Below are 56960 nucleotides of genomic sequence, written 5' to 3' on the forward strand. Positions count from 1 at the left end.
AATAAGCGCTGATACATAGACTAGGGTGGGTCAAATCTCGGTGAAAATACCGGGTCACTTCTCAGCGGAAATCAACAACCGTGTGCCTTAAGGTAATCTTTGGCCTCTTGAACAAGATAGCTCGGGCAAATTGCAGCAACGGCGAACGGACAACCACATGCCCACAAACCTCGAGCGGCATGAATCACACCGCCTAGGCGCATCTTGGGCGTGAGGCCCTTTCCTAGTTGGACGTAGTCAACGTAGACTTCGCCTACAATCAAGGTCGGGTTTGGTGCAGTAGAGTCAGGCAACTGTAAAATCTACGGCTACTTGAGGATTGGGGGATTCGGTGGAGTTTTGAACAACGCCCACATAGTTGAAACCGTCGTTCAAACACGCTGCGAGGTAGTTAAACCGAGTGGGGAGTGCTCCGACAACAACGCCATTTGGATCCAACGCCACGACCCGTCCTGATATTGTAATTGTCAGCTCCGTTCCCGGTGAAGGAACTGATCCGTTAGTCGCAAAGTAAGCGCACTGTCCGACTTCTTCTAACGCTGTCGAAAAGGCCATTGTGCATTGATCTGTTCCGCTGCTGCCTCCCGATGAAGTGCCATTACCATTTGATTGAGGCTTAGATCCTGAATAGTCTGAAAATTGACCCGAACCACTACTGCCCATTGATTAACCTCTTACGGTTGAAGGAAGAAAATACTCATCAACCTGAACCGAGTCGCTAGTAACGTCAATCCAAGAAAGTCTCAGTTAGATATCGTCCAGCTTTGTAGCAATACTCTTATTGTTTGGTCGAATAGATTAATTGCCCATGGGAAACCTGCATCACAGGTAAAATGTCGGCAAACATTCCCAATGTGGGACATTCTTGCCAGTGCGACGAGCTATTGTTTTACCGCCTTTCCTATCGAAAGCGGCTCGACTTTAGGTTGTTCGGAAGCGGTACTGATAAATGTCTAGAATCGCCCGGATTTGCCGGGCTCCACTCGGTACGGGGAGCAGGATCAGCCTGTGTCCGCAAAGTGGAGACATTAATGACAACTTCATCTGATACAGAAATCAAATCACCACCTGCCAAGTCGGCCCGGAACAACCTGACGCGTCAGCAACAGTTGCAAAAATTGCTGTCCCGTAGGGCTGGTGCCACGATTGCGCAGATTCAGAAGGCCTTTGGCTGGCAACCGCATTCTGCGCGCGCAGCGATTTCGATGATGCGCAAGGCGGGACATGTTGTTGAGCGATCAGGATCTGACAAAGGTACGGTCTACCGGATCGTGAAGAGGGTGTGATCGCCATGGATCCTACTCGCGCGAGCCGGGACCTTGCGAAGGTATTCTGTGACATTGAACATCTGGACCGCCCCGGCTGTCTTGACCGATGGCGGGAAGTGTTCGGTCGGTCGCCGCCAAAAAACCTGTCCCCACAATTCATGAAAAGAGTGTTGATCTGGGAACTACAGAACCGGGAACTGGGCGGGTTGTCTGCGAAGACAGAACGCCGACTGCGTCAAATCGCGTTGGGAAAAACACCGCCACCTGCTCTGAAGCCGGGATCACATCTGGTGCGGGAATGGAACGGACGCACCTATCAGGTCGAAGTTGTGGATGGTGGTTTCATCATGGGCGGCAAGATGTGGCGCTCCCTGTCAGCCATCGCAAAGCACATTACCGGAGCACACTGGTCAGGTCCGCGCTTCTTCGGAGTTCAGTGATGCGACGTATCCGCTGCGCCATATACACTCGGAAAAGCTCGGAGGAGGGGTTGGAGCAGGATTTCAACTCACTCGATGCCCAGCGGGAAGCCTGCGAAGCCTATATAGCCAGCCAAAAACATGAGGGTTGGGAGTTACTGCCGGATTACTATGATGATGGCGGTATCTCGGGTGGTCATCTTGACCGCCCGGCGTTGCAGCGACTGATGCAGGCTGTTGACGAGAAACGCGTGGATCAGATTGTTGTCTACAAGATCGACCGGCTGACGCGCTCGCTTGCTGACTTCGCAAAGCTGGTCGACCGTCTCGACGCAGCCGACGCATCGTTCGTGTCCGTTACCCAGTCCTTCAATACGTCTACCAGCATGGGGCGCCTGACCCTCAATGTGTTGCTCAGCTTCGCTCAGTTCGAACGGGAAGTTACCGCTGAACGTATCCGGGATAAAATTGCAGCCTCTAAACGCAAAGGCCTGTGGATGGGCGGGAATGTTCCGCTTGGATATCAGGCTGACGGTCGGACGCTGAAAATCGACGACAAAGAAGCTGAGACCATCAGGACGCTCTTTAATCTCTATCTGGAGCATCAGTCTATTCTTGATGTGAGAGAGCAGGCGGAGGCACTGGAGCTCCGGTCCCGGAGACGGGGACGCCCGGGCGGACTCGTGACAGGCGGTACGTTTTTTGACCGTGGACACATCCATCATTTGCTCAGCAATCCGATCTATGCTGGCCGCATCCGACACAAGGGGCAGGTTTATGAGGGGCAGCACCCTGCCATCATAGACCCGGCAGTGTGGGAACGGGTGCAACAGCTACTTACCGATGGAGCAGCCAGGGAGCGCGGCGTAAAGCAAAAAGCGAAGCGATCACTGCTCGCCGGGAAGCTCTTCGATGAGACCGGAGATCGGCTGACGCCCAGTCATAGTCGCAAAAATGGAAAACGATTGCGCTACTACATATCTGCCCGTCTGGTGACTGATCGCAGTCAGAAGTATCCGGATGCGTGGCGGCTGCCGGCAGAGCAACTTGAAAACCTTCTGGCCGAAGTGGTCAAACGACACCTGAGCCGACCGCACTCAGTGACATCTTTGGTTCGTGATATGTCAGCGGTCGAAATTGCTTCAGCAGCGGAGCGTCTCAGAGATTGCCAATCCGTCAGGAAATGCCTCGACCTGATTGCGCGGGCAGATCTGCAACAGGGGTCTTTGAAGGTGCAACTGGATCTCCGGACACTGGCCCGAACGATGGAGTGCAGGGCGGATCAGGTCGATGCCAAAGAACTAACGATCGAAGCGCCATTCCGGATGCGCCGCAGAGGTGTGGAGCTGAAACTGCATCTTGGCGATGCACCGCCTGAGATCGATCAAACACTTGTCCGCAATGTCATCAAAGCGCGCCGCTGGTTAGCGATGATTGTAGATGGCAGAACGTTCTCAGAAATTGCTGAATCGGAAGGCACCTCCAGACGCCGGGTGCAGGATGTCGTCGATCTGGCAATGCTGGCGCCTGATGTTCTGGAGGCCATCGCTGCAGGCGAACAGCCTGACGGTCTGACCACGGATTACCTGATCAAGTCCGGCTTCCCGGCTATCTGGTCAGATCAGCACAAGCAGTTCGCTGCGCTCTGATCTACAGACTCTTCCAAAGTCACCAAACTCGTACCGCCGGAATCGCGAACTGAGACTGCGGCCTGAATTCGACCATTGTTTTGCTCACGTTCGGGTCTCAGATCGAATAGCCGGACGATAACCTGCTGAAAACACGCGGTAATAGGCGGCCATATATTCAGTGCGTGAGATTAGGGAAAATCATGGCTGGGGTGGTAGGAATCCTTGCCCCCCGATGATTAGACTCAGCTTTTCCCACTAGCCCGAAAAACTGGGGCGGTTTCGGGGGCATTCGCTAAGCTCTGCGACGGGCATTTTGACCGCTAGAGAGACCCGTTACGAGACCGCTAGAGAGCCGCTGGCAGGTGCCGACAGGAGCTAACGAGACCGTACTCTGGCACTGAGACGACCGCTGACGAGGCGTTCCGGGGCGCTGACGGGTGCTGGTGGGTGGTCGTTCAAGCCTAGTGCTACGAAGGTCCGGTGTGAGCCCAAAGTTGGCCATTATTCGATGCTTGCGTGTCACTGATCCGTAGCCAACAATCGCATAGATAACCAAAATCTCAAAACAATCAATGTCGGTTAAGCGGCTCTTTTTCACCACCACACTCTTCAACAAAGTGGTCATAGATGGAATAGGCGCGCAGATGGGTTGGACTGCTAGAATATTCACGTGCCATTCTGGCGTGGTGTGTGATTTTGACGTCATCCACTATTGCACCTTGGCTGAAGCCTGTATCTTCATCTACTTCAATGACGAAGCCAATATCTCGACCACTTTTTTCGCCAATACCAACGAAAACTGCCTTGTAATACTGTGGATTTGTTTGTGATCTATCTACTCGATATTCGGAGTGATGAACATCAGTAATTCCGTTCATCTCGCAGAGATCTTTAGCCTTGTTTAACGCAGCTTCTTTGGCCGATGGTATGCCGATTGCTTTTGACACTAGCCAATTCAGAATACCCATTGCGCTCCCCCCAAAAGACATCAGCATAACGATCTTTCCACGACACTATCACTCTCGAATGGCGAAAGTCATCATCAAACGTGGAACTATATCAGTGCTTTCCATAAGTGGCGAATGGCGCCAAGCCGTTGTATCGCTGGATGTTTCTGGGAGTCAGCCTTGCAGCACAACTCTCCCGGTCAGGCACCCTCAACATCCACATGCACCACCCAGAAACCGAGGAACTTCCTGCATCTAAATAAAGAAGCAACTGCAGGAGTTTGATCCATGAAGTACCTGTCTGCCCTCGGCGTTCTCGCCAGGGGCTTTCTTTTGCACCCACCACCCAAGGCCGTCCTGACGACGATGCTCTGGGTAGTCGCGCGGTCTCATCCCGCTGTCTCGGCGCTGGTTCTGCTGGCGGTCCTCTGGACGTGGAGGTCCGACGATGGCTGAACTTGAGTTGAACCCCGGTGACGTCGTGGTCGTCCAGGCCTTCGATGACGTCCCTGAACATCTGTTCCGCGTAGACGAGGTGTTCGAAGACTGCGTGACCGGCTTTGCTGTCACCGGCCCTCTGGCTGGTACCTACGGCGAACCGGCCCTCGAGATGATCGTTCGACTCGTCTCCACCAACTGAACCCAACCCAAATCCTAAATCTGAAAGGAGGAGACTCATGTCTGCTCACATTCGCTATGCCTATCTGAAGGGTCATACGTGGCTCTACCGACGCAACTATCCCGTTGACGTTGCTCTCGCGCTGGGCGTTCAGGCGCTGAAGCAGAGCCTCAAGACCGGGGATCGCAACACCGCCCGCGTTCGAGCCGCTGAAGTCAATGCCCGGTTTGAAACGCTGGTGGAGCAAGTCCGGAGCAAGGCAGAGGAAGCCCTGTCTGGCACGGAGAGCAACGCTAACGTTCCTGATTGGGTTGACCAGCCAGAATCGTCTCTCGTCCGTCTCCGGGCCACTCTGGGGGACTCTGGTACAGTTCTGGATGGCCCTGCCTTCCCCCGACCCGTCGTGCCGGTAAAGGTGGTGATCCGCGACCTGAGCCGCGCCTATCTCGCCGGGCGCAGTAGTCAACTGCGACCAGGCGGGTTCAAGTCGGTCCGATACTCCGTTGGGCTGTTCACGAGCCGATATGGTGACCGAACGGTTTGCAGCCTGACGCGGGCGGAGGGGCGAGAGTTCCTGTCAGCGATAGCTCAACTGTCTCCAATGATTGGCAAGTCGGAACGGACTCGGGGGTTAACCCTGGACCAACTCGTTACCCACTCGTCTCAGGGGTCTTTGACGATAACCGCCAGAACCCAGCGGCGCATCTGGTCGCAGGTCAATCACTTCCTCGACTGGGTGGTCTATGAGGGGCATCTGGAGGCCAACCCGTTCCGGACGGTGCCCTTCGACCGTAAGATACGCCCTCAACCCTATGCGGTTCCGACTGACGATGAAGTGGTGGGATTGCTGGGAGCCAAAGACCGAGAATTGCATTCGGTTCTGCTGACCTGCCTGCTATCAGGAATGCGAGCGGGGGAAGCGGTTGGGCTGCTCCGGGAAGACCTCGTGGCCAAAGGCAACCTCGGTTGCTTCGTGCATGTTCGACCTAACCGACTGCGGCTGTTGAAGACTGACGCCGCTGAACGACTGGTTCCGGTTCACCCGGTGCTGGATGAGGCCTTCCGGAAACTGCCTAGCCATGGCCCTCTGTTTCCTGACCTGACCGTGGCGCATGTCACAAAGGGATTTGCACGACTAAGACGGCGGCTGGGTCTGGAGCGACCGGGATTGGTGTTTCATTCGACCCGCAAGTGGTTTGTGACCCAATGCGAGCGAACAGGTGTCCCCGAACACTTCACAGCCTCTCTGGTCGGTCACCAATCGGCACGGTCGGAGAACGGGATCACCTACGGCATCTATTCGGCAGGTATCAGTGACGAGCAACGTCGTTCGATCGTTGACCAGATACGGCTCCCCGAATGAGTTTCCCGGACATTGACGCGTTTGAGGAACGGGCCGCTATTGCTGAATACGATGGTGGCTGTGCCCGTCGGGAAGCTGAGAACCTCGCGGCTCAGGCTCAGGGATTCCGTGATGCCGAAGCCTACTGGCAGTGGCTGGCTGACTATGTCGTCCAGCGGCGACCACCCTCGTAAACCTATCCCTCGGCGGCCCTTAGCGGGTTGCCGGGGGATCACTTTGATATTTTTTCTTGCCGCTTCGAAATTACGCGGCGAGAATGGGATGGAAAATAGCGATAATCTAGTTGGTTACGTGTTTGGATTTGAGGGTATGTGATGAAAGTTACCGGAATAGCGGGGGATACCGGCGAGACCGTATCTCAGGAAGTGTCCGATGTTTCAGGTGAAGATTTACAGTCATTGGCGTCACTGAACATGTCGTCCGGGGAACTGAAGGCAAAAATCGATAATCTAGCAGTGTCGGCTGATGCGAAGGCGCTTTTGTTTCAGGTCGCGACGAAAGTAATCCGAGTGGGAGAGACAGTCATCAAGATCGGCCAAAAGATTCTTGAGACGGTTCTCGAAATCATCAAAGCCTATCCGAATACAAGCTTCGGAGTTGTTTTCGGAGCGATTGCAGGAACTTTAGTGAGTTCAATCCCGGTGATTGGGTGGGTGCTGGGTCCAGTCGTTACTCCTGTTTTAATTTTATTCGGAATGTCCGCAGGCGCAGTGATGGACTTTGCGGACAAGGCCATTGAGCGGCGTATTCGGACCTCTTTGGCGCAGTTCGAAGCATTGAGAACCTGAATTTCCAAACAAATTGGAACAGATATGGGCAAAAAAGTAACAGACGCTTCTGACTCGATTTCAAGGGCTGCATTGAGCAAAACTGACCGTGTGGTTGCTGACCCGCTTCGGTTCAAGGCACGCTTAGAGATCGGGGACAAAGCCTACCAGACATTGACCCTTCGAAACGCTGCTTTTGAACTTTGGGACATTGCAGGGGCATCTGCTGCTGGAGCGAAAATTGCAGGTTCAGCAACTGTAGCATCGACGTTTTTCACCACTTCTACTGGAGGAATTCTTGGTTTGTTCGCGACGGTCACCGCGATCACGCCAATTGGCTGGATAATTGCAGCTAGTGTCGTTTCCGGTGGAGCCTACTTTGGAATAATCCGGCTGATGAAAGGACTCGATGATGAGCGTGTAGAAGTCATTCCGAAGTTCATAAACACACCGCTTGATGTTTTGGCCGTGGGACTGTTTGACTTACTCGCTCCTCTTACATTGAAGGTTGCTGCCGCCGACGGAAACATAACCGACGAAGAACTTGAGGTGATCCGCTCATACTTTGTTGAAGATTGGGGTTACGATGAGCTGTTCGTGAATGCAGCTCTCGATGTTTTTCGGGTTAAGCTGGACGAATTGACCCTGCAGCAGCTTACCGAAGCGCTGCGCAAATTTACTTTGGAGAGCAAGGACTGCAACCATAAGAAGGTTCGTGAAAAGGTCGTTACCCTGTTACGCGAGATTGCCAATGCGGATGGGCAAATTCATGAAATGGAAGAGCTTGCCATTCAGCATGTAGCAAACTTCTTACCCAACGACCCGTGGTTCCAGTTACCTAAACTCCCTTGGAGCTCATCGTAACACCCCTGCGCGTGTATCATAGTTCTCTGAATGACCTGCCTAACTATTGAAAGTTTAGTACCCAAGACAGCAACATCTAGGCGCTTCGTCAAACTTCATCAATTCTTACGTGTTGGTGGCCTTTCGTTAGGCAACTACCTCATTAGGCGAACTTTATTCTTGAGATTTCAATCACCTCGGCAATAGTCTGATAGAAAATAGCTAGGTGGTTCGAGTAAATGAAACGGGAAGTCGTTAGTGATCTTGGAGTCGGATACGAGGCTCTTCTGGTTCTGATCCTGATAGCATTTTTCTTCTTATGGCAGTGTATTAAAATCTGGATGCGTAGTGGGTGGACTAAAAGGTCCGGATTTTTCAAGAAACCACGTCAACAGAAGTATTTTCAGCCCAAAACTGCTCTGCAATTTCCGACAAGCACACCGGACATCACTAAACCAGAAACACAACTTCAAGCAATTTCTTTGGTGAACTTCGAGAAACGTAAGTTGATGAATAAAACGGAATACAGCGTACTCCGGATACTAGAACGACTGATAGAGGAAATTGGCGATGGTCACCGAATAATGGCTCAGACTAGCTTAGGTGAGTTAATCCAACCAAAATCAAACTCTGGAACAGATGAAGCACGAAAATCGGCGTTCGCATCTATCAATTCAAAGCGCTTGGATATCGCTATCGTTGACAAATATGGGCTGCTTGCGGTGGCCGTAGAAGTCCAAGGCTCAGGTCATTATCATCATAAGACTTTCATGCGAGACGCCGTAAAACGCGAAGCACTCAGGCGGGCAGGCGTAGAGTTGGTCGAAGTGCAGCAGTCATGGTCGCCGGAAGAGATATCATGTCGAGTTAGGAACCTGCTTTGCGATAAGCCCTTATCAAGTGCCAATTGATTAGCCTCCTGTCACCAAACTCCAGCACCAGCACCCGTCAGCGCCCCGGAACGCCTCGTCAGCGGTCGTCTCAGTGCCAGAGTACGGTCTCGTTAGCTCCTGTCGGCACCTGCCAGCGGCTCTCTAGCGGTCTCGTAACGGGTCTCTCTAGCGGTCAAAATGCCCGTCGCAGAGCTTAGCGAATGCCCCCGAAACCGCCCCAGTTTTTCGGGCTAGTGGGAAAAGCTGAGTCTAATCATCGGGGGGCAAGGATTCCTACCACCCCAGCCAGCTCATCAGAACATAGAACGACAGCAGGGACTTGGGTCACCGATACCCGAGAAATGCCCCCGTTTATGCCCCAGTGGTTTCGGGTGTTCTGACGTCCTATTTCCTGACCTCTAGCTGGGGTTCTATGGGGGTGGGGAATAGGTATAAGTAATGAATAGAAACCGGAGGATAGAGAGACCCGAGTATCCTCGTTCCTGATCTATAATACACAGAGGGAGGATGAGGTTATGGGGGAGATAGAGAACCCATGGCACTCGCGACCAATCGATGTTCACCGCTGGTCGGATCACCCTGAGGTCGCTGAATTGGTCGACCGCATCTGGGACGACTACCTGCCGAGTGATCAGACGTCTGGACCGAAGCCGAAGACTGCATTCAGACATCAACTGCGGGTGTTGGTCCTGGACCTCTATGTGGCTTGGCTGGAGGACCCTGAACTGTCGATCGGGGTCTCGATGTCATCGAACTATTGGGACACGTCTTCCCGCTATAACGCGATCCACATTTCCAAGAAAATTATCCCAATCATCCATGCCCTGATTAAGGCAAAGCTACTGGACGTCGCCAAGGGTAGCTATTCCGGACCTTTAGCTCGGGGAAATAGGACAACACGGATACGAGCCTCAAAAGTGCTACAGGAGTGGTTCGCTGAAGTAGCGTTCCAGCGAGACGACGTTGGTCGGGTTGAAGGCGAGGAGATCATCATCCTCAGAGGCGACGACGCTGAGTCTTTGGTTGAGTACGAAGACACCGATGATATCATCCGAATGCGGGCGGAACTTGAGCGCTACAATCAGATAATTGCCGAAACCTTTATCGACATTCCTGTTTTGGATGAACCAAGGGTCGATGATGTCACCACCGACCATCATCACAAGTTTACCCGCCGAATATTCAGCCGTTCGAACTTCAACTTAAATGGCCGATTTCATGGTGGCTGGTGGCAGCAGATCAACAGCGTCTGGCGGTCAAAAATTTTCATTAATGACACTCCTGTCGTCGAGGTGGATTTTCGCAGTCTTCATGTTTCGCTGCTTAGCCTTCGAGCCGGAAAAGAACTTGCTGGCGACCCTTATGAGTTGCCTGACATACTGGGTGCATGGCTGCCTCCAGTGCTACAGCGTCAATTTATCAAGCGGCTTGTACTCACAGCGATAAACGCTGGTTCTAGGGATGCTGCTTTCCGGGCGTTTCGAGACGGATACCCAACCGGCCACGCAGGCAAGACACTGACTAACGAACAACTGGGTGCATTACTGGCTGGTTTCTTAGAGAAGACCCCTCATATCAGAGACTTTTTGTTCGCGGATCAAGGTATCCAGTTGATGCACCTTGATAGCCAGATAGCGGAGCGCGTTCATCGTTACTTCTGCGATCAAGCCGTTCCAGTCTTATCCGTGCATGACAGTTTTATCGTCGATTACACCAGAGTGGGCGAACTGAAGCGGGTGATGGCCGAGGCTTCAGAAGAAGTGGCCGGTGCTCCGTTGCCAACGTCGAACCAGTTCTATGGGCTGGACGAACAAGCCGACCCCAGTGCCGACCAAGTGAAAGATTATGTGATATGGCGGCAGACGGCCCGGTCCGAAGGTTATCTTCAGAGGCTGGCGGAACATGAGAGGCGGACAGGGCGAGAGGTGGTGCCGTTCTAGGTATTCACGATTCCTTCAAATGCCCTCAGAGTTTCGACGAGAACCAACGTAGCCGTAGCCAAGTTTTCGTATTGGTCGTGCAAGCCCCAAGCCCACTTTTTGCCGTGAAATAGGTTGTTGCGGAAGCAATAAGCTATCAGCAGTAGCGCGTTCAGCTTGTCAGTGTCGGAAGCTGTGTTCTCCAGCAACGCGTCGCTGATTGCATTGCGAATACCGGTGTCTCTGCCAACCATAGTTTCGAACAGCTGGATAGTTTGGTGCCCATTTCTGTACCTACCCACAAAATAATCAAATGCAGGCTGAAACTCCCGAAATTGCTCGCGAGACGGATCGGCGCGCTCTGCGAAGTCGCGGATGCTGATCTGGTTTGCGTTGCAGTTCAGAGCTTGAAGTTCGAATATTCCCCATATGGCGGAAAAATACATGGCCGCCGCTTTGGGGCCTCCATTCAGTTGGAGGAAACCCGAATAGCTCTGGTCAATTCCCTCCTCGACTAATTTTCTGAAAGCACTCGGGGATGTTGGGGCTCTAGTACTCAAAGCGCTCGTTTCTCTGAATTCGATGGGTATTTCGGCTTCGGTCCAGACGTCTGATCACTCGGCAGGTAGTCGTCCCAGATGCGGTCGACCAATTCAGCGACCTCAGGGTGATCCGACCAGCGGTGAACATCGATTGGTCGCGAGTGCCATGGGTTCTCTATCTCCCCCATAACCTCATCCTCCCTCTGTGTATTATAGATCAGGAACGAGGATACTCGGGTCTCTCTATCCTCCGGTTTCTATTCATTACTTATACCTATTCCCCACCCCCATAGAACCCCAGCTAGAGGTCAGGAAATAGGACGTCAGAACACCCGAAACCACTGGGGCATAAACGGGGGCATTTCTCGGGTATCGGTGACCCAAGTCCCTGCTGTCGTTCTATGTTCTGATGAGCTGGCTGGGGTGGTAGGATTCGAACCTACGATACACGGTACCAAAAACCGCTGCCTTACCACTTGGCTACACCCCAACGGTGAGCGGCTATCTACGATTGTTGATGGCAGGGTTCAAGAGCGTTTTGCAAAAAAAGCGAGCGCCGTAAATTTTTTTTGAAGGCCCCTCATTTGGTATCGATCAACACCGCTCCGGTACGGTTGCCTTCTTGTACCAGCGCATGGGCCGCAGCGCATTCTTCCAACGTAAAGACCTTGTGAACGGGGCAGATCAGTGCGCCATCAGTCAGTGCCTTGTGTAATGTCTTTATTGCGGTGGCGCGCAAGTCCGCGGGCAGCAGGTAGATCAGAACCGCTTCGAGCGTCACGGCCTTGAACATCATGGGTCCAAAGGGAAAGACAGGTGTCATATTCCGGGCAGATCCATATGCGTTGATACGGCCGTTTTCGGCGATGACGGCAATGTTGGTGGCAAGGTTCTGTCCAAATTCGACATCGACGATTCGACCGATTGCATGCCCATCATTTGCATCGAGGATCTGATCCGAAAGGTGTTCACCGGTGTAGTCGAGCACGACATCCGCACCAGCTGCCTTGACCCGGTCAAAGTTGCGGGCGCTGGCCGTTGCGATCACTTTGGCTCCGGCCCATTTGGCAAGCTGCACAGCCAGATACCCGACGGTGCCCGCCCCGCCATGGATCAATATGGTTTGCCCGCCCGGTGCGCCGCCCGAGAACACCGCATGGCTTGCGGTTAGGCCCGGAATTCCAAGAATTGCCCCGGTTTCAAGTGACACTGTCTCGGGCAGTTCGACAGCCTGAGATTCGGGCAGGGTGATGTGGCTGGCAGCTGTACCAAATGCGCGCTGCCATTGCCCGTTCCAAATCCACACGCGCCGGCCAATCCGCGCCGCGGGTACTCCATCGCCAACCGCTGTGATGACTCCAGCCCCGTCGCTGTGCGGAACGATCAGCGGAAACGGGGGTTCCGTGACACCCGGCCGGGTTCCCGCACGGGCCTTGATATCCGAGGGGTTTACGCCGGAATAGGACAACTCGACCGTGACTTCACCTGGTTCAGGCTGGATCAGGGGAATATCCTGTATACGCAAGACATCGACAGCGTCTCCGAAGGCTGAATAAGTGACTGCGCGCATAGCGTCCTCCATTTAGGTCGAGTTAAGCGGCGATTGGGCCGGTAACTCAAACACCTTGTCGCGCTTTTTCAGGGCGATGCGCAACCGCGGATACCGGAATTCGTCTTTCGCCTATTCCCGAATTTCGGAAGGATCGACGCCCCAAAGGTTCGATTTCAATGTCCAGCCACGGTATCCGCCAGCGGTGATCCGGCACCAGTCCTGCGAACAGGTTCCAAGGCGCGCCACTACTCCGGTCTCGAAATGAGCGTTCACGGGCGAGGCTAGATCGGGGCGGGCATAAACAGGCAGCATCTCGGATTCGATCAGCACCGTTCGAACGCCAGACAACAAGGCATAGTGAACCCAGCCACCCGCGCCGTCGCGGTCCTGAACCTTGCGCCAGTTTCCGTATTCGGCGGTGACCTGCAGCGGCATGCCGCGCCGTTTGAATACCCAGTCGATTCGGTGGGTTAGGGATGGTCCGCGTCGCACGTTGCCTTCGGCTGCCTTCATCGAAACATAGCGGGGCAGGGGTAGGTTGGTGACCGAACCGCGTTTTACCTCGGCATGTGCGGCACAGACACCGAACATGACCAGAAATACGGAAACTGCCGCCAGAGATCGGCGTTTTACAGGTAGAATGCCACTCACTGACTGCCCGCTCTTATGCCTGTTGATCCGGTTTTGAAAAAAGGTCGACTCAATGCCATTGGGGTTCTTGTGCCCCGCCTTATCCTGCGCCACGATGCCATGGCGCGCGTCCGTTTGCAAAGCAGTGGGAGAGCCGAGGTGCCAAGAGAACGTTTAAGTGTTGTTGTTACGCGACGGTTGCCTGAGGCAGTAGAAACCCGGTTAAGCGAATTGTTTAACGTGCGCCTGCGCGACGACGACACCCCAATGACGCGTGAGGAATTAGTAGCAGCGGTGCAGGATGCCGATGTGCTGGTGCCCACGGTGACCGATACCATTGATGGCGGGCTATTGGGTCAGGCGGGTGAAAAGTTGCGGCTGATCGCCAATTACGGGGCTGGTGTCGACAATATCGATGTGGCGACGGCGCGGCAGCGCGGCATATTGGTGTCCAACACGCCCGGCGTGCTGACCGACGACACGGCAGATATGACCATGGCCCTGATTCTCGCTGTGACACGGCGCATTCCCGAAGGGTTGAGCGTCATGCAGCAAGGCGACTGGACCGGGTGGGCACCCACCGCGTTTCTGGGTGGTCGCATTGGCGGGCGGCGACTGGGAATTCTGGGTATGGGCCGGATCGGACAGGCCGTGGCCCGCCGCGCCAAGGCGTTTGGTATGCAGATCCATTATCACAACCGCCGCCGATTGCGCTCAGAGATTGAGCAAGAACTGGAGGCGACCTATTGGGAAAGCCTGGATCAGATGGTGGCGCGTATGGATGTGATATCGATCAACTGTCCATCGACGCCGTCGACCTTCCACCTGATGAACGCGCGCCGCCTGAAGCTAATGAAACCCTCGGCAGTGATCGTGAATACTTCGCGGGGTGAGGTTATTGACGAGAACGCTTTGACCCGGATGATCCGTACGGGGGAAATTGCGGGCGCGGGGCTGGATGTCTACGAACAGGGAACCAGTGTGAACCCGCGCTTGCGGCAATTGCCCAACGTGGTTCTACTGCCGCATATGGGGTCGGCCACGTTGGAGGGCCGGGTTGAGATGGGTGAAAAGGTTATCATCAACATCAAAACCTTCGAAGATGGCCACCGCCCACCGGATCAGGTTGTGCCTGCGATGCTCTGACGCGTCGGAAAGGATCATGGATGGATTTGTTTGAAGGGGGATGCCGCTGTGGAAATCTGCGCATCAAGGCTTCGGGCCGTCCTCTTCGCGTCGGGATTTGTCATTGTCTGGACTGCCGCAAACACCATGGCGCGTTGTTCTATGCAGCAGCCATTTTTCAGGCGGATGCGGTTAGGATAATCGGCAAGGCAAAAAGCTATTCCGACCGGTACTTTTGCCCTGATTGCGGATCTCCGGTATTTGCCCGAAGCGGTGCCGAAGTCGAAGTGCATTTGGGGAGCCTTGATGCGCCTGACCAATTCACACCGACATATGAATGCTGGACCACACGGCGCGAAGCGTGGCTGCCCGAATTCACCGGAATGACCCGCTATGATCAGGATCGTCGCGCCGAAGAAACCGAACCATAACGGATATAGCGAAACTTCGTTGTGATAACACGCTGCCATGCCTGCTCGTTGCAGAGGGGGCAAAATCCTTACAGGATTGAAAGTAAAGATTGTATTGGAGGGTTAGAACAGATGAGACATGTTTCAGCACTGCTGCTTACTACCGCACTTACTATTTCGACACCGGGGTTCGCGCAGGAAACAGCCGATGCCGTTGCACCCGAGGGCGCGACAGAGGGGCAGGTTCAGGCGATGACCGATGAGGTTATTGCAGCCCTCGAAGCCAAGCTTGAGGGAGTTCCGGTCACATCCGAAAACTGGATGATAGCTGCGGCCAATCCGCTGGCGGTGGAGGCCGGGGCCAAAGTGCTGCGCGCGGGCGGGTCTGCCGCGGATGCGATGGTGGCTGTGCAGGTCGTGCTGGGGCTGGTCGAGCCGCAATCCTCTGGTCTGGGCGGGGGTGCGTTTCTGGTTTGGTACGACGCGGCCAGCGGGCAAATGACGACGCTGGACGGCCGCGAAACAGCACCGCTTGCCGCAACCCCGACGCTCTTTCAGGACGAAAACGGCGAGCCGCTGAAATTCTTCGATGCGGTGGTGGGCGGATTGTCGGTGGGTACACCGGGTACGCCTGCACTGCTGGAAGAGGCGCACCGAAGATGGGGGCGCGCGTCCTGGCCCGGGTTGTTTGCCGATGGCATCCGACTGGCGGATGAAGGGTTTCTGGTGTCCCCGCGTCTGGCCAGCCTTGTCGAAAACGATGCTGACCGCCTGTCGCGCTTTCCCGAAACAGCCGCATACTTCCTGCCTGATGGTCAGCCGTTGCAGCAGGGACAGCGTTTGATGAACCCGGATTATGCCGAAACATTGCACGTGCTGGCCAGCGAGGGCGCTGCGGGGTTTTACGGAGGTGAGATCGCTGCGGATATTGTGCGAACAGTCCGAAACGCCCCCGGAAATCCCGGCGTTCTTGCGGGGGTGGATCTGGCGCTCTACCAGGTGATCGAACGTGAACCGGTCTGTGCCGAATACCGTGCCTACGAGGTTTGCGGCATGGGCCCGCCGTCGTCGGGTGCCCTGACCGTCGGGCAGATTCTGGGGATGTTGAACAGCTATGACCTTGCAGCAATGGGCGCCGAAAGTGCCGAGGCATGGCGCCTGATCGGCGATGCTTCGCGCCTCGCCTTTGCGGATCGTGGGCGGTACATGGCAGATAGCGATTTCATACCCATGCCCACCAAGGGGCTGGTTGATCCGGGTTACTTGTCCCAGCGGGCGGCGTTGCTGGAAAGCGAAGTGGCCTTGTCCGAGGTCGCACCGGGTAAACCGGAATTTGACCATGCTTTGATTTGGGCGGACGACGTGTCGCTGGAACTGCCGTCAACCTCGCATATCTCGATCGTGGACAGCTATGGCAATGTGTTGTCGATGACGACGACGATCGAGAATGGTTTTGGGTCGCGCCTGATGACAAACGGGTTCCTGCTGAACAACGAGCTTACTGATTTCTCGTTCAAGACACACAGCGACGGTGTGCCGATTGCCAACCGGCTGGAGCCCGGCAAGCGTCCGCGCTCATCCATGAGCCCGACCATCGTGTTGCGGGATGGTGAGCCGGTTCTGGCTATCGGGTCTCCGGGCGGCAGCCGGATTATCGGCTATGTCGCCAAGTCCATCATCGCCTGGGCCGATTGGGGAATGGATGTGCAGCAAGCGGTTTCCCTACCTCATCTGGTCAACCGGTTCGGAACATATGATGTCGAGGCTGCGACTTCGGCAGAAGGTTTTACAGACGCGCTTGCTCAGCTGGGTTTCGAAGTCAACGCACGCGACCTGACTTCGGGGCTGCACGCCATCGAAATCGGTGACAGGCTGAGCGGTGGTGCCGACCCGCGCCGCGAAGGGATTGCGCTGGGCGAATAGGCCCTCGGTATTTGTGGGGATTGCCTGCTTTTAACGGGCCTTTTAGTCATAGGCTGAAAGGCCCAAAACGTTTTTGGGGCTGGGGAGGATGACAATGGTACAGGCAACCGCATTACCAAGGAATGAAGCTGGTATTGAAACCGTAATAGGCATTCTCAAGCAGCGCTTTGGCGACAGGTTGCAAACGGGTGCCGCTGTCCGTGAACAACACGGGCACACCACGACCTGGATCGAAAACCAAAGCCCCGATGCCGTGGTTTTCCCGCATTCGACGCAAGAGGTTTCGGACATCGTCAAAACTTGTGCGGCGCACCGGGTGCCAGTGATCCCGTTCGGAACAGGAACATCGCTGGAAGGGCATGTAAATGCGCCGGCGGGGGGAATCTCGGTCGATCTGACACAGATGGACAGTGTGCTTGCAGTTCATGCCGAGGATCTGGATTGTGTCGTGCAGCCCGGTGTCACGCGCGAAGCGTTGAATAAACACTTGCGCGATCTGGGCCTGTTCTTTCCGATTGATCCCGGGGCGAATGCGTCGCTGGGTGGGATGGCCGCTACCCGCGCGTCGGGCACTAATGCAGTGCGCTATGGGACGATGAAAGACAACGTTCTCAGCCTTGAAGCCGTAATGCCAGACGGTCAGATCATTCGTACCGGGCACCGGGCCAAGAAATCTTCAGCCGGCTATGATCTGGCCCGTCTTCTGATCGGGGCGGAAGGCACGTTGGGAATCATCACCGAGCTGACATTGCGGTTGCAGGGTATCCCCGAAGCGATCAGTTCGGCCCGGTGTTCCTTTCCGACCGTCGACGCCGCGTGCCGTGCGGTGATGATGACAATTCAGTACGGCATCCCGGTTGCCCGGATCGAGTTGCTGGACGAGTTGTCGGTTCAGGCCGCCAACGCCTATTCCGGGCTGAGTCTGCCGGATACACCTTTGTTGTTGCTGGAATTTCACGGCTCGGAAAGCGGTGCCGTAGAGCAGGCTGAAACCTTTGGTCAGATCGCCGAAGAGTTTGGTGGCACAGATTTTGCAGCAACTTCGACCACCGAAGAACGGAACAAACTTTGGCAGGCACGGCACGATATGTATTGGGCGTGTCTGCAATTGCGCCCCGGTGCGCGGGGCATCTCGACCGATGTCTGCGTACCGATCTCGCGTTTGGCCGAGTGTGTGACCGAAACGCAGAAAAAAGCTGCTGGCCTCGGCTTGTTGGCGCCCATCGTGGGCCATGTGGGGGACGGCAATTTCCATACGCTGCTGCTGATCGACATGGAAAACGTTGAAGAAGTTGCCAAGGCCGAGGCGTTTGTCGGCTGGCTGAACGACATGGCGATATCCATGGAAGGCACATGTACCGGTGAACATGGCATCGGGCAGGGAAAGCGGCCTTATCTGACCAGGGAACTGGGCGCCGCCACGCGGTACATGGCAGCGATCAAGGCCGCGCTGGACCCAGACAACATCATGAATCCTGGCAAGATCTTGTCGGACGACACGTAGCCGTATTCGCCTCTGTTCCGTGTTTACGCCCTCAAAACGTCCACATGTTCTGGTTTCACGGGGTTGAGGACAGAGGATGGGCGACATGAGCGCAAAATATCTGGCGAGGTTTGTAGCCATCTGCGGGTTGGCCGTTGCAGGGTTGGACTATGTTCAGCAAGCAAAAGCATCGGAAAATGGTCTGGGCATGAAGGAATATCTTGCCTCGGTATCCTCGCGTGTCGGTCTTTCTGACGGCTGGTTCGCGGCAGAGGCGCAGGCTTCGCCATCACGGGAACCGGCGGTGAAGAATCCCTCGGAAGAAATTGGCAAAATGGTCTGCGTCTCGGTCGGAACAAGCAAACGCTGTCGCTCCAGTGGTTGAGGGCAGCGGTGCGGCGAATGAAATGCGACCCGCTTTCGATATTCGGGTCGTTTTTTTCATATCACTGGTCGGATGAATGTCGCGCTATCCCCCTTAAGTACGCCATATGGTGTCAACTGATTTCAAGGGGAGACGCCCGGTTATGAAAACCCAAGTCAAAGCATTGGTCGTAGGCGGCGGCGCCGTCGGGACCTCGATTGCCTATCACCTGGCCAAAGCGGGCTGGGACGACGTGATGTTGATCGAACGGGACGAACTGACGTCCGGGTCCACCTGGCACGCCGCGGGCCTGTTGCCGCTGTTCAACATGTCCTATGCGACGACCCATATCCACAAGTATTCGGTGGATTTCTACAAGACGCTTGAGGAAGAAACTGGCCTAAATGCAGGCTTCGCGGTTGTGGGCAACCTGCGCATGGCACAGACGCAAGAGCGTATGGACGAATACATGCTCTATGCCTCGACCGCCGAAACCTGTGATGTGAAATACGAGTGGCTGACCCCGGACCAGATCAAGGAACGCTGGCCGCTGATCGAGACATCGGATCTGAAGGGCGCGATCTATCACACCGAGGACGGTTATATTAACCCTGCTGACGTGACCCAGGCGATGGCCAAGGGGGCCCGCCAGCGCGGGGTTGAGATCGTGCGCAAGATGCAGGCTGACGCGTTCCACTGGAACGGCACGCACTGGGAAGTGACTTGCACCAAGATGGTTGAAAAGGGCGGCAACCTGGTGCCTTCCGACGAGCAGGTCGTAATCACCGCCGAACATGTTGTGACCGCATCGGGCAACCACGCGCAGCGCACAGCCAAGATGCTGGGCATCAAGATGCCAGCCATCCCGGTGGAACATACCTTTATCGTCATGGACAAAGACCCCGAGTTGGTCAAATGGCGCGAAGCAGGCAACCCCGAGCATCCCGTTGTCCGCGATGCCGACAACGAATCCTATGCGCGTGAAGAACGCGGTGGCTGGATTCTGGGTATCTATGAACACGGCGCCCCTGCGCAGTTCGAATTCGGTGTGCCGGACAGCTTTCGCGCCGACCTGTTCCCGCTGGATCTGGACCGGATCGCCGAGCAGTATATGGCAATGGCCGAGCGCGTGCCGTCCTGTGCCGAATCCGGCCTGAAGGATGATTTCAACGGCCCGATCTGCTATACACCGGATGGCAACCCGCTGGTTGGTCCGGCTCCTGGTTTGCGTAACATGTGGCTGGCCGAAGGTTTCAGCTTTGGCATCACCGCTGCGGGCGGGACCGGCTATTATCTGGCACAGATGATGGTCGATGGCGAAGCCGAGATCGACATGGCCTCGCTGGACCCCAAGCGTTACAGCAGCAACTGGATGACCACCGAGTTCGCGGCGCGCAAGAATGAAGAGTGCTATGAGCACGTCTATATCCTTCACCACCCGGATGAAGAGCGTGAAGCCTGCCGTCCGCTGCGTACCGTTCCGGCCTATGATCGTCAGAAAGCGCGCGGTGCTCAATTCGGCTGGGTGAATGGCTGGGAACGCCCGAACTATTTCGGCCCGCTGGACGCGCCCGAGAATTTCGACAAGGAAGCACGCTCGTTCCGTCGTGGCGGCTGGTGGCAGTACGCCGTCGAAGAAGCCAAAGCGATCCGCGAAGGTGTTGGCCTGATCGACGCGTCGGCCTTCACCAAGCATGTCGTCAAAGGCCCCGGTGCCACCCAATTCTTGGATTGGTTCACCTGCAACAAGCTGCCCAAGGTCGGTCGTATCAACCTGACCTACGCGCTGACCTCGCACGGGACCACCCGCACCGAATACACCATCGTCCGCAATGGCGAGAACAACTACTACATCGTCTCTGCCGGTGCATGGACCGAGTACGACGCCGACTACCTGCGTAAAGCAGCCGAGGACAAGATGGGGGAGTTCGGTTACATCGAAATCCAGGACGTGACCACGCAATGGGGCGTCTTCGCTATCGCCGGACCCAAGTCGCGTGATGTTCTGAAAGAAGTCATCAAGGACGCCGACCCGGAAACCGCGCTGTCCAACAAACGCTTCCCGTGGCTGTCGGCCCGTCAGATCGAACTGGGCATGTGCCCGGTCAACGCGATCCGCGTGGCCTATACCGGTGAGCTGGGCTGGGAACTGCACCATCCGATCGAGATGCAGAACTACCTGTTCGACCTGCTGGAAAAGGCCGGTGAGAAGCACGGTATGAAGCTGGTCGGTGCCCGTGCCCAGAACTGGCTGCGTCAGGAGAAATCTTACCGCGCCTTTGGCACCGAACTGGGCCGCGATGCGACCCCGTTGGAAGCCGACCTGCCGCGCTTTGTCGACCTGTCCAAGGACTTCCACGGCAAGGCCAAGCTGGAAGAGACCGGTGTGCGCGCCAAGTGCTGCACCTTGCTGATCGACGGTCCGGCCGATGCTGACCCGTGGGGCCGCGAGGCGCTGTACACGCCAGAAGGCGAGCGTGTAGGCCGTCTGACCTCGGGCGGCTATTCTGTCGCGTTCGAGAAGTCGATCGGGATGGGCTATGTGAAGCCTGATCTGGCAGTCGAAGGCACCAAGCTGAAGGTCAAGATGCAGGACAAGCTGTGGGATGCTGTCGTGACATGCGACAGCCCCTATGATCCGAAAAACGAAACCATCCGCAAGGACGGCTGATCAATCTAAGGCCCCGGAATTTCCGGGGCCTTTTCTGTTGGTTACGCGGATAGCTCGTCGAAACATTCCAACGCCTTGGCAGCATACATCATGGCTGGTCCACCACCCATCTGAATGGCCATACCCAAAACGTCGGACACCTCCTCGCGTGTTGCGCCTGCTTTGACCAACGCGTCGGTGTGCAGGGTAATGCAGGGCTCGCAGCGGAGCGACACCGACATGCCCAACGCTATAAATTCCTTTGTTTTATAGTCGAGCGTTCCGCCTTCCTTCACAGCCTTCCCAAGTGCGCCGAATGCGCGCGACGTGTCGGGAATGGCCCCGTTGAGATTGCGCAAACTTGTACGAGTTGCCGAGAGCTTTTCTTGCCAAGCCATTTTGAGTGCCTTTTTCATATAAGATAACGGGAATATGTGCGGGCAGTGGTAAGTTGACCTTGATCTCGATCAGTTGGCAGGGCGCTCGGAAACAAATGCAAGGTTATTTGCGGGCATGTCGATGGTTTTCAGCACGCGCAACCCTACCTGCTGGAACAGGCCAAGCATATCTTTGTCGTTCTTGTAGCCAATGTCGGGATCTTGTCCGATCAGAGCCTCGTGAAACCTTTTGTCCCCGTCGCTTGTCAATTGGCCCGAGCGTTTGAATGGGCCGTACAAAACGAACCTCCCGTTTTCAGTCAGGGACTGAGCGATTTCGGCGAAAATGGTTCTGGTATCCTGCCAACTGATCAAATGTATCAGGTTGATCAAGACGATCAGGTCCTGCGATGGGAAGCGCGCATGCCAGCCCGAATTCGTTGCGTCCAGATGTTCGGCGCTTGCCACGTTGGGTAAGGCGCTGGCATAGGCGTCGATGCTATTGCGGCGTTCAGGGTCAGGTTCGGTGGGATGCCACGTCAGATCGGGCAGCAAATCAGCAAACGCACAGACATGCTGACCGGTTCCGCTTGCAATCTCCAATGCGTGCCCGCGGCGCGGTGCCCAGTCTTGTAGCACCGCACAAAGCGCATCGGAGTTCCGCGTTGCTGCCGGGGCAACAAGTTTACCATCCTCCCCCACGTTGGCGACACTCGCAGAGGGCGGTAGATAGCGTTTGATCATCTGTTCAACCTGTTTGGGGTCAGCGATTTGACACTGTCAGGATCCAGCACCGGCGCGTTTCCGATCACAAGATCACACAACAACTGCGAAGCTGCTGGTGCTGTTTGGAAACCATACCCGCCTTGACCCGCAGACCAGATAAACGACGGGTCAATCGGGTCGGGCCCAAGCACCAAGGTTCCGTCCGGTGCGAAACTGCGCAATCCTGCCCAGTTCGTTTCGACCCGTGTTACTGCCTCGGTCATCAATTCTTCATAGCGCGCCAGACCTTCGGCCAGCACCATGTCGTCGGCATAGGCGTCCTGAGGTGGTACGGTGTCGGCTTCGCAAGGCGAAACAAGCAGCTTGCCCGCGTCTGGTTTGGCGTACCATGTTTCGCCTGTGCCCAGCATCATGGGCCATCCGGATACATCATGGCCTCCGGGGGCGGGCAGCCGCGCCATTGATCGGCGGCGAGGAGAGATGCCGATAGGTGATACCCCGGCAAGCATGGCGATTTCGTCCACCCATGCACCGGCCGCATTCACCAGGTTGCGGGCTTCGAAGATCTGCCCGGCCTCGACCAGCCAATGCCGCTCTTTTCGAATGCCGGTTACTTTGCTTTTGGTTGCAACGGTTCCCCCGTTCTTGCGAATGGTCCGCGCGAAATCCTGCAACAGACGATCAGTATCGATGTCAAATGCGGCTTCACTGATTGCCGCGAAACCCACCTTGGCCGGGTTCAGGATTGGAACGCTCGAAATCGCCTGATCCATCGAAATTCTTTCCATGTTCAGGTCTACGCGGTCGGCTTCGAAAACTTCGCTCTGGTCAAATGAACCGATCAGCATCAGTCCGCGCGGGGTCAGGTACCCACCGTCCTGCGTGCGCAGGAATGCCGCTCCAGCCCTGTTCAGCGCCACCACGGATGGCGGACCATAGCTTTCTTCAAACAGGGCTGCCGAGCGACCCGACGCGTGATACCCCAAGGCGTCTTCGGCCTCTAAAACCATCACGGTTCCATATTGCGACAAGCGCGCTCCGGCGCTCAACCCGGCAATTCCGCCCCCGATGACGAGGAAATCGATCATTATTTGTGTTCCTTCCGCAGCAGGTTCGCCACAAGTTTTCTGGGCTTCATTTAGCTCTTTGGGTCAAGCATTTGGCATTTCGAAGATTCTCCAAAATATATGCAGCCTTGAATTTGGGCTTCAACCCGGTCAAAGAAGTATCAAAACGAACAGGAGGGCAAGGTGACCGCAGCAGATCTTCATCCAATGGCCACTGGGCACATTCCCCGATACGTCGTCGCAGCTGACGGAAGCGATTACCTTTTTTCGGCTATGGTCGTCTTCTTTGTCATTCTCGTGGTGCTGATCGGTGTTGGGTACCTGACGCTTCATTCGGTTCCGGAAAAAATGGCGCACGAGAACAACCATCCGCAATTTCAGTTGGTGGGTATTCTGGCACTGCTGGCACTATTTACACATAACGGGATATTCTGGATTGCCGCCGTACTGGTCGCAGGGTTCCAGTTTCCGGATTTTGCAACCCCGCTTAAAAACATCGCCGATGCCATTCGTTCTCTTGGACGTGCGATTGCTCCGGAACCGGTGCCCGAGGCACCTGCGCCAACCCCTGGCGTTTCAGAATCCACCGACGTTCAGGAACAAAACACATGATTGAGACTCTGCTTTGCGCCCTGATCACGGTGCTGCCCGATTATCTGTTCCGCCGGTTCGTTCAAGGCAAACGTATCGGTCACGAGATCACCCTTTTCACCATGTGGTACGAATTGCGCTGGGGTCTTACGACCTGTGCCATTCTGGCGCTGACGGTAATCACCACACTGTTTTATTTTCACCCAGCCAGCAAAACCGCAGCGTCCTATTTTCGAACCGTGACGATCCTGCCGCAACTTGGTGGTCGTGTTTCGGAAATTTTCGTTAAGAACAACGAACTGGTAACCGCTGGCCAGCCGATTTTCAGGATCGAAGATTTCAGCCAGACAGCACAGGTTCAGGCGGCAAATGCACAGATCGCACAGGTTCAGGCCTCGCTGAAAGTGGCTGAAACTGATCTGGCCGAAGCTGATGCCGGTATTGCCGGCGCCAAGGCGGCTTTGGCGCAGTCCTTGGACGATCTTGAACGAAATACGACCCTGCGCGACCAAGGTTCAAGCGCTGTCCGGCTGACCGAGATCGAGCGACTGGAAAACCTTGTTGCCGAGCGTGAGGCGCAGGTGGTTGCGGCCGAATCCAGGCGTGCGGCAGTTGAACAGCAGATCGAAGAGCTGATCCCCGCGCAACTGGCCAGCGCCATTGCACAGCTGGATGCCGCGCAGACCGAGTTGGACAAAACGCTGATTGTCGCCGGTGTTACCGGTCGGGTCGAGCAGTTTAGCCTGCAAGTTGGTGATTACGTGAGCCCTTTGTTGCGTCCTGCGGGCATCCTCGTTCCATCGCATACCGGACATGACCGTTTTCAGGCTGCTTTCAACCAGCTGTCTGCTCAGGTGATCAAACCAGGTATGATCGGTGAGTTGGGCTGCATGACCAAGCCATTCACCGTAATTCCCACTGTAGTGGTCGAGGTACAGGATGTCATACCGTCCGGCCAGATCCGTCCATCGGATGAATTGCGGGATGTGCAGAATAACACCAATCCCGGCTCGATTCTGGTCTATATGGAGCCGCTGTATAAAGGTATGGCCGATGACCTTCCTCCGGGCAGCAACTGTCTGGCCAATGTCTACACCGACAACCATGACCGTCTGGAACACGAGGATCTGGGCTTTTGGAAAGCTGCTTTCCTGCACGTGGTCGACACAATTGGCGTGGTCCATGCGGCAGGTTTGCGTTTGCGCCTGATCCTGATGCCCGTTAACACGCTGGTGCTGACCGGGCATTGATCCGGTTCCCGCAGAACAGTTCTTAACGCGCCCGGCAGGTTCCCCGCCGGGCGCTCGTATTATTAAAGCGCTGCTTTGAACAGCTGTGTCAGGTTTTCTTTGGTCAACTCAATCGGGTTCCCGCCACATGACGGGTCGATGATTGCGCCTTCGACGAGCGTTGGGATTGATGTCTCGGTAACGCCAAGGTCTGCCAGCTTTCGCGGGATGCCGAGGCTGTCGTTGAATTCCTGCACAAAGGCGCGGAAGCCATCGAACCCTCCGTTGATACCCAGATAGGCGGCAGCCTGCTGGAAACGATCTGCGATGGCGGGAGCATTGAAATCCAGCACGGCGGGCATGCAGACCGCATTGGTGGTGCCGTGATGGGTGTTGAAGTGCGCGCCGACCGGGTGGCTCATGGCGTGGATCGCACCAAGACCTTTTTGGAAGGCAGTTGCGCCCATGGCAGCAGCGCTCATCATCTGGGCGCGGGCCTCAATGTCGCTGCCATCTGCGTAGGCGCGCGGAAGATATTCTTTCACCAAACGCATTCCTTCCAGTGCGATGCCCTGGCTCATCGGGTGATAATGCGGGCTCGAATAGGCTTCGACACAATGCGCGAAGGCATCCAGACCGGTGCCTGCGGTGATAAATTTGGGCATCCCAACCGTCAGTTCAGGATCGCAGATCACCACCGTCGGCAGCACCTTGGGGTGGAAGATGATCTTCTTGGCATGGGTCTCGGAATTTGTGATGACGCTGGCGCGGCCTACCTCGGACCCGGTTCCCGCAGTCGTCGGAACCGCAATGATCGGCGCGATCGCATCCGCGTCGGCACGGGTCCACCAGTCGCCGATATCCTCAAAGTCCCACACGGGCCGCGTCTGGCCGCACATGAAGGCGACCATCTTGCCCAGATCCAGCCCCGAGCCGCCGCCAAAGGCAATCACACCATCGTGCCCACCGGCCTTGTATGCCGCAACGCCTGCGTCGAGGTTTTTCTCATTCGGGTTTGGGTCCACGTCACTGAATACACCGCGGCCCAGACCAGCTGCCTCCATGATATCCAGCGTCGCCGCAGTGATCGGCAGATCGGCCAACCCCTTGTCCGTGACCAACAGGGGTTTCTTCATCCCGGCTGTGGCACAGGCTGCGGGCAGTTCCTTGATGCGTCCGGCACCAAATTTGATTGCGGTCGGATAGGACCAGTTTCCAACAAGTGACATGTCAGGTTTCCTTTGTGATTTGAGACCTGCTCGGGCGAGGGGGTCAGACCCGAGCAGGCCGTCGTCCTTAGCCCGTGACCTTCTTCAGGTGGTAAGATTTTGGACGGGTGAGATTGTGATAGCCGATGACCGAAAGACCACCGCCGCGCCCGGTATTCTTGCAACCGGTCCAGCACAGCCCAGGGTCCAGATAGTCGGCCCGGTTCATGAAGACGGTGCCGGTCTCGATCTGGTCGCCCACACGCGCCGCGCGGTCCACATCGCGGGTCCAAAGGCTGGCTGTCAGACCAAACTCGCTGTCGTTCATCAGCGCGATGGCCTCAGCATCCGAGGACACTTTCATGATGCCCACCACCGGGCCAAAACTTTCGTCCCGCATCACCCGCATATCATGGGTCACATTGGTCAGAATCTGCGGCGTGAGATATGCGCCGCCGTCATCCTCGGGGAAGGCTTCAATATGCGCGACCGCACCGGCCTCAACCGCTTCGGCAATCTGCGCGCGCACCTCGTCAGCGAAACGCACATTGGCCATCGGACCAATGGTTGTTTCGGCGTCCAGCGGATTGCCCAGTTTGTAGCCTTTCACGATCTCAACGGCCTTGGCGACAAAGTCATCATACAGGCTTTCGTGAACGTAAATCCGCTCGATCCCACAGCAACACTGGCCCGAATTGAACATCGCGCCGTCGATCAACGTATCGACCGCCGCGTCCAGATCGGCGTCGTCCATGACATAACCCGGATCCTTGCCGCCCAGTTCAGTGCCCACGCCCGTAAAAGTCCCCGCCGCCGCACGCTCCATGGCCTGACCGCCACCGACCGAACCGGTGAAGTTCACAAAGTCGAACGCGTTACCCGCGATGAGGTCATTGGTCACGTCGTGGCTGAGGAACACATTCTGGAACACGTCTTCGGGCACCCCCGCCGAATGGAACGCCTGCGCCATCCGCTCACCAACCAACAAAGTCTGGGTTGCGTGCTTCAGAACAACCGTGTTGCCCGCGATCAGCGCGGGCGCCACCGTGTTGATCGCCGTCATGTAAGGATAGTTCCAGGGGGCAACCACAAAGACCACCCCATGCGGAATACGCTTGATATAGCGTTTGAAGGTTTCATCTTCACCCACGGCAATATCGGCCAGTGACGTCTCGGCGATCTTTGCCATATGGCTGGCACGTTCGTTGAAGCCACCAAACTCGCCGCCATAGCGCACCGGGCGACCCATCATATGCGCCAGTTCCGGAACGATCTCATCATTCATCGCGCCGACAGCCGCGACGCCCGCCATCACCAGATCAATCCGCTCCTGCAACGGTCGCGCTGCCCAGGCTCCCTGCGCCGCCCGCGCCCGCGCCGCGACCTCAAACGCAGCCTCCCGCGACAGCACCTCGCGTTCCGCATAAACCGATCCATCGATCGGCGAGACACATTGCAACATCTGCCCCATAGTTACTCCATCTCTAAAGAGAGCAGGATCCCTGCTTCATCTGGCCATAAATATCCCGGGGTGCGCGAGGGGCTGGCCCCTCGCTTCCTCCCTCTCAAGCCCGCTCAAACCCGCGGGCCACTTCCCAATCGGTTACCACGCGCTCGAATTCCTCGATTTCGACCTCAGCCGCACGGGTATAGTGATCGACAACCTCATCGCCCATCGCCGCGCGCAGCATCTGTGATCCGTGCAAAGCGTTGCGTGCATCCTTCAATGTACCCGGGATCTTTCCCGTCTCGCCCTGATAGACATCGCCCTTGGTCGGCGGCTGCAACTCCAGCCCTTCTTCGATCCCTGCGATCCCGGCCGCCAGCATCCCTGCAATCGCCAGATAGGGGTTCATGTCCGACCCGGGAATACGGCACTCGACCCGTATCGCCTTGGTGCCATCCCCGCACAGGCGGTACCCGGCCGTACGGTTGTCTACAGACCAAATGATCCGTGTCGGTGCAAAGGTGCCCTTCATGAACCGCTTGTAGCTGTTGATGTACGGTGCCATGAAATACGTGTAATCAGCGGCGTATTTCAGCAGGCCGGCCATATAGCTTTTCATCAGCGCCGACATGCCCAGTTCATCCCCGGCATCATAGAAGGCAGGTTTGCCATCCGCCCATAGCGACTGATGCACATGCGACGAGCTACCAACCCTTTCATGATGCCATTTCGGCAGGAAGGTCACCGCATGACCCTGCTGCCAGGCGATTTCTTTCACCGCGTTCTTGGCGATCGAGTGATTCTCTGCCGTGTCCATCGCTGGTGCGTATTTGATGTTCAGTTCTTCCTGCCCGGCCTCGGCCTCACCTTTGGTGTTCTCGACCGGGATGCCCGCATCCCACAGGTGGTTGCGGATCGGGCGCATCACATGCTCTTCCTTGGTGGTCTGCAGAATGTGATAATCTTCGTTATAGCCCGAGATCGGCTCCAAATCGCGGAACCCTTCCTTTCGGATTGCATCAAAACTCTTCGCGAACAGGAAGAATTCCAGTTCGGTGGCGCACATCGCCTCATACCCCATCGCCTTCAGGCGGTTCACCTGTTTCTTCAGGATCGAACGCGGCGCATGTGGCACTTCCTCATGGGTGTGGTGATCCAGCATATCGCACATGACCATCGCGGTGCCTTCCAGCCAGGGCACCGGGCGCAATGTGCTAAGGTCTGGCTTCATCACATAGTCGCCATAACCCCGCTCCCAGCTGGTCGAGGCATACCCATCCGGCGTCGCCATCTCGAGGTCCGTGGCCAGCAAGTAGTTACAGCAATGTGTCTCTTCCCACGCGCCAGCCACAAAATGACCTGCATGAAAACGCTTGCCCATCAAACGACCCTGCATGTCAACCATGCAAACCAATACTGTGTCGATCGCGCCGTCTGCGACAAGCGATTTCAGGGTTTCGAAAGTCAGAGTTGCGGTCATGAAACAAACCTCATGCGTTGAGTAGGGGCGCCGAATGACAGCGCCCCTGTTTTGATATCAATCGAAGGTGTAAGGGGCACCGGCCTGGTTAATGACCGAGTTATACTCACGGAAGATACCAACGATCTTCTGGTGAATTTCGCCTTCCTGTGCGACCTCGTCCCAGAATTCGATAGCGGCATTTTCCACTTCTTTCCATTCCGCTGCCGGAACCTGACGCAGCTGTAGCTTGTCACCCTTTGCGCGCAAGGCCGCTTCACCGCCCCAGTACCACTGGTTACGATAGGTGTGGCCTGCTTCGACGCCCGCCATCACAACCGATTTCAGGTGGTCGGGCAGCTCGGCCCAGCGTTCCTGGTTTGCAAACCAGGACCCAATCCACGCGCCCGAGATGTTGTTGGTCAGGAAGTAGTCGGTCACATTGGCCCAGCCAACGGTGTAGTCTTCAGTGATGCCCGACCAGGCCATTCCGTCCAACTCACCGGTTTGCACCGCCACTTCCGCGTCTTCGTAGGGGATATTGACCGGTACAACGCCAAACTTGGCAAGAAAACGCCCGGCCGTCGGGAAGGTATAGAGCTTCAGCCCATCCAGGTCGCCAAGGCTTTTGATTTCCTTTTTGGTGTTGAAGTTGCAGGGGTCCTGACCCGCTGCCGACAGCCACGTCACACCAACCTTCTCATATTCCGAGCGCCAGATATCAGCCAAACCGTACTGGTTGAACAGCACCGGAACGTCCAGAATATGCTTGGTAGCGAAGGGGAAATAGCCCCCGAATTGACGCAGCGGAGTAGGCGAAGCCATGGAATCGTCGTCCGAATGAACACCATCAATCGTGCCGCGTTGCAGGGCCTGGAACAGTTCACCTGTCGGAACGATCTGGTCCGCATAGAACAGTTCGATCTCAAGCTCGCCATTGGCATTGGCGTTGATGTAATCGATGGCTGGCTTGGTCACATGCTCGCCCAATGCGCCACCGGCATAGGTCTGGAACCGCCACTTGATGGCGGATTGCGCTTTGACGATCGCAGGAGAGGCCAGTGTGGCGGCTCCCGCCAGACCGGCGGAGCTTAGAAATCTGCGTCTTGTAGTCATTGTCTTTTCTCCTCTGTTTAGTCTTGCTGAACTTCGCCCCTTGCCGGGGTCTTGTGACTTAATTTCCATAGACATAATTCGGCAGCCAAAGCGCGATTTCAGGAAAGATGATGATTATGGCCAAGGCGCAGACCATCACCAGAACAAATGGAACGATCGAACTGTAGATATCGCGCAGCGATATTTCCGGGGGGGCCATCGCGCGCATCAGGAACAGGTTATAGCCGAATGGCGGCGTCATATAAGCGATCTGCGTGGTGATCGTATAAAGTACGCCGTACCAGATAAGATCAAAGCCAAGCGCACCCACCAGCGGAACGTAAAGCGGCGCGACGATAACCAGCATGGCCGTATCGTCCAGAAACGTGCCCATCAGGATAAAGCTGAGCTGCATGAGAACCAGGATCATCCACGGGGAAAGACCCAGTTTTTCGGTGAACAGGCTTTCGATTGCCTTGACCGCACCCAACCCGTCGAAGACAGCGCCAAAAGCCAGAGCCGCCAGAATGATCCACATGAACATGCACGAGATGCCCAATGTGTGCCGAATTGAATTCTCGAAAACCGTGCGTGTCAGCCGTCCTTTCAGAAAGGCGGCCAGCATGGCCGTGGTGGCTCCGATGGCAGAGGATTCCACCAATGATGTCCAACCGTTAACAAAAGGGACCATCATCACCATAAATATGCCCAAGGGTAACAACCCGGCTTGCAACAGCAGCAGCTTTTCTCGCAACGGAATGTCGCGGTCTTCCGCGGGCAGGACCGGGCCGAGCGACGGATTGATGCGGCAGCGGATGACAATGTAGATTATGAACATGGTAGCCATCATTAGCCCGGGTATCACTCCGGCGAGCCATAGCTGGCCAACGGGTTGCCGCGCGATCATGGCATAAAGAACCAGAACAACGGATGGTGGCACCAGAATCCCAAGGGATGATCCGGCCTGAATGACGCCGGTCACCATGCGCTTGTCATAGTTCCGGCGCAGCAATTCCGGCAAGGCAATCGTGGCACCAATCGCCATACCTGCAACGGACAACCCGTTCATTGCCGAGATCAGAACCATCAGCCCGATGGTTCCAACAGCCAGACCACCGGACAGGCCGCCCATCCAGACATGGAACATCTTGTAAAGATCATCTGCGATCCGGCTTTCGGAAAGGATGTACCCCATGAAAATGAACATGGGCAGTGTCAGCAGCGGGTACCACTTCATGACCTTGATCGCAGCGGCAAAACCCAGATCGTAACCGCCCCTATCCCCCCAAAGGAACAAGGCTGAAACCACAGCGACACAGCCGATTGCACCAAAGACGCGCTGGCCGGTCAGCATCATTAGCATCATTGATGCGAACATCAGCAAGGCAATCATCTCGTATGACATCAGATTACCTCACGCGGGATATCGTCGCCGCACAGGCGCAAGATATCCTTGAACAATTCGGACACGGCTTGCAGCAGCATCAGGAAGATACCGATAACCATGATCAGCTTGACCGGCCACAGGTAGGGCCGCCAGATCGTCGCGCTGCGCTCACCGCCATATTGGAAAGAATACATCAGGCTGTCCCATCCACCCCACAGCAAGATGAGCAGATAAATGATCAGGAATACGACTGTGAAGGCATCCGTCCAGGCCTTGCGGCGATGAGACCATTCGCCATAAAGCAGGTCCATTCGCACGTTTGACCCCATCTGGATCGAATAAGGGCCACCAAGCATATAGTAGGCCACCATGGCGAACTGAGCCATCTCGAGTGTCCAGAGCGACGGTACGAAAAAGGTTTTCGAGACCGAAGACCAGAACAGAATACCCATCATGACGAAAATGCCGTACATGACGACGCGTCCGATCCAGCGGTTCGTTCGATCAATGACCGCCACGTAGCCCCGCAAGAACTTCATCTCGATACCTCAACTCTCATTGTTTCGCCTCTGTGTGCGAATACGCATCAATTACCGTTTGCAGGATCGGCGTCAGAATCCCGGCGATGCGGTCTACTCCCGTTGGTGTGTCGATAAGATCGTTTCGAACCTCGACCATGACATTCGGAAGCCCCCGACTGATCGCATGTTCCTGCAACGTGTGCGTGACGCCATCCGTGGCAGAGTAAGGTTCGTTCAACGCGGCATTCAGACCCGAGCCCTTGGCACAGCGCAGCATAAGTTGGGCCGCCCTGTCATCTTCGTCATGAAGAATGCCCAGTTCGACTGATCGTGTCTTTCCGTTGTAGACGGGCGTGAAACTGTGCATCGTGACAACGACAGGCGGCCGGTCCTGCGCGTCCAGAGTGGACGACAAAAGCTGTTTGAACGGCTCATAAACCTCGTGGATTCTTTGGGCGCGTTGGGTGTCTGTCAGGTTCTCATTGCCGGGAATGGAAAACACTTCGCTTACCTGCGGCATAGCATCTGCACGTTCAGGCGAGCGGTTGCAGTCGTAAACAAGTCGGCTGATGCAGGAATGAACCAGCGGCGCGTCCAAAGCCTTCATCAATTCGACCGAAAGCGCCAATGCGCCAATATCCCATGCTGCATGAGACAATGCTGCGTCCTCAGTCAGGCCCAATCCGTTCAATGACGCTGGGATGAATCGGCTAGCATGTTCGCATACCAAAACGCACTGCGCCCGGCCGTTGGCATTCTGCGCGCGGGCTGCCGGAGCTTCGGTTGGAAGTAGCATTGGTGTCTCGGAATCGTGGTGCATAAGAAGCATTTGTTACAGCAACCTCAGACCTGTCAAGAAAATTACTGTAGACAAAATTACAAACAATCATATCCTGTAAAAAATTTGAGAAATGAAGGTGCCGATGGCCACCGTTGCGAAACTTGTCAAACAGCGGATACAGGAAGAGCTTGACGATCTGACACGGTCAGAACGGCAGCTGGCCTCGGTACTTTTGCAGGATTATCCAATGACCGGCTTGCAATCGATCACCAAGCTGGCAGCTGCTGCGCAGGTCTCGACCCCGACGGTCATACGTATGGCACGCAAGCTGGGTTTCGACGGTTTTCCCGCCCTGCAGGACGCCCTGCGAGAAGAGGTGGCGGCACAGATCAAAAAGCCGATCTCGAAACGGGATGCCTGGGTTGTGGATGACGCGGCGGAGCATCCCACAACGCGGTTTGCGCAGGCTGTTTGGACAAATATGCGCCACACGCTGGAACGTCTGGACAAAGAGATGTTCGACACCGTTGCCCAGCTTCTGGCAAATACGGATCGCCATCTTTACGTCGTGGGCGGGCGTATCACGCGTTCAAATGCGGACTATCTGTTCAATCACATGCAGATTATTCGACCCAATGTGACGATGCTGGGCAATTCGGCAAACGTTTGGCCGCAGTACCTGCTTGATATGGATGAAACCTCGGTTCTGGTGATTTTTGATATCCGCCGATACGAGGCCTATCTCGAGAAATTGGCGCAGGTCGCATCAAGCCGCGGCGTGACGGTTATCCTGTTCACCGACCAATGGGGATCACCGATAGGCAAGACCGCCAATTACACCTTTCACGCACTGGTCGAGGCGCCATCTAGCTGGGATTCAACAATAGCATTGCAGCTGATATCGGAGACCCTGATCGCTGAAGTGCAAGAGGCACGGTGGGAAGAAAGCAAGGAGCGCATCGAGGAACTTGAGCGGTTTTTCTCCTCGACGCGGATATTCCGCAGTCACGATTGAAGGCCGTACTTCCACCGGGAAATATCACGGTTTTGGTCGTGCAAATTTTCACACTTCCCGCTTGACGCGCCCCGGCGCATGACTTAACCAGCGCAAACCATTTGCGGGTATAGCTTAATGGTAAAGCCCCTGCCTTCCAAGCAGGCTATGTCGGTTCGATTCCGTCTACCCGCTCCAATCCCCACTAATTTCTGCGTCAAATGGCCCTTATGGCTGTCTGTTTTTGGCAGGAATGCTTGACCAGAACGGCGGCTGGGGCCAAGAAAGCGTTCACTTTGTAGCGTTCAATTCACAAGGGCCGGACATGGCAAGACAGACCGCCAATAAACCAGCACAATCAGCGGCTCCTGGCGCTAGTGAAGAGCGGGCCCGCTCAAGGAAAATCGGGGTGCTGGGGTCGCTTTGGCCCTTCATGAAGCCTTACAGGCTATTGATGATCGGGGCGACAATGGCGCTGATCCTGACGGCCAGCATGACGCTGACCCTGCCATTGGCCGTGCGGCGCGTCGTCGACAATTTCCGCATTCAGGACGGTGAATTGCTGGACTGGTACTTTTTGGCAGCGTTGGGCATTGCCGCTGTTCTGGCTGCGGGAACCGGTATCAGATATGCGTTGGTCACACGGTTGGGGGAACGTGTGGTTGCTGACATCCGCAAGGCTGTATTTGATCGTGTGATCGGCATGAGCCCCGAATTCTACGAACGCATCATGACCGGTGAAGTGTTGAGCAGGATCACCACCGACACGACACTCATCCAATCGGTTCTTGGCTCATCCGTTTCCATCGCGCTGCGCAATATGCTGATGTTTATCGGCGGGCTGGTTCTGATGCTGTTGACCTCGGCCAAGCTGACCGGGCTTGTCTTGCTGCTTATCCCCGTGGTGGTGGTGCCGATATTGATTCTGGGTCGGCGTTTGCGCGTGATCAGCCGTGAAAACCAGGATTGGATCGCTGCGTCATCCGGAAACGCGGGCGAGGCATTGGGGGCGGTACAGACCGTGCAGGCATTTACCCACGAACAGGCCAGCCGGCAGCAATTTGATGAGATGACCGAGATGTCCTATACCGTTTCACTGCGTCGGATTCAGACGCGCGCGGTGCTAACGGTGATTGTGATATTTCTGGTATTTTCAGGCATCGTTGGCGTTCTGTGGATGGGTGCAAATGACGTACGCAACGGTGTGATGACCGAGGGCGTTCTGATTCAATTCGTGATCTACTCGATCATCATGGCGGGTTCAGTCGCGGCCCTGTCCGAGATTTGGAGCGAGCTTCAGCGCGCCGCCGGAGCCACCGAGCGACTTGTCGAGTTGCTGAATGCCGAAGATTCGGTTTCGGACCCGGCCAAACCCGCTCCTTTGCCAAAGGACGTCCGAGGGGAGATTCGGTTCGAAGATGTAAGTTTTCGCTATCCAGCGCGCCCCGATACAATCGCGCTGGATCACTTGTCGCTTCAGGTAAACCCGGGCGAGACCGTTGCCTTTGTCGGACCGTCAGGGGCGGGTAAGACGACGATCATTCAATTGATTCAACGGTTCTATGACCCAAATTCGGGCCGGGTGATGTTGGATTGCCATGATCTGCGGGAACTGGATCGCACAGATTTCCGAAAGTACATGTCATTGGTGCCGCAGGATCCAGTGATCTTTGCCGCCTCAGCCCGCGAAAACATTCGTTTCGGTCGTCTGGACGCAACGGATGCCGAAGTAGAAGCCGCAGCCCGTGCCGCCATCGCACATGATTTCATTGCCGCATTGCCCGATGGGTATGACAGTTTTGTCGGCGAACGCGGTGTCATGCTGTCGGGTGGGCAAAAGCAGCGTATCGCAATCGCCCGCGCAATATTGCGCGACGCACCTGTGCTGCTGCTGGACGAGGCGACCTCGGCCCTTGATGCGGAAAGTGAACGTGCAGTGCAGGGCGCAGTGGATCAGATGCGTGCCGGCCGCACGACCCTGATTGTTGCGCACAGATTGGCCACCGTAAAGAAAGCCGACCGCATTGTCGTTCTGGAAGAGGGCCGTATCGTGGCGCAGGGCAGCCATGATGATCTGGTGTCCCAGGATGGGCTATATGCGCGCCTCGCACGGTTGCAGTTCACCGATGGCGTAGCAGCAGAATAGGAGTGACGCTCGGGCATTTGTGAATTCGCCGTAGCGTCATTCTACAGTTTACTCTCTTTCAAAGCTAAGGCCTCGCTTGCGCGAGGTTTGTTTTGCTTCCATCTTGGATGCGAACAACAAGCTCGTGCAAAAACACGGGAGAAAAACGGGAGGAACCACATGGCCTTTGTGGGATTGGAAGACAAAACGCGCATGGAACAGGAAATGTCGTGGGAGGATCGGGATTTGCCTGTCACCTTCCATCAGCTCCTGTCGCGCACGGCAGAGAGATTTCCCAACCACAACGCCATCAGTTTTCAGCTACTGTCCGGGCCCACGGACAAGGCTGAGACCCTGACTTGGTCGGAACTTCTGGGCAAGGTCAATCAGGCGGCAAACCTGTTCCGCTCGCTGGGTGTCGGTGAAAATGACGTGGTGGCCTATGTACTGCCAAACTGTAACGAAACACTGATTACAATGATGGGCGGTGCAGTTGCGGGAATCGTGAACCCGATCAATCCGTTGCTGGAGCCCGAGCAGATTGCGGCGATCCTGCGCGAGACAGGCGCCAAAGTGGTTGTTACACTAAAGTCTTTCCCGAAAACAGATGTTGCCCAAAAGGTAGAAGAGGCGGTGCGCCACGCGCCCAAGGTCAACACCATTCTGGAAATCGACCTGAACCGGTACCTGACGCCGCCCAAGTCGTGGCTGGTTCCCTTCCTGCGCCCCAAGATGGGCGAAAAGGAAAAGCTGGCGCACGCGGATTACAAGAACTTCAACAAGGAACTTGCCAAGCAACCGACGACGCTGACATTCGAGGACAGCAATGAAGATCGCGTTGCTTGTTATTTCCACACCGGTGGGACCACCGGGATGCCCAAGGTGGCGCAGCATAAATACTCGGGTCTGATCTACAATGGCTGGCTGGGCAACACGCTGTTGTTTGATGAGAATGACGTCATCATGTGCCCGCTGCCGATGTTCCACGTCTTTGCCGTGCATGTTATCGTGATGGCAGCCGTGTCGTCGGGTGCACATGTGATTTTCCCGACACCTGCAGGTTATCGCGGTGACGGTGTGTTCGACAATTTCTGGAAGCTGATCGAGCGTTGGAAAGTGAGCTTTATCATCACTGTTCCAACCGCGATATCAGCCAAGATGCAACGCCCGGTGGATGCAGATATCTCAAGCGTGAAAACCGCCTTTTCGGGTTCGGCGCCACTGCCGGTGGAGTTGTTCCGCCGCTTTGAAGAGGCGACGGGCGTCACCATCGTCGAAGGTTACGGCCTGACCGAGGCCACCTGTCTGGTCTCGTGCAACCCTGTGGATGGCGAGAAAAAGATCGGTTCGATCGGTATTCCGTTCCCCTATACGGATGTCAAAATCCTGCTGGACGGGCCGGATGGGCCGACAGAGTGCGGCACTGATCAGATTGGTGAGATCTGCATCTCGAATCCCGGTGTGTATGCAGGCAACACGTATACAGAGGCCGAAAAGAACATTGGTCTTTATCACTTTGACAAATACCTGCGTACGGGCGACCTAGGGCGGTTTGACGAAGACGGCTACCTTTGGATCACCGGTCGCGCCAAGGACCTGATCATTCGCGGTGGTCACAATATCGATCCTGCCGAAATCGAAGAGGCGCTGCTGGGTCACAATGCAGTTGCCTTCGCAGGAGCGATCGGTCAGCCGGACGCGCATTCGGGCGAAGTGCCCTGCGCCTTTGTCGAATTGGTTGATGGGGCGTCGGTCACTGAAAATGAGCTGCTGGAATATTGCAAAGTTCACGTGCATGAGCGAGCCGCACAACCCAAGCATATAACCATTCTTGACGAGTTGCCGAAAACTGCGGTCGGCAAGGTGTTCAAGCCGGACCTGCGCAAACACGCCATCACCCGCATCTACAATGGTGCTCTTGACGCTGCGGGTCTTGCTGCGCGGGTTGTTCTGGTGATCGACGATAAAAAGCGTGGCCTTGTCGCGCAGCTTGACGCGAACGGATCTTCGGAAGACGATGTCTCGAAAGTGCTGGGCGCATTTACCCGGCCCTGGGAGTGGTCCAAATAAGCCGGAGGAACAATGGACTATGAACGCCTGATCGACGAAGAAACCTGGGCGTTCATACGCCGCACGGCCGAAAGCTATCCGGATGATGCGGTCGATTTGTCCATCGAGGACCAGCGTCGGGTCTATGACACGATGTGCAAGCAGTTTCGCCAACCGCGCCCTGCCGGTGTCGAAACCCAGGACCTGTACGCCGATGGCGTGCCGGTCCGCCATTATACCGCCGGGCATCCGACCCGAACGGTTGTGTATTTTCATGGTGGTGGCTTTGTCGTTGGCGGGTTGGACAGCCACGATGATGTCTGTGCCGAGTTTTGTGCGCAGACGGGATACCGCGTCGTTTCAGTCGACTACAGGCTGTGTCCTGAACATGTGCATCCAGCGCAGTTCCAGGATTGCTGGACAGCTGTGAAATGGGCGGCGGTCGAGTATGGCGACCCGCTGGTTCTGGCCGGGGACAGCGCGGGAGGAAATTTGTCAGCAGCTATTGCCCACCATGCGCGCGGGCGGCTGGACAATATTCTGGGGCAAGTCCTGATCTATCCCGGCCTTGGCGGAGATCAATCGCGCGGCTCATATCTTGAGCACGCCCATGCTCCTTTACTGACACTGGACGACATCAAATTCTATGAAACCGTCCGATACACAGGCGCCCAGCCGCAAGGCGATCCGACTTATGCGCCGCTACAGGAAAATGATTTTTCGAAACTGCCGCCAACTGTTGTGATTACCGCTGACTGTGACCCGCTCCGCGATGACGGGAAGGTCTATTGCGAGCGGATAAGCGCGGCTGGTGGTCAGGCCCATTGGATCAACGAACTTGGCCTTGTTCATGGGTACCTACGTGCGCGAACCTCGGTAAAGCGCGCAGCAGACAGCTTCGAACGGATCTCGGTCGCTATCGAAGCACTGGGGCAAGAGATCTGGCCCTACGACTGAAGTGAGTCAGTTACATCAGGAACGGCTTAGCCCTCATCGTGTCTGCGAGGGGCGCACCCAATCGGCTCAGAATGGTCGGGGCCAATTGGATCTGGTCGATTACGGTTTCTACGTCAGGCCCGTCGGCATCGCCGAAGTAATACAGCGCGGTTTCCTGTTGCAGGGGGCTGCGCCCTCCGTGGTGTCCGCGCTCGTCTTGGCCATGATCGGCGGTGACGATCACCTCATACCCCAATTGGCGCCAGCGAGGGATGAACGGGGCCAGCATTTCGTCTGCAACAAAGCAGGCATGATCCATTTCTTCGCAGTCGTGATAGAAACGGTGACCCATGCTGTCCAGTGTACAGGTGTGCAGGATGCCATAGTCCAGCCCAAAGCGCAGACACAGATTGGTCAAGGTGGCAAATAGATCGACGTCGGACGGGGTCATCTGGTTGTCTTTGCCGTAGCCGGTCATGCTGTGAAAGCGACCGTGATTGATGGTCTGGCTCTCTGGCTCGTCATATTCGACGTCGCGGACATAGTCGAACGGGTGACGGTTGAAGAACTGCGACCAAAAACTGTGTGTGACAGCCCCAGTCACGCCGCCGGCCTCACGTACCTGGCTAAAGACATCCTTATGGCTCAGGCGAAAGACGTTGCCGTTTCCGGTGCAGCCGTGTTCTTGCGGCGTTACGCCCGTATGGATCGATGCATAGCAACTGGCCGAAGTTGAAGGCAGCACTGCGCGGTGCTTCCACACCCGAGCTTCGCCGCTGTCGACCCAGCCTTCGAGGTTGCCGAACAGGCGGCGGAAATTCCGGTATGGTACTCCGTCCAGAATGATCAATAGTAGTTTACGGTCCATGGCTTGGCCCTTTGATCTGAGTATTTCATGCGGACGATACGCGAGTTGAAACCACGCGCCTGCCAAATCGCGTCCCAAATAATAAATTCCCGACGTCAGCCAAGGTGCAAAACGCCGGGAATCCATTTCTTCAAAGTGATGTTACAGGCGCAGAGATCAGTTCCCCGCACTTTCCATTTTGCGATGGGCAACGACCTCTTCCAGCCAGCCCAGATGCATCTCGGGCACCGAGCTCAGCAGAAGGTCTGTATAGTCGTCGAATGGCGGGCTGAGCACCTGACTCTTTGGACCATAACGGGCCACGCGTCCCTGATACATCACCGCGATGCTGTCGCTGATCGCCCGAACCGTCGCCAGATCGTGGGTGATGAACAGATAGGCCACATCCTCGATCTTCTGCAAATCCAGCAGCAGTTTGAGGATACCGTCCGCTACAAGCGGGTCGAGCGCCGATGTCACTTCGTCACAGATGATCATCTTGGGCTTGGCTGCCAGTGACCGCGCGATGCAGACGCGTTGCTTTTGGCCACCGGACAACTCGGCCGGATAACGGTCGATGAACTTCTCGCCCAACTCGATCTCGTCCAGCAGTTCGACGACCCGTTTGCGCTTTTCGGCACCGCGCATGTTGAAGTAGAACTCCAGCGGGCGTCCGATGATCGTACCCACTGTCTGGCGCGGGTTCATTGCCACGTCAGCCATCTGATAGATCATCTGCAACTCGCGCAGGTCCTCGCGGGATCGTCCGGCAAGGTCAGGCGAAAGCTTGCGTCCGGCAAACGTAATCTCGCCATCGCGCGGCGGCAGCAGGCCGGTGATCACTCGGGCAAGTGTCGATTTACCCGACCCGGATTCACCCACAACCGCCAGCGTCTGACCCGGATGAAGCTCGACATTGACGTTGTGCAGCACGTCGAAATTCAACCCCTTGTAGCGCGCGGTGATACCGTCAACGCTCAGCAGCGGTTCCGCTGTGGGCTGTTTTTCCTCGTGCTCGATCGAACGGACCGAGACCAGAGCCTGCGTGTACTCTTCCTGCGGGTTGTTGATGATCTGATCGGTTGACCCATATTCGACCGTATTCCCCATCCGCAAAACCATGATTTCGTCGCTGACTTGCGCCACGACCGCAAGGTCGTGCGTGATGTAGAGAGCAGCAACACCGGTATCGCGAATGGCTTCTTTGATCGCCATCAGCACGTCGATTTGCGTGGTCACATCCAGTGCCGTGGTGGGTTCATCGAACACCACCAGATCGGGTTCAGGGCACAGCGCCAGCGCCGTCATGCATCGCTGCAACTGTCCGCCTGAAACCTGGTGTGGGTAGCGTTCGCCGATATTATCCGGGTCGGGTAGGCCTAGTTTGGCAAACAGTTCCCGCGCGCGGCCTTCGGCCTCTTTTCGCGAAAATTTCTTGTGCTCGACCGCAGCTTCGACAACCTGATCCATGATCTTTTTTGCCGGGTTGAACGACGCGGCTGCGGATTGCGACACATACGCAACCTCACCCCCGCGCAGATTGCGGATATCGCCATGCGACGATTTCAGGATATCGCGCCCGTTTACCCAAACCTCGCCGCCGGTAATTTCAACACCGCCCCGGCCATAGGCCATAGAAGCGAGGCCGATGGTGGACTTACCGGCACCGGATTCTCCGATCAGGCCCAGCACCTTGCCGCGTTCGAGGTCAAAACTGACCCCGTGCACGATTTCGATGTCATGGGGTTTTTCACCCGGTGGATAGACCGTTGCACCGATCTTGAGGTCACGGACCTTGAGAAGGGTATCACTCATCCCCGGCCTCCTTTCAGCGATGTGGTTCTGTTCAGGACCCAGTCAGCGACAAGGTTGACCGAGATCGCCAGCGTCGCGATGGCCACAGCTGGGTACAAAGCTGCGCCGATGCCATAAACGATGCCGTCCTTGTTTTCCTTTACGATGCCGCCCCAGTCGGCCAGCGGTGGCTGAACGCCCAGCCCCAGAAACGAAAGGGTCGAGATGAAGAGGACCATAAAGATAAACCGCAGCCCAAACTCGGCCACCAGCGGTGACAGGGCGTTTGGCAGGATTTCACGGAAGATGATCCAGGCACGGCCTTCGCCGCGCAACTTGGCGGCCTCGACATAATCCATCACGTTGATGTCGACGGCAACCGACCGCGACAGGCGATACGGGCGTGTCGCGTCCAGAAGACCCATCACCAGGATCAGGATCGGGACTGTCACCGGGACAATGGCCAGAATGACCAGTGCCAGGATCAGGGTCGGGATCGACATGACCAGATCAACTGCCCGGCTGAGAACCTGATCAGCCCAACCGCCCAGAACCGCAGCCAGCAAACCCAGCGACGTGCCGGTTACAAAGCTGAGGATCGTAGCCGCAGCCGCAATGAAGATCGTCGTACGCCCGCCGTAGATCATGCGCGTCAGCAGATCCCGACCTATATTGTCGGTGCCCAACAGGTGTTCGGCGCTTGATGGCTCCCACACATCGCCAACCACTTCGGCCATGCCGTAGGGCGCAATCAAAGGCGCGGCTAAGGCGACAAAGAAATAGAGACCTGTGAAAAACAGACCGATCATCGCCGAAATTGGAATATTCTTCATCATTTCGGATGCCTCAGTCTTGGGTTGGCCAGGATCGACACGATATCGGCCACCATGTTCAGCCCGATATAGACGGCGGCAAAGACCACACCACACGCCAGCACGACCGGCACGTCACGCTTGGTCACCGAGTCCACCAGGTATTGTCCCATGCCGGGATAAACGAACACCACTTCGACCACGACAACGCCCACGACCAGATAGGCCAGGTTCAGCATCACCACGTTTACAATGGGTGAGATCGCGTTCGGAAAGGCGTGTCGCGCAATGACCTGAAAGTTTGACAACCCCTTCAGTTCCGCCGTTTCGATATAAGCCGACTGCATCAGGTTGAGGATCGCCGCGCGGGTCATGCGCATCATCTGCGCCAAGACCACCAGCGTCAGCACGAAAGCGGGCAATGCGATCGCATTGAGTTTTTGCCCGAATGACATCGAGTCATTGATCATCGCAAGCGAGGAAAACCAGCCCAGCTTTACCGAAACATAGTAGATCACCACGTAGCCGATCAGAAACTCTGGTATTGACACTGTTGTAAGCGTGACAGCAGAGATCAGCTTGTCCGGCCAGCGGTTGCGGTAGCGGACTGCCAGCAAGCCAAGGAAGATGGCAAGCGGAACCGAAACCACGGCCGCGGCGCATGCCAGAAACAATGTGTTGCCCAACCGTTTGCCAATGCTTTCCGCAATGTCGAGCTTGTTGGTCAGGGACTGACCCAGATCACCCTGAACGATACCGCCCAGCCACTCGAAATAGCGGGTCAGGGCAGGCCGGTTCAGGCCCATTTCTTCGCGCAGGTTTGCAAGGGCCTCTGGAGTTGCGGACTGCCCCAGGACGGCTTGCGCTGCGTCTCCGGGAAGGGCTTCGGTCAGGCCAAAAATCAGGGCCGAAGCGCCAAACAGCAATAGGAGTCCCAGCGCGAGGCGCTGGGAAACCAGTTTGATGATAGGATGCATGATCCGTGGCCCGTTTTAGACGAACCACATTTTGCGGGACATATTGCCGTTCATCATCTCTTGGTTCGGATCTGATTCCCAACCATCCAGCTGATTACTGACGCCTTCAACAAAGTTGTTGAACATCGGGCAGATCAAGCCGCCTTCGTCGCGGACCAAACGGCCCATCTGGCTATAGATGCCTTTGCGCTTTTCTGCATCCAGTTCTGCACGCGCCGAAAACAACAGATCGTCAAAGGCCTGAACTTTGAAACGAGTGTCGTTCCAATCCGCAGTTGACAGGTAAGCGGTAGTATACATCTGGTCTTGTACAGGGCGACCACCCCAGTACGACGCACAGAAGGGCTGGACGTTCCAGACTTCGGACCAGTAGCCATCGTTGGGCTCACGTTTGATTTCCAGCGGGATACCAGCCTGAGCGGCCGTCTGCTGGAACAGAGCTGCGGCGTCGACAGCACCTGGGAAGGCACCATCTGCAACACGCAGGATAATCGGCGAGCCATCATGGCCAGACTTTTTGTAGTGCTCGGCCGCCTTTTCGACACTGAACTCGCGCTGCTCGATTGTTTCGTCAAACAGTGGGTAGGCCGCGTTGATCGGCATATCATTACCGATCGAACCGTAGCCTCGCAGAACCTTGTCTACCAGGTCAGCCCGATTGATGGCGTATTTCAGCGCGGTGCGCAGTTCATTGTTATCAAACGGTGCCGTGTCGCAATGCATGATGAAGACATAGTGACCGCGACCAGCGGTAGAATGTACGGTCAGGTTGGGTGCGCGGCCCAACAGGTCGGCAACTTTGGGTTCCACGCGGTTGACCGCGTGGACCTGTCCGGATTGCAGGGCAGCGGTACGCGCAGTTGCGTCGTTGATGACGATGACTTCGACACTGTCGAAATTGCCGTAATCGCTGTTCCAGTGGTTTTCGTTCTTTGTAAACAAGTGACGCACACCGGGTTCGTCAACTTCCAATTTGTACGGTCCAGTCCCGATACCTGCCCCCGGATTATCCATACCGCCATCAGGCTGAATGATCAGGTGGTAATCGGCCATCAGATAGGGCAGGTCGGCGTTTGGCTCGGTCAGGGTGACCTGGAAGTTGTCGCCGTCAGCTTTCATTGACTCAATGCCCTTCATGATGCCCAGGGCACCGGACTTGGAGTCTTCGTTCGAGTGGCGCTGCATGGTTTTCAGCACGTCTTCGCTGGTCATAGTCTTGCCGTTGTGGAATTCGACACCCTGACGCAGCTTGAAAGTCCAAACCTTAGCGTCGGCGCTGCCTTCAACGCTTTCCGCCAGACGCGGCTCGATCGAGCCGTCTGGTGCAACTTCAACAAGCTGGTCACCAAACTGTTTGCCGTTCTGGAAGGGAACCGAGCTTGCGTAGGTCGCTGGGTCCAGAGAGTTAGTGGATTCACCACCCTGAAGACCAAATTTCAAATCACCGCCCTTTTTCGGCCCAGCAGCCCGAGCGGCGTCCGCGAACATTGTGCTGGCCATCGCAGCCGAAACACCCAGAGCCGCGGCTTTCCCCATGAATTCGCGGCGGGTCATTTTTCCGGCTGTGACCTGACCGGCCATATGCGTGATTTGTTCGTTCATCGATTATTCTCCCTATCGAGTGGTTTTAACCCTTTTCGGGTTTTTGTTGACGCATGAGTCAACGTTGGCTTATTTCGGCGGACCGGGCAAGGGTATTTCTCCTAGATGCCGAAGGCCGAAGCGCAAGTAACCTTGTTTGGCGCGATGCCCTTTCCACAAGAATACTATGATACAATTCTGTTTCAGGCCAGTTTCCGAGCCTTTGCGGTACGGCGCGGTGCGATATGCGTCAATTCATCCACGTATTGCGACAACCAGGTCCATGACATTGGTGCCGGTTGGCCCGGTTGTCAGCAAGGCTTGGGCTTTTTCCAGAAACGATCCGCTGTCAGCATTTCGAAGGGCGGTTATCCCGCTTGCGCTCCATGTTGCGCCGGTAATGATTCCCCCTGCCGCATTGGTCGGCCCGTCTGTGCCGTCCGTGCCGCCGACAACAACTGTCAGGTTTGGCTGCCCGGCAATCTCCTGCGCCAGTGCAAGTGCCAGCGCCTGGTTTCGCCCACCGCGCCCAGGGTGATCGGGCAAGACCACTGTCGGCTCTCCGCCGAAGACCATCACGCCCTTTTCCATGCCGCGCAGCAGTTGGCCAAGATTAGCGGCAACCTTCAGATAGTCGTCATGCAGCGCCTCTTCATCGGCCCAAACCTTTAGCCCAGCCGCTTCGGCGGCTTGTACAACCGCACTGCGGGCATGGGCGTTCGAGGCCACGATCCGCGTGACGGCCTCAAATGTGTGGCTGGAAGGCAAAGCGCCGACACCCGATCCAATGACATTGAGGTCGTCGCCCGGTACGTCCGAGATGGCCAGAACGGTCGCGCGCGCGCCCGCAAAGTGCGACAGCAACCCCCCGCCTTTGATGCGGGACAGTTTGCGCCGCTCAGCGTTCATAGCGCCGATGTCCATTCCCTCTGACAGTAACTTGCGGTTCAACGCTTCAAGATCGCTCAGCGATTTTCCGGGCAAAAGGTCCTCGGCCAACGAAGACGCGCCACCCGACACCAGAAGCAGCACATGTGATCCGGGTTCCATCTGCTCCAGCGCAGCACGCAGAGCGCGCCCGCCTGCAAGGCTGCGGTTGTCCGGAACCGGGTGCGAGGCTTCGATCACCTCGACAGTGTCAGGCAAGTCCCGACCGTGATCGTCCTTGGTCACGACAAGCGTGGGCACCGTGCCGAACTGCTCCAACGCCGCCCGTGCCATGGCGGCGGCAGGCTTGCCAACGGCCAGAATACGATCCGGTTTCGGGATGTCGTGCAGGGCGGCCTCGGTGGCGGTGTATCCGTCAACGGCCTCAACTCCAGCGCGCCAAAGTTGAACGGCTTGCTTTTCAGTATCCATCAAGTCTCCACCCAAATTGTGACCGGTCCGTCGTTGACAAGTTCAACGGCCATGTCGGCCCCGAATTGTCCAGTTTCCACCGCTACACCTTGCGCAGCAAGGTAGTTTGCGAAGGTGTTATACAGATGCTCGCCCAGTTCGGGCGGTGCTGCAGTTGAAAACCCCGGCCTGTTACCGCTTGTTGTATCTGCCGCCAATGTAAACTGGCTGATCACCAAGGCTGACCCTTTTACATCCAGAAGCGAGCGGTTCATCTTGCCCGCGTCGTCCTTGAAGATCCTGAGTCTGGCGGTTTTCCGGGCCAGTTTTTCAGCCTGAGCCTCATCGTCCCCCTGCATGGCGCAGACAAGAATCAAAAGCCCCGGACCGGATACGCCAATGACGTTGCCATCGACCGATACTTTGGCTTGCGAAACTCTTTGCAGCAACGCGCGCACGTGGTTCCCCCCTCTTGGCGATTATCTTGCCTGAGCGATGGTTTAGCCGCGCCAGTCGACAAAGTCACCCAGCGCGGCACGATCTGTGCGAAAGTTATTTGCGGGGTGCTTTCTGTCCGAATACCCAAAGGAAATCGCGCACAGGATCAGGCGGTCTTCCGGGATCCGAAAATATCTGTGCAGGAAAGGGCCATACGCGGCTAATGCGGCCTGAGGAATGGTTGCCACTCCCAACGCCTGCGCTGCCAACGAAAAAGCCGTAACAAACCCTCCGCAATCCATTGCGCCATATGGCCCAAGTTCCGCCGGGCTTGAGACGATGGCGCAATGCGGTGCATCGAACAGAGCGAAATTGCGCATCATTTGTTGGGCCGATCCTGCCCGGTCCCCGCGTTCCACACCGACTGCTTCATAGAGCGCCCAACCGCACGCGCGGCGGCGGTCTTGATAGACGCCTGAATATGACGCGGGAAACGGAAGATCGGGGGCCGGTGCGCCTGTTTCAGCTTCGTTTTGCATCGCCGCGCGGAACCTGTCGGTCTCTGCGCCGCTTGTGATCACCAATTGCCACGGCTGCGCGTTACACCAGCTTGGGACCCGGGCCGCGCTGGCCACGATTTGTTCGATCTGCTCCTTTGGTACAGGGTCGGGCAGGAAGGCCCGGCAGGAATGGCGTTTCTCCAGAAGGTTATTCAGTTCTGCAAATGACACTAGCGCCTCGTTGTTATGTTCCGACCCTCAGGATGATCATGCCGCGCGAGATGTACAAGCAGTTGCTATTGCTGCCCGTTGGCTGCCAGATACCCGACAATCCCGGCAACAAGCAGGCCCAGAACAACGGCAATCGTGATCTTGATGGCTGACCAGGGACGTTCCCCCTGAACCCGCCCGGTTCGACCGTTCACCACAAATCGATAGGTCTGCCCGCGATATTTGTAAGCCGCCATCCAGATCGGCAGCAGAATATGTTTGAAGGTGACATCGCGCACCTCGGTGTCCACCGCGTGGATACGCTGCTTGTCACCCCCAATATCGAAGCGAACATCCCGTTCGATCACGCGCGCCATATGCGCGCGGGCCTCGGTATAGCCCTCATTGAGTTCAACCGTATACGCCTCGGCGCGAAACCCGGCGAGGTATTCTGGCTGGTAAGGTTCAAGTGCCGGCAGATCCCAAGGCTGTAACGCGTCAGTGTAAGCCTTGGGCAGCGACTGCGAGGCCAGCACCAGAACGTCATCAAAAAACCGCGCAACACGACCTGATTTGGGCGACCAGCGCACTTTTGGCACCTGTTGCTGAACCCGTTTACCGTCCTGTATCACGGTGCGGGTTTCATAATAAATCACGCCGCGCTCACCACGGTAGGTGGACTTGGTGTCGGCATCAAAGGTCCAGTAAGGCACATAGATGCCCTGCATCTTGCGGCCCTTGCGGGCATAATCCTTCAACCCGTTTGGCGCGAACCATAACCGCCCCAGCCAATCGCTCATCGCCTTATGCGCCTCGCGCTTGTCGAAAGCAAAAGGCAGAACGCCCTTCGGTTTGATATGCCGGTTCACACCGGTGTCGGTTACCACCGGCGTGGCACAGAACGGGCATTCCGCAGCGTGCGTATTGGGGTCGAATTCAACCTGCGCCGCGCAGTTCGGACAGGACAGAACGCGGGTCTGTTCCAGCTCGCTGTCAGGCAGACGATCCGTAATGGCCGCGTCAAAATCCAGTTCGCGCAGGCTGGCACCTTGCCAGGGACCCGATCCGATGGGTTCGGAATGACCACAATGATCACATGTCAGCGTACCATCGCCAGGGCTGAACCGGTAATCTGCGCCGCATTGCTGGCAGGGGAAGCGGTGCTCTGCAAGGTCAGGGGCGTGTGTCATACATTACCCAATAGTGTCAGGACAGATGGAGGAGTGTCGCGTTTTGGTCAGGCCCCCGGCGGCGGTGGCGGCAGAATGGTGAACAACTGCGCCAGTTCCTGCACGTCTCCGGCCTTCTTCCAGCCGTCCTGGCCCGCGGTCCAGACATAGGTGTCGCGCGTCAGATCGCCCTCGCTGGCCATTCTGCCCATCCTGGCTTTGGAAAACGGGCCGCTGGTCTGCCCATCTACGGCGATATGCCAAACATGCTCGACCGGTGGCGGCGGCGGGGCCACATAGGCTGCCGGTCGCGGGGCAGCGGGGGCGGGCGCTCCCCACGGGCCGCTTGGCTGGCCTGCTGCGATGTTTGACATCTGCTGTGCCATTGCCATGCCCATTCCCATGCCAAGACCTGCGCCCAAGCCACCGCCTTGGTTGGGGTTGCTGGCCGCAGCCGTCATCGCCTCCGCCGCGGAATACTGTGTGAATTTACCCAGATCTCCGGCCAACCCCATCGAGGTTCGCTTGTCCAATGCGGCCTCGACCGCTGGCGGAAGCGAAATATTCTCGATGTAGAATTCTGGCATTTCCAGCCCATAGCCTTCCAGCACCGGGGAAACTTCGGCCGCGATCAGTTTGCCCAGATCAGCCGTGTTTGCTGCCATGTCCAATACGGGAATGCCAGATCCCGCAATCACGCGGCTGAATTCTTGCACGATGATGTTGCGGACCTGAAAGCTGATCTCGTTCATGGTGAATTCGCCGTCGGTTCCAACGATTTCCACAAGGAACCTGGCCGGGTCTTTTACGCGCACGGTATAGGTGCCATAGGCACGAATGCGGGTCGGCCCAAACTCGGGGTCGCGCAGCATGATCGGGTTCTTGGTCCCCCATTTCAGGTCGTTGAACCGGGTCGTGTTGACAAAGTAGATCTCGGACTTGAACGGCGACTGAAAGCCATGATCCCAGTGCTGTAACGTGGTCAGGATCGGCATGTTGTTAGTTTCAAGCATATAGAGACCTGGCGTGAACACATCCGCCAGCTGCCCCTCGTGCACAAATACTGCCGCCTGACCTTCCCGCACCGTCAGCTTGGCACCGTATTTGATTTCATGGCCTTCACGCTCGAACCGCCAGACCATGGTGTCGCGAGTGTCGTCAACCCAATGGATGACGTCAATGAATTCTCCGGTCAGAAAATCGAATATTCCCATTTGGGTTCTCCTGTCCTTGGGGTCAGAGCGGCTGCCCCATCAATTCCCGGGCAATGACATGCACGATGGGGCGGGCCTGATCGACTGTCACGCCGGGCTCAAGCCGCTTGTCATAAAGCATTGTCAGCAGTTTTTCGTCATGGCTCGTCAGCAGGGCAAACTCGTCATCATCATTGAAGATCGATGGGCGCGCTGCCGGGCTGTCGTTCGACAATCCCAGCCCCTGTGCGATTTCTTCGTGGATACAGCTGCGACGGACCAGATCAGTCAATTCGGCCCGGATCAACGCAACGGCGCGCACATATTTATACGGAGAGGCCGTTGTCGCCGAGGCAAAAACAAAACAATCGAAATTCGATCTCGGATTTGCGACCAGATCAAGCGAAGCCTGACTGATATTCGGGATCAGCTGTTTCAGTCGGGACACCACATAGGCGCTGTCGTCCTTGCCCGCGAAGAAGACGTGGAAGTTAGCGTTTCGGGAGACCACGGAAATCGGATGATCCGTCAGCCTCGCCAGGCGCGAGGCAAAGGACTGAACCCGTTCCGCATCCTGTTCCCGTACAACAGGCAGCACGGAAGGCCCAAACTCAGTCTGGATGCGCACCGGCCCCGACCAACGGCTGAGCTGCCCGTCTGTCTGGCGCGAACCGATGGAAACGTTTTGGGTCGGATATTCGCTGTAGAACGCAATCGCTTCGAAGTTCCGCGCCAGATCCTGGGCGTCATAAGGCGTATCGGGCCCGCCCCCGTCTGTCCGCAATAACCCCCGCACCAGAAGGTCGCGTTCGACACGCTGGTAAAACCGCGCCAGATCCTGACTTGCGGCAGAGGGCGGTACATAGGCATTCGCCGCAACAGAAACAGGCGCTGGGCGCGCTTGCGGCGCAATCGAGGATGTCAGTGTTTCATCGCAATTGGCCAAAGCCAAAAACGCCGCCATCCCCAGCGCCTTTTTTAGATATGTAATATCCCGCACGCCCAGTTCAGCCTCAGCCGGGGAGAGCGGTTCCGGCGTTGTCGCCGGTCCCGTCTCGTCGCGCCTTGGCGGATGCCAGAGTGTCGCGCAGTTCCGCCTCCATCTTCTGCAGCTCGGCCTCGGCCGCGGCACGTTTGGCTTTTCCTTCATCCGCAATGGCCAGGCTTTCGTTGATAGTGCCGATCAGGTCTGCGTTGGCCTTTTTGACAGCTTCGATATCGAACACGCCGCGTTCCATTTCCTCGCGGATCATCTTGTTCGACTGGCGCAGATTGGCAGCATTCGAAGTCAAAAGCTCGTTGGTCAAATCGTTGGCGTCGCGCACCGCGGCGGCAGCTTCGGCGCTGCGCTGAATGGTAACGGCCTGTGCCAGTTGCGTTTCCCACAGCGGCACGGTGTTCACCAGCGTCGAGTTGATCTTTGTGACCAGAGACTTGTCGTTCTCCTGCACCAGCCGAATCGAAGGCAGCGACTGCATCGTGACCTGACGGGTCAGTTTCAGATCGTGCACGCGGCGCTCCAAATCGTCACGCGCGGCGCGCATGTCACGCAGTTCCTGCGCTTTCATCACTTGTTCTTCTTCTGGCGCGGCCTGAACGGCAGCTTCCCTTTCGGGGATGTCGTGGCTGTCCAATTCGGTCAGCTTTTCTTCACCCGCCGCGATGTACAGCGCCAGTTCATCATAGAAGCCCAGTGTTTTTTCGTACAGCAGGTCCAGCGATTTGATGTCCTTGAGCAGTGTATGCTCATGCCCCAGAAGATCGTCGGTTATGCGGTCGATTTGCCCCTGAACTTCTTCAAACTGAGCGGTGAATTTCGCAAATGGCGCGGCCCTGCCCAGCAGCCTTTCCCACCAGCTGCGCTCGCGGCGCACGTCCAGCTCACTGACCGAAAACCCGCGGATCGTGGTCACGATATTGCGCAGGCTGTCGCCTGCGGGGCCTACATCCTTGTTGCGCACATCCGCCAGCATGGCCTGACTGATTTCCTGCAATTCGGCCTGAGCGGAAGATCCGAAAGCAACAATCGAATTGGTGTTGCTCATGTCGATCTCGTCCATGCGCTTGCGGATCTCGGCACTCACTGGTTCGTCGGCTTCTTCAAGCGAGATAACCTCGGCCTTTGGTTCGGGCAGGGCAACTGCGGTGACTTCCTGCACCAGTGTTTCGGCCTGAGCCGCCTTGTTCTTGATCTCATCGGACATGGGGATGTTCCTCGCTCAAATAATGGCCGGTCAGTCCAACCGGACGCCTTCGCGCTGCAGTCTTTCGCGCAGCACGTCGATTTCGACCGTCAGATCACTGCGGTCATCCAATAGCATTTTGCGCGTACGCGCGGCGAAATTCTGTTCTAGGTCATCCAGCAGCGCGACGTAGTCCGTCATCTCCTGCGCATCGCGGGTCCGGGCATAGACATCGGCGAACTTGACCGTCGCATCACGCGCGCCCTGTAGATAAACCGTCATGTATTTTCGCGCGCCCGCCAGATCGCGGGGGTCTTCCTCGACCGTTCGAAAAAGGTCACGTGCAGTGTCCTGAAACCGTTCCAAACGGGCTTCGATCCGGCGATCACCCGCGCGTTTGATGGCGTCCGTCATCTCGGAAAGACGGTTTTCCGCATCCTCAACGACCCGGGCAACGCGATCTTGCTGAAAGGTGTCAATTCCTTCCATGCCTTTGTCCTTCATCGGATCAAACCCGAAGGAGACCGAATGCAGCACGGTTGCTGCCGCGCCGAACAAGACGGGGGCAAGCAGGCTGACTTGTGATGCCGTTTCCGCATTCAGAAACTCGGTCCGGTACGACGCAAGAGCGGCACCCAGACCTGTCAGAAGGCTGGCAAAGATTTTACGCGGAAAAGAAGGTCGGCGGGCGGTTTTACGGGCGTTAAACGCGGCTTCGGCCCGCAGACCTTCGCGCAGCAAAAACGCAGCTGCCGTCAGCAGGCCAGCTGCGATCAGACCAATGGTCATGCCAATCGCGCCGTCGTTCAGCGACAGAAATACCAATGGGATCGCCGGTATGAACAGGACATTGGCCCGTGCACCCGCAGGTTCGACCCGCGCGCCATCGAATTGTCCACGGGGCTGAAGAGTGTCACCGGACGCATTGTCCTGAGGGCTGTATTTGCCGCCAAATCGCTTTGCCATGCGTTACAAGCCCCCAAGCACGCCTGTGCACACGCCAAACAAAAGCACCAGCAATACGGCGTAGGCGAATTTTTGCACTCCGCTTCCGGACATCACGCTCCCCAAATAGCAGCAATCACAGAAAATTTAGGGGATACGCATGCTTGGCGCTAGGGGGAAGGTTGCCGAACCTGCATCACTTGCGGGGATTCTTGCCGATGGGCGGGCGTTTTCTTTGTGGTCGCGTCGGGCGTTTGGGGGCCGCTTCGGGTTTGGCATCCGAATCCAGGCCAAGTTGATCGCGCATAACGCGGCGGCGGATTTCTTCGACTTCGCCCGGCTTCAGATTGCCCAATTGGAACGGTCCGTAAGAAACCCGCAACAAACGGTTCACATTAAAACCGATATCTTCCATCGCGCGGCGGATTTCACGGTTCTTTCCTTCGCGCAGACCGATGGTCAGCCAGGCATTGGCCCCTTGCTGGCGATCCAGCGTGACGGTCATCGGCTGGAACCGCTCTCCCTCAATCACCAGCCCTTTGCGCAGCGGTTCGAAATCTTCGTCTTTCGGGCGGCCGTTTACCCGCACACGGTATTTGCGCAACCAGCCGGTCGCTGGCAGTTCAAGCTTGCGCTTGATAGCACCATCATTAGTCAGCAGCAGCAGACCTTCGGAATTCAGGTCAAGCCGGCCAACGCTCATCACCCGCGGCATGTCTTCGGGCAGCTTGTCGAAAATCGTATCGCGCCCTTTTTCGTCGCGGGTTGTTGTGACCAGCCCAGCAGGCTTGTGATACAGCCACAAGCGCGAGGGTTCCGGTTCCGAGACCGGTTTACCGTCGACAACGATCTTGTCTTTTTCTGTTACGTTCAGGGCGGGGCTGTCGATGGCCTTGCCATTTACGGCCACGCGGCCAGCTTCGATCATGCGTTCGGCCTCGCGCCGCGACGCGACGCCGGCGCGGGCCAGGACTTTGGCGATCCGGTCGCCGGGAGGAGGGGTCTTGTTCATGTCTGGGCCATACCCTATCCCGCGCGCTTGCGAAAGGCAGGTTTCTGATGCAGTCAGGGGCATGATGTTCAAATCGCATATGGAACAGGCACTGAGTGAGGCGCGCGCTGCAGCGGATCGCGGCGAAGTGCCCGTTGGCGCGGTCATTGTCGGGCCGGACGGCTCTGTTGTGGCGGTGGCAGGAAACCGGACGCGTGAGTCGAACGACCCAACGGCGCATGCAGAAATCCTGGCTTTGCGCGCGGCCTGTGCCCATGCTGGATCTGAAAGACTGCCCGGACATGATATCTATGTCACACTGGAACCCTGCGCCATGTGCGCAGCGGCCCTGGCGGCCGCGCGTATCCGGCGCGTTTATTACGGGGCTTCCGATCCCAAATCCGGCGGCGTGGCCCATGGCGCGAGGGTTTTTTCCCACCCGCAAGCGCATCACAAGCCCGAGGTCTATGACGGCTTAGCAGCCAAAGAATGTGAAACCCTGCTGCTGGATTTTTTCGCAGAAAAACGAAAAGAAAAATGAGGCTGGCCTGACAGGACGGCTACTGTCAGTTCCAGTCCAGGCGATACACTGTCTGCTGCCCGCCGAACCCTTTCAGTGAGACCGATTTTGGCGTGCTGAATTTCAGACCGCCCGCCGGGCTGACCAGCAATCTGGTTACGTCGGTGACGTGAATTTCGTTCGGGCCACTTACGTCTGTCACGCGCGCGGCCTTATTGACGACGGACCCGAAGAAATCCTCATCTTTCTGTATGACGTCGCCGGTATGAATTCCAATCCGCAGACCCAGAGGTGTTTCGGCATTTGCCAACGCGTTCTTACTTTGCAGCTCGATTGCTGCCTGGATTGCATCCTGGACCGTTGGGAAGATCGACATCGTACCGTCCCCAAGGGATTTGACCAGCCGTCCCTGATGGGCGTGGATGAGGTTTTCAGTCAGATCAAAATGACCGGAAATAAGCTGGGCCCATTTCTTGTCGCCCAATTGCCGGGTGATATCTGACGACCCGACAATGTCAGTGAACATGACCGAGGCGGTTCCCTCGGTCTGATCCTGTGTGAACTCCTGCTTTGCGGCTTCGATCAGTGCATTCAACGCCGCATGTTCGATGCCGATCTTTTCCATGTTCGAGGTTGGGTTGGACACATGCAGCTGCACCATTTTCCAGACGCCGTCTTCCAGATGCAGTACAAATGTAAAGCGGTGCCAGGCTGAATTGCCGTTCGAATGAAAGGTCAGCGTCGCTTCGCAAAATGCCCAGCCCACATCCCCACATTCAAAAGCTTCCAGCGAATGTTCCTGCCAGTCATAGTCCGGGATTTCCTTGGTGTGATCCGCGAAGCCACGGCGAAACACCTGCCCGGACCATGCCTCTTCATCCGCCGAGCCCTGATACCGCAGGTGTTCCGAGGATGACAACATATTGACCAGCACAGCCCGATCCTTGTCATGAACGGCTTGATTCCATCGCCGTACAACTGCGATCAGTTCAGGTGAAGGGACAATGTCGCTGGTCATATCATCCCTACAGCTTTATCGCCTGCATAACCTGCGGTTCGATGACGTCTACACCCGGCAAAGCACCTGCCAGCGCCTGAGCGGATTGCTCAAGAATCGGGAAGGTCTTGTAGTGGCAGGGGATCACAGTTTTGAAGTTGAAGTATCGTTTGGCTGCATAGGCGGCGCCTTTCATATCCATGGTGAAGTGCCCACCTGCGGACAGGATGCCGATATCGGGTTTGTAGTAATCCCCCATCCAGTCCATATCCGCCATGATATCCGTGTCACCTGATACATAGACCATGCGGCCCTCGGTACTGATCATGAAGCCGACCTCGCTGCCGCCCGTGCGCAGGCCATCCGGTGTCGAAAATGTCGAGCTGTGAGAGGCCGGGACCATTGTTACCTTGACCCCGTTCAGGTTGACCGTACCGCCCTTGTTGAAACCAATGGTCTCGATGCTTTCGGCTTCGGCCCAGTACCCCATCAGGTCATATTGTCCCACAACCGGAATCTTCAGGTGTTTGGCCAAAGGCAGAACGTCGACGACATGGTCAAAATGTGTATGGGTCAGAAGGATGTGGGTGGCGCCATCAACGGCGGCGTCATGCTGTTCCTCGGGCAAGACCGGGTTGCCGGTCAGCCAGGGGTCGATTAGCAGCACCTGTCCCTGGGTTTCGATACGGAAACTTCCATGGCCCAACCAGATAATGTTCATAATTATTTCCTCCCAATCATTCTGTTGGCGGCAGCCTAACATCGGATAAGTAAATTTCCATGGATTGGTTTCGTGAAATAGACGGGTATTGCGAGCGGTTGTCTCCGGCCTACTGGGCCGAGCCCGTTAACGCGGTCACAAACGCTGCTTTTCTGATTTGCGCATGGGTCATGTGGCGGCGCGTGCGCAATCAGAACATGCCGCTGGCCAAGGTTCTGGTGGCGCTTCTGGCGATCATCGGGTTTGGCAGTTACCTGTTTCACACGCATGCGCAGGTATGGGCGGCTTTGGCGGATGTCGCGCCCATACTGTCGTTCATTTTGGTCTATATCTTTGCGGTGAACAAAAACATCTGGAGGATGCCTTTGGGGCTGGCGTTCGGGGGAATGCTTCTTTTTCTTCCC

55 protein-coding genes and 2 tRNA genes (1 of these 57 running past the window's edge) are annotated in these 56960 nt (G+C 56.5%); 26 read left to right on the top strand and 31 right to left on the bottom strand.

Features of this window, described 5'->3' with window-relative positions; translation table 11 throughout:
- Window positions 1-1031: 1031 nt before the first annotated feature.
- Genes AC2FLU_RS14860 through AC2FLU_RS14870 form a run of 3 tightly spaced genes read left to right on the top strand, consistent with a single transcriptional unit; the run spans window position 1032 to window position 3336 of the window.
- Complete coding sequence (locus AC2FLU_RS14860; protein WP_496809086.1) at window positions 1032-1286, top strand: DUF3489 domain-containing protein; 255 nt, start codon at window positions 1032-1034, stop codon at window positions 1284-1286.
- A gap of 5 nt (window positions 1287-1291) precedes the next feature.
- Window positions 1292-1708 carry a DUF2924 domain-containing protein gene (locus AC2FLU_RS14865; protein WP_496812025.1) on the top strand — a complete coding sequence of 139 codons (417 nt, stop codon included), beginning with the start codon at window positions 1292-1294 and terminating at the stop codon, window positions 1706-1708.
- Window positions 1708-3336 carry a recombinase family protein gene (locus AC2FLU_RS14870; RefSeq protein ID WP_496812026.1) on the top strand — a complete coding sequence of 543 codons (1629 nt, stop codon included), beginning with the start codon at window positions 1708-1710 and terminating at the stop codon, window positions 3334-3336. Before AC2FLU_RS14865 ends, AC2FLU_RS14870 begins: the two co-directional genes overlap by 1 nt.
- A 551-nt stretch (window positions 3337-3887) precedes the next feature.
- Here AC2FLU_RS14870 and AC2FLU_RS14875 read toward each other — a convergent pair.
- On the bottom strand, window positions 3888-4286 hold the full coding sequence (locus AC2FLU_RS14875; protein WP_496812027.1) for a hypothetical protein: 399 nt from the start codon (window positions 4284-4286) through the stop codon (window positions 3888-3890).
- A 267-nt stretch (window positions 4287-4553) separates the two neighbouring features.
- Between AC2FLU_RS14875 and AC2FLU_RS14880 the strand changes: the two genes are divergently transcribed.
- From AC2FLU_RS14880 to AC2FLU_RS14915, 8 genes are all read left to right on the top strand, one after another.
- Window positions 4554-4721, top strand: a complete 168-nt coding sequence (locus AC2FLU_RS14880) for a hypothetical protein (RefSeq protein ID WP_496812028.1) — start codon at window positions 4554-4556, stop codon at window positions 4719-4721.
- Window positions 4714-4905 (top strand): hypothetical protein, encoded by a 192-nt coding sequence (locus AC2FLU_RS14885; RefSeq protein ID WP_496812029.1) that lies wholly within the window; start codon window positions 4714-4716, stop codon window positions 4903-4905. Before AC2FLU_RS14880 ends, AC2FLU_RS14885 begins: the two co-directional genes overlap by 8 nt.
- A gap of 37 nt (window positions 4906-4942) precedes the next feature.
- Entirely contained in the window at window positions 4943-6247 is a 1305-nt protein-coding gene (locus AC2FLU_RS14890) for a DUF6538 domain-containing protein (protein WP_496812030.1), read from the top strand.
- Entirely contained in the window at window positions 6244-6420 is a 177-nt protein-coding gene (locus AC2FLU_RS14895) for a hypothetical protein (protein WP_496812031.1), read from the top strand. The genes AC2FLU_RS14890 and AC2FLU_RS14895 overlap by 4 nt, the downstream gene beginning before the upstream one ends.
- Before the next feature lie 141 nt (window positions 6421-6561).
- The gene (locus AC2FLU_RS14900) at window positions 6562-7035 is read left to right on the top strand and encodes a hypothetical protein (protein ID WP_496812032.1); all 474 of its coding nucleotides are present in this window, start codon (window positions 6562-6564) and stop codon (window positions 7033-7035) included.
- A 24-nt stretch (window positions 7036-7059) separates the two neighbouring features.
- Complete coding sequence (locus tag AC2FLU_RS14905) at window positions 7060-7878, top strand: tellurite resistance TerB family protein (RefSeq protein ID WP_496812033.1); 819 nt, start codon at window positions 7060-7062, stop codon at window positions 7876-7878.
- A gap of 218 nt (window positions 7879-8096) precedes the next feature.
- Window positions 8097-8768 carry a DUF2726 domain-containing protein gene (locus AC2FLU_RS14910; protein ID WP_496812034.1) on the top strand — a complete coding sequence of 224 codons (672 nt, stop codon included), beginning with the start codon at window positions 8097-8099 and terminating at the stop codon, window positions 8766-8768.
- A gap of 497 nt (window positions 8769-9265) precedes the next feature.
- Window positions 9266-10690, top strand: a complete 1425-nt coding sequence (locus AC2FLU_RS14915; protein WP_496812035.1) for a hypothetical protein — start codon at window positions 9266-9268, stop codon at window positions 10688-10690.
- Here AC2FLU_RS14915 and AC2FLU_RS14920 read toward each other — a convergent pair.
- From AC2FLU_RS14920 to AC2FLU_RS14935, 4 genes are all read right to left on the bottom strand, one after another.
- Complete coding sequence (locus tag AC2FLU_RS14920; RefSeq protein WP_496812036.1) at window positions 10687-11115, bottom strand: hypothetical protein; 429 nt, start codon at window positions 11113-11115, stop codon at window positions 10687-10689. The two genes, AC2FLU_RS14915 and AC2FLU_RS14920, sit on opposite strands and share 4 nt — an antisense overlap.
- Window positions 11116-11626: 511 nt before the next feature.
- A tRNA-Gln gene (locus tag AC2FLU_RS14925) sits at window positions 11627-11701 on the bottom strand.
- Between the two features lie 90 nt (window positions 11702-11791).
- Window positions 11792-12781 (bottom strand): NADPH:quinone reductase, encoded by a 990-nt coding sequence (locus tag AC2FLU_RS14930; RefSeq protein WP_480475677.1) that lies wholly within the window; start codon window positions 12779-12781, stop codon window positions 11792-11794.
- 111 nt (window positions 12782-12892) lie between these two features.
- A complete protein-coding gene (locus tag AC2FLU_RS14935) occupies window positions 12893-13354 on the bottom strand; it encodes an SH3 domain-containing protein (protein WP_480476912.1) in 462 nt (153 codons plus the stop codon).
- A 198-nt stretch (window positions 13355-13552) separates the two neighbouring features.
- Here AC2FLU_RS14935 and AC2FLU_RS14940 point away from each other — a divergent pair, with 198 nt between their 5' ends.
- The 6 genes from AC2FLU_RS14940 (at window position 13553) to AC2FLU_RS14965 (ending at window position 21369) form a co-directional block, all read left to right on the top strand.
- On the top strand, window positions 13553-14539 hold the full coding sequence (locus AC2FLU_RS14940) for a 2-hydroxyacid dehydrogenase (RefSeq protein WP_496809162.1): 987 nt from the start codon (window positions 13553-13555) through the stop codon (window positions 14537-14539).
- Window positions 14540-14559: 20 nt separating this feature from the next.
- Window positions 14560-14949, top strand: a complete 390-nt coding sequence (locus AC2FLU_RS14945) for a GFA family protein (RefSeq protein ID WP_496809089.1) — start codon at window positions 14560-14562, stop codon at window positions 14947-14949.
- A 111-nt stretch (window positions 14950-15060) separates the two neighbouring features.
- A complete protein-coding gene (ggt, locus tag AC2FLU_RS14950; protein ID WP_480554006.1) occupies window positions 15061-16851 on the top strand; it encodes a gamma-glutamyltransferase in 1791 nt (596 codons plus the stop codon).
- 94 nt (window positions 16852-16945) lie between these two features.
- Window positions 16946-18355 carry an FAD-binding oxidoreductase gene (locus AC2FLU_RS14955; protein ID WP_480554007.1) on the top strand — a complete coding sequence of 470 codons (1410 nt, stop codon included), beginning with the start codon at window positions 16946-16948 and terminating at the stop codon, window positions 18353-18355.
- 85 nt (window positions 18356-18440) lie between these two features.
- Window positions 18441-18719: a hypothetical protein gene (locus AC2FLU_RS14960; RefSeq protein WP_480516116.1), complete on the top strand. Its 279-nt coding sequence runs from the start codon at window positions 18441-18443 to the stop codon at window positions 18717-18719.
- A 142-nt stretch (window positions 18720-18861) separates the two neighbouring features.
- Window positions 18862-21369: a GcvT family protein gene (locus tag AC2FLU_RS14965; RefSeq protein ID WP_480516118.1), complete on the top strand. Its 2508-nt coding sequence runs from the start codon at window positions 18862-18864 to the stop codon at window positions 21367-21369.
- 41 nt (window positions 21370-21410) lie between these two features.
- On the opposite strand, the gene AC2FLU_RS14970 is transcribed toward AC2FLU_RS14965, so the two are convergent.
- The 3 genes from AC2FLU_RS14970 to AC2FLU_RS14980 form a co-directional block, all read right to left on the bottom strand.
- Complete coding sequence (locus AC2FLU_RS14970) at window positions 21411-21746, bottom strand: carboxymuconolactone decarboxylase family protein (protein ID WP_209504659.1); 336 nt, start codon at window positions 21744-21746, stop codon at window positions 21411-21413.
- 69 nt (window positions 21747-21815) lie between these two features.
- Entirely contained in the window at window positions 21816-22469 is a 654-nt protein-coding gene (locus AC2FLU_RS14975; protein WP_480475690.1) for a DUF938 domain-containing protein, read from the bottom strand.
- The gene (locus tag AC2FLU_RS14980) at window positions 22466-23539 is read right to left on the bottom strand and encodes an NAD(P)/FAD-dependent oxidoreductase (RefSeq protein ID WP_496809091.1); all 1074 of its coding nucleotides are present in this window, start codon (window positions 23537-23539) and stop codon (window positions 22466-22468) included. Before AC2FLU_RS14980 ends, AC2FLU_RS14975 begins: the two co-directional genes overlap by 4 nt.
- A gap of 186 nt (window positions 23540-23725) precedes the next feature.
- Here AC2FLU_RS14980 and AC2FLU_RS14985 point away from each other — a divergent pair, with 186 nt between their 5' ends.
- Together AC2FLU_RS14985 and AC2FLU_RS14990 are read left to right on the top strand one after the other, a co-directional pair.
- Window positions 23726-24130: a hypothetical protein gene (locus AC2FLU_RS14985; protein WP_480476916.1), complete on the top strand. Its 405-nt coding sequence runs from the start codon at window positions 23726-23728 to the stop codon at window positions 24128-24130.
- Window positions 24127-25359 carry an HlyD family secretion protein gene (locus tag AC2FLU_RS14990; protein WP_480554009.1) on the top strand — a complete coding sequence of 411 codons (1233 nt, stop codon included), beginning with the start codon at window positions 24127-24129 and terminating at the stop codon, window positions 25357-25359. The genes AC2FLU_RS14985 and AC2FLU_RS14990 overlap by 4 nt, the downstream gene beginning before the upstream one ends.
- A gap of 62 nt (window positions 25360-25421) precedes the next feature.
- Here the strand turns inward: AC2FLU_RS14990 and AC2FLU_RS14995 are convergent, their stop codons facing one another.
- The 7 genes from AC2FLU_RS14995 to AC2FLU_RS15025 form a co-directional block, all read right to left on the bottom strand.
- Entirely contained in the window at window positions 25422-26567 is a 1146-nt protein-coding gene (locus tag AC2FLU_RS14995) for an iron-containing alcohol dehydrogenase (RefSeq protein WP_496714875.1), read from the bottom strand.
- A gap of 67 nt (window positions 26568-26634) precedes the next feature.
- Window positions 26635-28017 (bottom strand): aldehyde dehydrogenase family protein, encoded by a 1383-nt coding sequence (locus AC2FLU_RS15000; RefSeq protein WP_480554010.1) that lies wholly within the window; start codon window positions 28015-28017, stop codon window positions 26635-26637.
- 94 nt (window positions 28018-28111) lie between these two features.
- Complete coding sequence (locus AC2FLU_RS15005; RefSeq protein WP_496809092.1) at window positions 28112-29473, bottom strand: glutamine synthetase family protein; 1362 nt, start codon at window positions 29471-29473, stop codon at window positions 28112-28114.
- Window positions 29474-29530: 57 nt separating this feature from the next.
- Window positions 29531-30568: a TRAP transporter substrate-binding protein gene (locus tag AC2FLU_RS15010; RefSeq protein WP_480475702.1), complete on the bottom strand. Its 1038-nt coding sequence runs from the start codon at window positions 30566-30568 to the stop codon at window positions 29531-29533.
- A 58-nt stretch (window positions 30569-30626) separates the two neighbouring features.
- Entirely contained in the window at window positions 30627-31952 is a 1326-nt protein-coding gene (locus tag AC2FLU_RS15015) for a TRAP transporter large permease (RefSeq protein ID WP_480624546.1), read from the bottom strand.
- Window positions 31952-32473: a TRAP transporter small permease subunit gene (locus AC2FLU_RS15020; RefSeq protein WP_480475706.1), complete on the bottom strand. Its 522-nt coding sequence runs from the start codon at window positions 32471-32473 to the stop codon at window positions 31952-31954. The genes AC2FLU_RS15015 and AC2FLU_RS15020 overlap by 1 nt, the downstream gene beginning before the upstream one ends.
- Before the next feature lie 16 nt (window positions 32474-32489).
- Window positions 32490-33251: an N-formylglutamate amidohydrolase gene (locus AC2FLU_RS15025; RefSeq protein WP_480516130.1), complete on the bottom strand. Its 762-nt coding sequence runs from the start codon at window positions 33249-33251 to the stop codon at window positions 32490-32492.
- A gap of 127 nt (window positions 33252-33378) precedes the next feature.
- Between AC2FLU_RS15025 and AC2FLU_RS15030 the strand changes: the two genes are divergently transcribed.
- From AC2FLU_RS15030 to AC2FLU_RS15050, 5 genes are all read left to right on the top strand, one after another.
- Window positions 33379-34251, top strand: a complete 873-nt coding sequence (locus AC2FLU_RS15030) for a MurR/RpiR family transcriptional regulator (protein ID WP_480482048.1) — start codon at window positions 33379-33381, stop codon at window positions 34249-34251.
- A gap of 103 nt (window positions 34252-34354) precedes the next feature.
- Window positions 34355-34428: transfer RNA gene (locus tag AC2FLU_RS15035), tRNA-Gly, on the top strand.
- Between the two features lie 127 nt (window positions 34429-34555).
- Entirely contained in the window at window positions 34556-36376 is a 1821-nt protein-coding gene (locus tag AC2FLU_RS15040; protein WP_480624547.1) for an ABC transporter transmembrane domain-containing protein, read from the top strand.
- Window positions 36377-36535: 159 nt separating this feature from the next.
- The gene (locus AC2FLU_RS15045) at window positions 36536-38425 is read left to right on the top strand and encodes an acyl-CoA synthetase (protein WP_496714877.1); all 1890 of its coding nucleotides are present in this window, start codon (window positions 36536-36538) and stop codon (window positions 38423-38425) included.
- A gap of 12 nt (window positions 38426-38437) precedes the next feature.
- Complete coding sequence (locus tag AC2FLU_RS15050) at window positions 38438-39361, top strand: alpha/beta hydrolase (RefSeq protein ID WP_496809093.1); 924 nt, start codon at window positions 38438-38440, stop codon at window positions 39359-39361.
- A gap of 10 nt (window positions 39362-39371) precedes the next feature.
- On the opposite strand, the gene AC2FLU_RS15055 is transcribed toward AC2FLU_RS15050, so the two are convergent.
- The 14 genes from AC2FLU_RS15055 to AC2FLU_RS15120 all read right to left on the bottom strand — a co-directional run bounded on the left by AC2FLU_RS15055 (window position 39372) and on the right by AC2FLU_RS15120 (window position 54339).
- Entirely contained in the window at window positions 39372-40208 is an 837-nt protein-coding gene (locus AC2FLU_RS15055) for an alkaline phosphatase family protein (protein WP_480475716.1), read from the bottom strand.
- A gap of 156 nt (window positions 40209-40364) precedes the next feature.
- Window positions 40365-42002 (bottom strand): ABC transporter ATP-binding protein, encoded by a 1638-nt coding sequence (locus tag AC2FLU_RS15060; protein WP_480475718.1) that lies wholly within the window; start codon window positions 42000-42002, stop codon window positions 40365-40367.
- Window positions 41999-42814, bottom strand: a complete 816-nt coding sequence (locus tag AC2FLU_RS15065) for an ABC transporter permease (protein ID WP_480475720.1) — start codon at window positions 42812-42814, stop codon at window positions 41999-42001. The genes AC2FLU_RS15060 and AC2FLU_RS15065 overlap by 4 nt, the downstream gene beginning before the upstream one ends.
- The gene (locus AC2FLU_RS15070; protein ID WP_480516140.1) at window positions 42814-43770 is read right to left on the bottom strand and encodes an ABC transporter permease; all 957 of its coding nucleotides are present in this window, start codon (window positions 43768-43770) and stop codon (window positions 42814-42816) included. The genes AC2FLU_RS15065 and AC2FLU_RS15070 overlap by 1 nt, the downstream gene beginning before the upstream one ends.
- A gap of 15 nt (window positions 43771-43785) precedes the next feature.
- Window positions 43786-45372 carry an ABC transporter substrate-binding protein gene (locus AC2FLU_RS15075; RefSeq protein ID WP_480516142.1) on the bottom strand — a complete coding sequence of 529 codons (1587 nt, stop codon included), beginning with the start codon at window positions 45370-45372 and terminating at the stop codon, window positions 43786-43788.
- 234 nt (window positions 45373-45606) lie between these two features.
- A complete protein-coding gene (locus AC2FLU_RS15080) occupies window positions 45607-46710 on the bottom strand; it encodes a glycerate kinase type-2 family protein (protein WP_496809094.1) in 1104 nt (367 codons plus the stop codon).
- The gene (gene dtd, locus AC2FLU_RS15085; protein WP_496809095.1) at window positions 46710-47147 is read right to left on the bottom strand and encodes a D-aminoacyl-tRNA deacylase; all 438 of its coding nucleotides are present in this window, start codon (window positions 47145-47147) and stop codon (window positions 46710-46712) included. Before dtd ends, AC2FLU_RS15080 begins: the two co-directional genes overlap by 1 nt.
- A 42-nt stretch (window positions 47148-47189) precedes the next feature.
- Window positions 47190-47858, bottom strand: coding sequence for a nitroreductase (locus tag AC2FLU_RS15090; RefSeq protein WP_480604564.1), 669 nt, complete (start codon window positions 47856-47858; stop codon window positions 47190-47192).
- A gap of 65 nt (window positions 47859-47923) precedes the next feature.
- Window positions 47924-49027: a TFIIB-type zinc finger domain-containing protein gene (locus AC2FLU_RS15095; protein ID WP_496809096.1), complete on the bottom strand. Its 1104-nt coding sequence runs from the start codon at window positions 49025-49027 to the stop codon at window positions 47924-47926.
- 47 nt (window positions 49028-49074) lie between these two features.
- Complete coding sequence (locus tag AC2FLU_RS15100) at window positions 49075-50220, bottom strand: SPFH domain-containing protein (RefSeq protein ID WP_496809097.1); 1146 nt, start codon at window positions 50218-50220, stop codon at window positions 49075-49077.
- A gap of 22 nt (window positions 50221-50242) precedes the next feature.
- The gene (locus AC2FLU_RS15105) at window positions 50243-51163 is read right to left on the bottom strand and encodes a DUF2927 domain-containing protein (RefSeq protein WP_480554141.1); all 921 of its coding nucleotides are present in this window, start codon (window positions 51161-51163) and stop codon (window positions 50243-50245) included.
- Between the two features lie 49 nt (window positions 51164-51212).
- The gene (locus tag AC2FLU_RS15110; protein ID WP_496714880.1) at window positions 51213-52403 is read right to left on the bottom strand and encodes a toxic anion resistance protein; all 1191 of its coding nucleotides are present in this window, start codon (window positions 52401-52403) and stop codon (window positions 51213-51215) included.
- A 30-nt stretch (window positions 52404-52433) separates the two neighbouring features.
- Window positions 52434-53348, bottom strand: coding sequence for a 5-bromo-4-chloroindolyl phosphate hydrolysis family protein (locus AC2FLU_RS15115; protein ID WP_496809098.1), 915 nt, complete (start codon window positions 53346-53348; stop codon window positions 52434-52436).
- Between the two features lie 175 nt (window positions 53349-53523).
- A complete protein-coding gene (locus tag AC2FLU_RS15120) occupies window positions 53524-54339 on the bottom strand; it encodes a pseudouridine synthase (RefSeq protein WP_480475739.1) in 816 nt (271 codons plus the stop codon).
- A gap of 61 nt (window positions 54340-54400) precedes the next feature.
- On the opposite strand from AC2FLU_RS15120, the gene AC2FLU_RS15125 reads away from it, so the two are divergent.
- Window positions 54401-54859, top strand: coding sequence for a nucleoside deaminase (locus tag AC2FLU_RS15125; RefSeq protein WP_480493855.1), 459 nt, complete (start codon window positions 54401-54403; stop codon window positions 54857-54859).
- Window positions 54860-54884: 25 nt separating this feature from the next.
- Here the strand turns inward: AC2FLU_RS15125 and AC2FLU_RS15130 are convergent, their stop codons facing one another.
- Window positions 54885-55856, bottom strand: a complete 972-nt coding sequence (locus AC2FLU_RS15130) for an adenylate/guanylate cyclase domain-containing protein (RefSeq protein ID WP_480516158.1) — start codon at window positions 55854-55856, stop codon at window positions 54885-54887.
- A gap of 7 nt (window positions 55857-55863) precedes the next feature.
- Window positions 55864-56556: a metal-dependent hydrolase gene (locus AC2FLU_RS15135; RefSeq protein WP_480475745.1), complete on the bottom strand. Its 693-nt coding sequence runs from the start codon at window positions 56554-56556 to the stop codon at window positions 55864-55866.
- 59 nt (window positions 56557-56615) lie between these two features.
- Between AC2FLU_RS15135 and AC2FLU_RS15140 the strand changes: the two genes are divergently transcribed.
- Window positions 56616-56960 carry the 5' portion of a ceramidase domain-containing protein gene (locus AC2FLU_RS15140; protein ID WP_480475747.1) on the top strand. 327 nt of this gene lie beyond the right edge of the window, so 345 of the gene's 672 nt are visible here — the first part of the coding sequence; it begins with the start codon at window positions 56616-56618; the stop codon falls past the right edge of the window.

It is taken from the genome of Ruegeria sp. SAZD013 (genome assembly GCF_059612525.1).

Coding starts and splice junctions, on each gene's coding strand:
- AC2FLU_RS15110 (WP_496714880.1), bottom strand. CDS start 52,403: ATGTCCGATGAGATCAAGAACAAGGCGGCTCAGGCCGAAACACTGGTG.
- AC2FLU_RS14910 (WP_496812034.1), top strand. CDS start 8,097: ATGAAACGGGAAGTCGTTAGTGATCTTGGAGTCGGATACGAGGCTCTT.
- AC2FLU_RS14895 (WP_496812031.1), top strand. CDS start 6,244: ATGAGTTTCCCGGACATTGACGCGTTTGAGGAACGGGCCGCTATTGCT.
- AC2FLU_RS15135 (WP_480475745.1), bottom strand. CDS start 56,556: ATGAACATTATCTGGTTGGGCCATGGAAGTTTCCGTATCGAAACCCAG.
- AC2FLU_RS14880 (WP_496812028.1), top strand. CDS start 4,554: ATGAAGTACCTGTCTGCCCTCGGCGTTCTCGCCAGGGGCTTTCTTTTG.
- AC2FLU_RS15095 (WP_496809096.1), bottom strand. CDS start 49,027: ATGACACACGCCCCTGACCTTGCAGAGCACCGCTTCCCCTGCCAGCAA.
- AC2FLU_RS14885 (WP_496812029.1), top strand. CDS start 4,714: ATGGCTGAACTTGAGTTGAACCCCGGTGACGTCGTGGTCGTCCAGGCC.
- ggt (WP_480554006.1), top strand. CDS start 15,061: ATGAGACATGTTTCAGCACTGCTGCTTACTACCGCACTTACTATTTCG.
- AC2FLU_RS15060 (WP_480475718.1), bottom strand. CDS start 42,002: ATGAGTGATACCCTTCTCAAGGTCCGTGACCTCAAGATCGGTGCAACG.
- AC2FLU_RS15010 (WP_480475702.1), bottom strand. CDS start 30,568: ATGACTACAAGACGCAGATTTCTAAGCTCCGCCGGTCTGGCGGGAGCC.
- AC2FLU_RS14995 (WP_496714875.1), bottom strand. CDS start 26,567: ATGTCACTTGTTGGAAACTGGTCCTATCCGACCGCAATCAAATTTGGT.
- AC2FLU_RS14865 (WP_496812025.1), top strand. CDS start 1,292: ATGGATCCTACTCGCGCGAGCCGGGACCTTGCGAAGGTATTCTGTGAC.
- AC2FLU_RS15015 (WP_480624546.1), bottom strand. CDS start 31,952: ATGTCATACGAGATGATTGCCTTGCTGATGTTCGCATCAATGATGCTA.
- AC2FLU_RS14935 (WP_480476912.1), bottom strand. CDS start 13,354: ATGTTCGGTGTCTGTGCCGCACATGCCGAGGTAAAACGCGGTTCGGTC.
- AC2FLU_RS15005 (WP_496809092.1), bottom strand. CDS start 29,473: ATGACCGCAACTCTGACTTTCGAAACCCTGAAATCGCTTGTCGCAGAC.
- AC2FLU_RS14905 (WP_496812033.1), top strand. CDS start 7,060: ATGGGCAAAAAAGTAACAGACGCTTCTGACTCGATTTCAAGGGCTGCA.
- AC2FLU_RS15130 (WP_480516158.1), bottom strand. CDS start 55,856: ATGACCAGCGACATTGTCCCTTCACCTGAACTGATCGCAGTTGTACGG.
- AC2FLU_RS14875 (WP_496812027.1), bottom strand. CDS start 4,286: ATGGGTATTCTGAATTGGCTAGTGTCAAAAGCAATCGGCATACCATCG.
- AC2FLU_RS15065 (WP_480475720.1), bottom strand. CDS start 42,814: ATGAAGAATATTCCAATTTCGGCGATGATCGGTCTGTTTTTCACAGGT.
- AC2FLU_RS14980 (WP_496809091.1), bottom strand. CDS start 23,539: ATGATCGATTTCCTCGTCATCGGGGGCGGAATTGCCGGGTTGAGCGCC.
- AC2FLU_RS15045 (WP_496714877.1), top strand. CDS start 36,536: ATGGCCTTTGTGGGATTGGAAGACAAAACGCGCATGGAACAGGAAATG.
- AC2FLU_RS15040 (WP_480624547.1), top strand. CDS start 34,556: ATGGCAAGACAGACCGCCAATAAACCAGCACAATCAGCGGCTCCTGGC.
- AC2FLU_RS14890 (WP_496812030.1), top strand. CDS start 4,943: ATGTCTGCTCACATTCGCTATGCCTATCTGAAGGGTCATACGTGGCTC.
- AC2FLU_RS14970 (WP_209504659.1), bottom strand. CDS start 21,746: ATGGCTTGGCAAGAAAAGCTCTCGGCAACTCGTACAAGTTTGCGCAAT.
- AC2FLU_RS15115 (WP_496809098.1), bottom strand. CDS start 53,348: ATGGCAAAGCGATTTGGCGGCAAATACAGCCCTCAGGACAATGCGTCC.
- AC2FLU_RS15100 (WP_496809097.1), bottom strand. CDS start 50,220: ATGGGAATATTCGATTTTCTGACCGGAGAATTCATTGACGTCATCCAT.
- AC2FLU_RS15120 (WP_480475739.1), bottom strand. CDS start 54,339: ATGAACAAGACCCCTCCTCCCGGCGACCGGATCGCCAAAGTCCTGGCC.
- AC2FLU_RS14900 (WP_496812032.1), top strand. CDS start 6,562: ATGAAAGTTACCGGAATAGCGGGGGATACCGGCGAGACCGTATCTCAG.
- AC2FLU_RS15025 (WP_480516130.1), bottom strand. CDS start 33,251: ATGCTACTTCCAACCGAAGCTCCGGCAGCCCGCGCGCAGAATGCCAAC.
- AC2FLU_RS14945 (WP_496809089.1), top strand. CDS start 14,560: ATGGATTTGTTTGAAGGGGGATGCCGCTGTGGAAATCTGCGCATCAAG.
- AC2FLU_RS15105 (WP_480554141.1), bottom strand. CDS start 51,163: ATGGCGGCGTTTTTGGCTTTGGCCAATTGCGATGAAACACTGACATCC.
- AC2FLU_RS14965 (WP_480516118.1), top strand. CDS start 18,862: ATGAAAACCCAAGTCAAAGCATTGGTCGTAGGCGGCGGCGCCGTCGGG.
- AC2FLU_RS15125 (WP_480493855.1), top strand. CDS start 54,401: ATGATGTTCAAATCGCATATGGAACAGGCACTGAGTGAGGCGCGCGCT.
- AC2FLU_RS14920 (WP_496812036.1), bottom strand. CDS start 11,115: ATGTATTTTTCCGCCATATGGGGAATATTCGAACTTCAAGCTCTGAAC.
- AC2FLU_RS15080 (WP_496809094.1), bottom strand. CDS start 46,710: ATGGATACTGAAAAGCAAGCCGTTCAACTTTGGCGCGCTGGAGTTGAG.
- AC2FLU_RS14955 (WP_480554007.1), top strand. CDS start 16,946: ATGGTACAGGCAACCGCATTACCAAGGAATGAAGCTGGTATTGAAACC.
- AC2FLU_RS14960 (WP_480516116.1), top strand. CDS start 18,441: ATGAGCGCAAAATATCTGGCGAGGTTTGTAGCCATCTGCGGGTTGGCC.
- AC2FLU_RS14870 (WP_496812026.1), top strand. CDS start 1,708: ATGCGACGTATCCGCTGCGCCATATACACTCGGAAAAGCTCGGAGGAG.
- AC2FLU_RS15075 (WP_480516142.1), bottom strand. CDS start 45,372: ATGAACGAACAAATCACGCATATGGCCGGTCAGGTCACAGCCGGAAAA.
- AC2FLU_RS14985 (WP_480476916.1), top strand. CDS start 23,726: ATGGCCACTGGGCACATTCCCCGATACGTCGTCGCAGCTGACGGAAGC.
- AC2FLU_RS14930 (WP_480475677.1), bottom strand. CDS start 12,781: ATGCGCGCAGTCACTTATTCAGCCTTCGGAGACGCTGTCGATGTCTTG.
- AC2FLU_RS15020 (WP_480475706.1), bottom strand. CDS start 32,473: ATGAAGTTCTTGCGGGGCTACGTGGCGGTCATTGATCGAACGAACCGC.
- AC2FLU_RS14860 (WP_496809086.1), top strand. CDS start 1,032: ATGACAACTTCATCTGATACAGAAATCAAATCACCACCTGCCAAGTCG.
- AC2FLU_RS15070 (WP_480516140.1), bottom strand. CDS start 43,770: ATGCATCCTATCATCAAACTGGTTTCCCAGCGCCTCGCGCTGGGACTC.
- AC2FLU_RS15050 (WP_496809093.1), top strand. CDS start 38,438: ATGGACTATGAACGCCTGATCGACGAAGAAACCTGGGCGTTCATACGC.
- AC2FLU_RS14915 (WP_496812035.1), top strand. CDS start 9,266: ATGGGGGAGATAGAGAACCCATGGCACTCGCGACCAATCGATGTTCAC.
- AC2FLU_RS15030 (WP_480482048.1), top strand. CDS start 33,379: ATGGCCACCGTTGCGAAACTTGTCAAACAGCGGATACAGGAAGAGCTT.
- AC2FLU_RS15000 (WP_480554010.1), bottom strand. CDS start 28,017: ATGGGGCAGATGTTGCAATGTGTCTCGCCGATCGATGGATCGGTTTAT.
- AC2FLU_RS15055 (WP_480475716.1), bottom strand. CDS start 40,208: ATGGACCGTAAACTACTATTGATCATTCTGGACGGAGTACCATACCGG.
- AC2FLU_RS14990 (WP_480554009.1), top strand. CDS start 24,127: ATGATTGAGACTCTGCTTTGCGCCCTGATCACGGTGCTGCCCGATTAT.
- AC2FLU_RS14975 (WP_480475690.1), bottom strand. CDS start 22,469: ATGATCAAACGCTATCTACCGCCCTCTGCGAGTGTCGCCAACGTGGGG.